The sequence below is a fragment of the Microbacterium sp. NPDC055312 genome (assembly GCF_053645675.1).
Genome location: NZ_JBSHMU010000002.1, coordinates 629,178 through 683,892 on the forward strand (window position 1 = coordinate 629,178; position 54,715 = coordinate 683,892).

The following is a 54,715-nucleotide window of genomic DNA, read 5'->3' on the forward strand; positions in this document are numbered from 1 at the left end:
TGGGAATGCAGGGTGAACTCGCCGATCCGCATCAGCAGGTGCTTGCCACGAGGGACCACATCGTGCACCGTCTGACCCGTGAGGTCGGCGGTCGCGAGTCGCGGCACCCGCAGATCGAACCGCGTCACCTCCTGGTCGCGCAGCGCGGCGTCGAGTCGACGCGCCGCCCGATAGATCGTGTCGCCCTCAGGCATGACGCGCCGCCGTCGACGAGCGTTCGCGCAGCAGGTCACGCGCCAGCACGGTGGCGCCGGCGACGGCAGTCGGCATGACGAACACGGCGCCGAGCGGCACCATGAAGCACAGCTGCGTGGCCGCGCCGAACCCGAGCAGGCGTGCGCGACGTGCGGCGAACAGCCGCGACCGCTCGACGGTCGGGATGTCGCGGGCGTTCAGCGCCCGGCCGGTGAGTTCGCGGGCGAGCAGGCGCCCGGTCAGCAGCACGCTCGAGACGGCGGCGAGCGGGGCGCCCACGAGCGGAACGAAGCCGATCGCGAGGGCCAGCAGCGCGACGAGCGCACCGAGCGCGATCAGGCGGATGCTCTCGCCGAGCGCCACGAGGACTCCGCCGTCGCCCTCGGGCACGTCGCCGCCGAGGTCGGTCTCGATCGCACGCCAGATCCGCTGATAGAACGGGTCTCCGATCAGCAGCGTGAGCGCGGTGAACGTCACGCTCGCCAGTGCCAGCACGGCGATCGCCGCGACCAGTCCGACGGCGGTGCGCAGCCCATCCCGCCAGAACGGCGCCCACTCGTCGGCGAACGGCGTCGCCCACGCGATGATGCCGCCGAGGTTCAGCAGCAGCGGGATGATCGCGGCGGCCAGCAGGGCGAGCGCGATGAGACCGGGCACCAGGCCGAGCGCCATCAGCCCCGGGCGTCGCCGCCAGTATCCGAAGCCGCGTCCGAGGTAGCCGATGCCGGTGCCGAACTCGCTGACCATGGGTGAAGTCAATCAGACGGACTTGCGCAGGGTGTAGCCGCGCGGCGTCGCCACGAACCCGGCCTCCTGCAGGGCGAGCGCGAACGGCGTGCCGTAGACGCCCTCGCCGTTGATCTTCTCGACGGTGAGGGTCTCGAGCCGGCGCGCCCGCGAGGTGGCGACCAGGTCGGCGGCGGCGGCCTTCAGCACGTCGGCGTCATCGTCGAAGGCGAGCACCGTGCGGCCGCCCCGCTCGAGGTACAGCACGAGCGCGCCGTCGACGAGCACGACCAGACCGCCGGCCTTCCGGCCGGGCCGATGCGACACCGCCTCCAGCCGCGGCCAGGCGAGTGCGGCGCCGTACGGATTGGCCGGGTCGGTGGCGGCGAGGGTGACTGCGGTGCGCGGCGGCGGATCGGCGAGACCCGCGAAGGTGCGCAGCCGGTCGACGGTGGTGGATGCCGCGAACTGGGCCGCGCCGAGCTTCTCGATCACGTATCCACGGCGGCAGTGCCCGGCCTCCTCGAACCCCGCGAGCACGCGGTACACCTGCGCGAAGCCGCCGGGGACGCCCTCCGCCTGCACCGCCCCGCGGGTGACGACGCCGTAGCGGTCGAGCAGCAGCCCCGCGGTCACCGTGGCGCGGCGCGCGGCATCCGGATCGGTCTCGGGCAGCACCGCCCACCGGCCACCGGCACCGGCGGCCGACGGCTGCGCGGTCGGACGAGCGAGCGAGATGCCGCGGTACGTGCGGGTGCGCGGGGCGCGCCGCGCGGTCTTGTGCGCCTGCGATCCGCCCGCGATCAGCGCACGGACGGGCGCGAAGGTGTCGTTCGTGATGTGCCCCTGCCAGGCCAGCGACCACAGCGCCTCGAGCACGGACTGCTGGTTCTCGGCGCCGGTCATCGCCTTCAGAGCGCCGGCGAACGACGCGCCGCTGAGGCGCAGCACATCGAGCACCTTCTCTTCGAGAGAGCCGGCTGCCGGCGCCTCCTCGGGCACCGGCAGCGTGAACGGCGCGAGGTCGGCGGGGTGCAGCGAGACCCAGCCGTCACGGCCGGGCAGCGATCCGTGGCCCGCCCACACGACCTCGCCGGCGGCGGTGAGCTCGTCGAGCAGCGCGGGGGAGTAGTCGCGCACCCTGCCGGGCAGCACGAGAGACTCCCAGGCGCTGGCCGGGATCGGTACGCCGGCGAACTGCTCGATCACGCTGAGCACCCCGTCGACGCCCTCCGTGGGTCGGGTGAGGTGCTGCCAGTCGGGCAGGAAGCGCGCGTACGCCTGCGGGCTGACCGGTTCGACGCTGCCGCGGATCGCCGCGAGTGAGCGCATGCGCAGCCGGCGCAGCACCTCGGCGTCGCACCACTCCTTCGACCCGTCGGCGGCGGCGGACGCGGCGGGCAGGAAGAACCCGCTGGTGAGCCGGCCCGCCGACTCCAGCCGCTGCAGCGTGTGCCGGGCGACAGCGGCGCCGATGCCGAACCGGGCCGCGACGTCTTCGGTCGTGAACGGGCCGTGCGTGCGCGCATGCCGCGACACGAGGTCTCCCAGCGGATCGGCGACAGGCTCGAGGAAGGCGACCGGGATGCCCGTGGGCAGAGCCACGCCGAGCGCGTCGCGCAGACGGCCGGCGTCTTCGATCACCGTGAATCGGGAGCGTCCGGCGATCGTGACCGGGATGGCGCGGCGGGCCGTGACGAGCTCGGCGAGCAGGGCGGCCGCATCGTCAACCGTCGCCGATGCGGGAGGCGAGGACGAGGCCGTCGAGGCATCCGGCGGTGACGCCGCCGATGCCGCATTCTCCGCGTCGGAGCTCGTCGAGGTGCCCTCGAGCCGAAGGGCCACCTCTTCGGCACCCAGCGGCCCGAGCATCCGCAGCAGGTCTGCGACGCCCTCCACCCCGCGCACCCGGCGCTGCGGATCGAGCCGCTGCGCCTCGCGCTCGAACTGCGCGATGACGTCGGGGTCGAGCAGCTCGCGCATCTCGACCGTGCCGAGCAGCTCGCCCAGCAGCGCGGGATCGACCGACAGTGCGGCGGCACGCCGCTCGGCGAGGGGCGAGTCGCCCTCGTACATGAACGCGCCGACGTAGCCGAACAGCAGATCGCGCGCGTAGGGGGAGGGCTGCGCGGGCTCGGTCTCGACGAGCCGGATGCGACGCTCGGCGATGTCGGTGATCAGCCGGCGCAGCGACGGCAGATCGTAGACGTCCTGCAGCACTTCGCGCAGCGTCTCGAGGATCACCGGAAAGGTCGGATGCCGCCGCGCGACCTCGAGCAGCTGCGCCGAGCGCTGCCGCTGCTGCCACAGCGGCGTGCGCTTGTTCGGGTTCATCCGCGGCATGAGCAGGGCACGCGCTGCGCACTCCCGGAACCGCGAGGCGAACAGCGCCGACCCGCCGACCTCGGCGGTGACGATCTGCTCGAGCTCGTCGGCGTCGAAGACGAACAGGTCCGCGCCGGGCGGCTGCGCATCGGCATCCGGGATCCGCACGATGATCCCGTCGTCGCTCGCCACGGCCGACCCCTCGACGCCGAGGCGCTCGCGCACGCGCGCGTTCAGGGCCAGCGCCCACGGCGCGTGCACCTTCATGCCGTACGGGGAATGCAGGATGATCCGCCAGTCGCCGACCTCGTCGCGGCCCCGCTCGACCGTGAGCGTGCGGTCGGTCGGCAGGGTTCCCGTCGCCTCGCGCTGCTCGGTCAGATACCCCATCAGGTTGTCGCGGGCGCGCTCGTCGAGGCCCGCGTCGATGAGACGCTGCTGCGCCTTCGCGGGTGCGGCGGTGGAGACCTCGCGTGAGAACCGGCCGAGGGCTTCACCGAGCTCGAACGGGCGGCCGATGCCGTCGCCGTGCCAGAACGGCACCTTGCCCGGCTGACCGTATGCGGGGAGCACATTGACCCGGTCGTGGGTGATCTCGGCGATGCGCCAGCTGGTGGTGCCGAGGGTGAAGACGTCGCCTACCCGTGATTCGTAGACCATCTCCTCGTCGAGCTCGCCGACGCGCGCACCGCTGGTCTCGCCCGCGACGAACACGCCGAACAGCCCGCGGTCGGGGATGGTGCCGCCGCTGGTGACCGCGATGCGCTGCGCTCCCGGCCGGCCGGTCAGGGTGCCGGCATCCCGATCCCACACCACGCGCGGGCGCAGCTCGGCGAACTCGTCCGACGGGTACTTGCCGGCGAGCAGATCGAGTGTCGCCTCGTACGCCGAACGCGGCAGCGTCTGGAACGGCGCGCTGCGCCGCACGGTCTCGAACCATTCCTCGACCGAGATCGAATCGAGCGCGCATGCGGCGACGGTCTGCTGCGCGAGGATGTCGAGCGGGTTGCGCGGCACGGCGATCGCCTCGATCTGTCCCGCCAGCATCCGCTCGGTGACGATCGCGGTGTGCAGCACGTCGCCGCGGTGCTTGGGGAACAGGGAAGCCCGGCTGATCTCGCCCACCTGGTGGCCCGCGCGGCCGACTCGCTGCAGTCCGGATGCCGCCGAGGGCGGCGCCTCGACCTGGATGACCATGTCGACCGCGCCCATGTCGATGCCGAGCTCGAGGCTGCTCGTCGCGACGACGCAGCGCAGCGCGCCCGACTTCAGCTCGTCTTCGACGATCGCCCGCTGCTCCTTCGACACCGACCCGTGGTGGGCCTTGGCGAGCACCGGATCGGCGCCGGCGGTGGCACCGGCCTGCGCCATCATCGCCGCGGGAGGCCCTGCCGCCTCGGGAACCGCCACCCCGATCCGCTCGGCGTAGATCTCGTTCAGCCGTCCGGTGAGCCGCTCAGCCAGACGCCTCGAGTTCGCGAACACGATGGTCGAGCGGTTCTCGAGAACTTTGTCGACGATCGCCTCTTCGACGTGCGGCCACACCGACCCGGTGATCTCGGTGAATTCGGCAGGCTCACCATTTTGGGTCCCTGAGCCTGCCCCACCCTGGGTCCCTGAGCCTGCCCCACCCTGGGTCCCTGAGCCTGCCGAAGGGCCGGGCGACGGCGGAGGGTTGCGCATGTCGTCGATGGGCACCACCACGCCGAGCTCGAACGTCTTCACAGCCCGCGGCGCGACGATGTCGACCGGTTCCGACCCGCCCAGGAACCGCGCGACCTCATCGATCGGCCGCACCGTCGCCGACAGACCGATCCGCTGCGCCGGCGTCTGCGCGCTCCGGGCGGCGCGCAGCGCGTCGAGGCGTTCGAGACTGACCGCCAGATGCGCCCCGCGCTTGGTCGCGGCCACGGCGTGCACCTCGTCGATGATCACGGTGTGCACGTTCTGCAGCGTCTCACCGGCGCGGCTGGTGAGCATGAGATACAACGACTCGGGGGTCGTGATGAGGATGTCGGGCGGGTCGCTGACGAGCTTGCGACGATCGCTCGAGGTCGTGTCTCCCGAGCGCACCCCCACGGTGATCTCGGGGGCGGGCACGCCCAGGCGCCGCGCTGACTGCCCGATCCCGATCAGAGGTGAGCGGAGGTTGCGCTCGACGTCGACGCCCAGAGCCTTCAGGGGCGAGATGTAGAGCACGCGGGTGCGGGAAGCGCGCTGCTCGGCATCCGGTGCCGCGGTCGCACCGTCCGCCCGCTCGCGGAACACGCGGTCGATCGCCCAGAGAAACGCCGACAGCGTCTTGCCCGACCCGGTCGGCGCGACCACCAGGGCGTTTCGTCCGGCGGAGATCGCGTCCCACGCCCCGGCCTGCGCGGGTGTGGGCGCGTCGAACGCCCCGCGGAACCAGTCCTGCGTAGCGGGCGTGAATCTGTCGAGCACACGGTGCGCTGAGCCTGTCGAAGCGTCGCTCATCCCTCCATCATGGGACAGACCCCCGACACTGCACCTGTGCCTTGCTCTCGACGACGTGGGAGGGGTAGGGATGCGTCAGCCGATCTCGGTGAGCCGCCCTTCGGCATCCAGCTCGAGGGTGAGGTCGACCCCCAGACGAGCCAGGAACACGTCGTCGTGGCTGACGACCAGCACGGCGCCGCGGTAGGCGCGCAACGCCTCGACGAGCTGGTCGACCGTGTCGAGGTCGAGGTTGTTCGTCGGCTCGTCGAGCACGACCAGGTGCGGCGCCGGGTCGGCGAGCAGCAGCGTCGCGAGCACGACCCGGAACCGCTCGCCACCAGACAGCGACGCGACGGGCCGGTCCATCGCGGCGCCTCTGATCAGGAACCGCGCGAGCCTGTTGCGCAGCTCTCTGTCAGGCACCTGCGGCGCAGCAGCGGCGACGTTCTGCACCACCGGCGCCTGCTCATCGAGCCCGTCGGTGCGCTGCGAGAGGTACCCGATGCGGTCGGTGTGCGCGTCGGCCCGCAGATTCGGGTCGACCGGAGGTGCGGGCGCACGCGAGGCGCTCGATCCGTCCGCACCGGATGCCACCAGCCGGCGCAGCAGGGTGGTCTTGCCGACCCCGTTGCGCCCGGTCAGGGCCACCCGCTCCGGCCCCTGCACGATCCACGAGCGCTCGCCGTCGCCGATCGTCGCGATGCGGCGGGACGCCGACACCTCCGGGTCGGGCAGGTCGATCCTCATCGAGTCGTCGTCACGCACCCGCCGCCCGGCCGCGTCGAGGGCATGGTGAGCGGCGTCCTCCTTGCCGCGCACCTCGGTGCGCAGCCTGCCGGCCGACACCTGAGCGGCCATCTTGCGCCCGTTCGCGACGATCTTCGGCACGCGCTTCTCGTCGAACGCCTTGCGCCCCATCTGCGCACGGGTGGCGAGCTTCGCCTCGGCCTCGATGCGCTGCCGCTTCTCCTTCCGATACGCCTGCGCGGCGTCGCGCTCCGCCTGGCGTGCCGCGTCCTGCTCGGCATCCAGCCACGCTCGCCACTGCGAATACGGTCCGCCGAACACGCTCAGCTCGCTGCCGTGGATCTCGGCCGTGTCATCCATCAGCTCGAGCAGCGACACGTCGTGGCTGACCACGATCAGCGCACCGCGCCAGGTGCGCACCATCTGCGCGAGGCGGGCCCGCGCCTCGCGATCGAGGTTGTTCGTCGGCTCGTCGAGCAGCGTGATCGGTGCCCGTCGCAGCCGGATGCCTGCGACGGCGGCGAGCACGGCTTCCCCGCCCGACAGCTCGCCGACCGTGCGGTCGAGGAACGAGGGGTCGAGGCCGGCTTCTGCGAGGGATGCCTCGGCGCGCGCCTCGATGTCCCAGTCGTCGCCGACGGCGTCGAAGTGCGCCGGATCGACGTCTCCCGCGGTGATCGCGCGCACCGCATCCAGCGGAGCGGCGATGCCGAGCAGGTCGGCGACCCGGCGATCGGTCTCGAGGGTGAGGCGCTGCGGCAGGTAGGCGACGGCCGCGGAGCGCAGGACCTGCCCGGCGGTCGGAGTCAGCTCGCCCGCGATCAGGCGCAGCAGCGTCGACTTGCCGGCGCCGTTGCGCCCGACGAGCCCGGTGCGACCCGATCCGAATGAGCCGCTGACGGCGTCGAGGGCGATCGTGCCGTCCGGCCAGGCGAACGAGACCCGGTCGAGCGTGACGGCGGCGGAGGTGAAGATGTTCGGTGATGACATGAGCGACTCCCGGAAGTGGGTGTGCGCCGATGCCGACGAAGAGGGCTTCGCGAGAGACGTCGGACGACGTCTGGTCGAAGAGCCCGAAGAGGGGCTCGAATTCGGAGCGGGTCCTGCCGGAAGGCGGGTTCGTCGGATCAGCGCGTGGATGGGTACGCGGAGAGGCGACGAATCAGATCAAGGGACTTCCAGACACGGCGGACAGGACGCTGTGACTTTACCTGCGCGCTCCGGAGGTGCGCAACCCGGGCGTGTCGTGATTCACGGAGCCTTCGTCAGGGCCGCATCCTTCCACTGCGAGAGGAAGACGTGCACGTCGGACAGCTGCTGCTCCGAGATCGAGTGCGTCAGCCCCTGATAGACGCGCCCCGACAGTTCGGTGTGCGTCGGCAGCCACTGCGCCGTGTGGTCGACCAGGGCCGCCGGGATGACGTCATCGTGCGTGCCGCGCCCCCAGAAGACAGGCGGACGCTGCTCGTGCAGCACTTCGTCGTTCGGCAGATCACCCGTCGCCACGTAACCGCTGAGCGCCACGACCGCGTCGATCCGGGAGGGGTCGAGACGCAGCGCCTGCAGCGAGACCGCCGCGCCCTGCGAGAAGCCGAGCAGGGCGATCGAGGGGGCGCCGGCCGCGGCCTCGTCGAGCCACGTGAGCAGCGCCTGTGCCGCGGTGGTGATGCCCGCCGCATCCCGCGTGTCGAGCGAATCTATCGCGTACCACGACCGACCCGGCATCGGCCACGGCGGCGTGAGCGGCGCGCCGACGGCGGCGATCGCGATGCCCTCGGGCAGGTAGGGGATCAGCCCGAACAGGTCGCGCTCGTCGGCGCCGTAGCCGTGCAGCAGCACCAGCAGCGGCTTGCCGTCGCGCGGCTCGGGCGACCACAGCGTCACGGAGGAATCGATCGAGACTGTCACGCTGACATCCTGCCAGTCGTCTCCGACGCTGGTAGAAATGAGCCATGGCGGTGCGCACTCCTGATCCCGGCCCCGAGCCCGACGACGACTTCGGCTACGACGGCGCGCGTCAGGCCGGCGCGAACCCGGGCTGGCTCACCGACATCGAGCTCGAAGAGGCCCGCCGTCGCCTGCCCATGCTGTACGTCGAGGCCATCCCGGTGATCACCGACGGGTCGGGACAGGTCACGTCCATCGGCGTGCTGCTGCGCTCGACCCCGCTCGGCGAGATCACCCGCACGATCGTCTCGGGGCGCGTGCGATACGGCGAGACGATCCGGGATGCGCTGTTCCGCCACGTCGAGAACGACCTCGGCCCCATGGCGTTCCCGCTGCTGCCGGCGTCGCCCGCGCCGTTCACGGTGGCGGAGTACTTCCCGATCCCCGGCGTCAGTGCGTTCCATGACGACCGCCAGCACGCCGTGTCGCTCGCTTTCGTCGTGCCCGTCACGGGCACGTGCGAGCCGAGGCAGGACGCTCTCGAGGTGACGTGGTTCTCACCCGAGGAGGCGGCGTCCGATGCGCTCGCCGCCGACCTCGAAGGCGGCCGCGGCACGCTCATCCGCCAGGCGCTCGCGCACCTCGGCCTGCTGCGCTGACGAGGTCGCCGCGTCAGCGTGAGGTGAGACGCGCGAGCTCGGCGACGAAGGCGTCGACGTCGGACTCCTGCGTGTCGAACGAGCACATCCAGCGCACCTCGTTGCGTGCGGCATCCCAGTCGTAGAAGCGGAACTTCTCGCGCAGGCGGTCGGCGACGCCGTCGGGCAGCGTCGCGAACACGCCGTTCGACTGCGTGGGCTGCGTGAAGCCGACGCCGTTGATGCTGCCGTCGGCGATGCCCTGCTCGACCTCGGTGCGCAGACGCTGAGCCATCGCGTTCGAGTGCCGGGCGTTGCGCAGCCACAGATCGCCCTCGAGCAGGGCGATCAGCTGAGCCGACACGAAGCGCATCTTCGACGACAGCTGCATGTTGAACTTGCGGCTGTACAGCAGGCCCTCTGCGGCATCCGGATTCAGCACCACGATGGCCTCGCCCAGCATCGCGCCGTTCTTCGTGCCGCCGAAGCTGAGCACGTCGACACCCGCGTCGGTCGTGAAGGCGCTGAGCGGCACGTCGAGGGCCGCGGCCGCGTTCGCGATGCGGGCGCCGTCGAGGTGCAGCTTCATACCGCGGTCATGCGCATGCTCGGCGAGAGCCGTGATCTCGTCGACCGTGTACAGGGTGCCGAGCTCGGTCGACTGCGTTATCGAGACGACCAGCGGCTGCGCGCGGTGCTCGTCGCCCCAGCCCCACGCCTCGCGATCGACCAGCTCGGGGGTGAGCTTGCCGTCGTCGGTGGGCACGGTGAGCAGCTTGAACCCGCCGATGCGCTCGGGGGCGCCGCCCTCGTCGACGTTGATGTGCGCCGTGGATGCCGCGATCACCGCACCCCAGCGGGGAAGCATCGACTGCAGACCGGTGACGTTCGCGCCCGTGCCGTTGAAGACGGGGAACGCCTGCGCACTGTCACCGAAGTGGCGCCGGAACACCTGCTGCAGCCGCTCGGTGTACTGGTCCTCGCCGTAGGCGACCTGGTGACCGCCGTTGGCGGCCGAGATCGCCGCCAGCACCTCGGGATGGATGCCGGAGTAGTTGTCGGATGCGAAGCCGCGGACGGCGCTGTCATGCAGAGTGCTCACCGTCCGATTTTAGTGGTTGGCGGATGTGCGGATCTGCGGCGGACATCTGTCGGATGTCGGTGGCCAGGAATACCCTCGACCCGTGACCGCAACGGCGAAGACGAGGGCGTTCACGAACGTGCTCGTGAACACGCTGATCGCCAACGTGACGACCAGCTTCCTGTGGTTCGCGCTGACGTTCTGGGTGTACATCGAGACGCAGTCCGTGCTGGCGACGGGAGTCATCGGCGGCGCGTACATGCTGCTGATCGCCTTCTTCTCGATGGTGTTCGGCACCATCGTCGACCGGTACCGCAAGCACACCGTGTTGGTGATCTCGAGCGTGGTCTCGGCCGGCGCGTTCGCCGTCGCGGGGATGCTCTACCTGTGGCAGCCCGAGTCCGCCCTGCTCGACATCACCGGTCCGTGGTTCTGGGTGTTCGCGCTGATCATCCTGATCGGCGGCGTCATCGAGCAGCTGCGCAACATCGCGCTGTCGACGACGGTCACGCTGCTGATCCCCGAAGAGAAGCATGCGAACGCGAACGGCCTGGTCGGTACCGTGCAGGGCATCGCGTTCCTCATGACGAGCGTGTTCTCGGGCCTCTCGATCGGCTTCCTCGGCATGGGGTGGACGCTGATGATCGCGATCGCCGCGATGGCGGTGACCTTCGGGCACCTGCTGTTCGTCCGCATCCCCGAGGAGGCGCCGCAGCCCGACCCCGACGCGCCGAGCGCGCTCGACTTCCACGGCAGCGTGAAGGCGATCCGAGCAGCTCCCGGCCTGTTCGCACTGATCGTGTTCTCCACCTTCAACAACCTCATCGGCGGCGTGTACATGGCGCTGATGGACCCGTACGGACTCACGCTCTTCTCGGCTCAGATGTGGGGCATCGCGCTCGCCTTCTCGTCGACCGGGTTCTTCATCGGCGGCGCGCTCGTCGCGAAGTTCGGGCTCGGCAGTCGCCCCGTGCGCACCATGCTGCTCGTCGTGATGGCGATGGGCATCGTCGGGGCGGTGTTCACGCTGCGCGAGTGGTGGCCCTTGTTCGTCGTCGGCATGTGGCTGTACATGATGATGATCCCGCCGGTCGAGGCGGCCGAGCAGACCGTGATCCAGAAGGTCGTCCCGTACGCCAGGCAGGGTCGCGTCTTCGGCGTGGCACAGGCGATCGAGGCGGCCGCGGCTCCGGTCACGGCGTTCCTGATCGCGCCGATCGCGGAGTTCCTGATCATCCCCTACATGCGCAGCGACGAGGGCCGGATGCGGTGGGAGTGGCTGCTCGGCGACGGTCAGGCGCGCGGCATCGCCCTGGTCTGCCTGTTCGCGGGCCTGGTGATGGTCGTCGCGGCATGCCTCGCGTTCTTCACCCGCTCGTACCGGCTGCTCACCGAGCTGTACGCCCGGGCGCCCGACCCCGAACAGCCCGAGGCGGTCGACGCGCAGGAGTCCGTGTGACCGGTGCTCAGGCGAGTGCGACCACGGTGTCGTTCAGCTCTGCGGCATCCCGGTCCCACAGCGCGACCACCGCTCGCGACAGGGCGTCCGGCTGCAGGGCGCCCTCGGTGCGGAAGATGACGGATGCCGCGTGCGGGGCCGCACCGGCATCCCGCGCAGCCTTGGCGTACCCCTGCGCGACGGCACGCGTCCACGCCTCGCTCGCCGCCTTCATCGCCGCGTAGTTCGCACCGCCCGCCAAGGGACGGGTGACCGCCGTCGACGACACGATCGCGAAGCGACCGGCATCCGACGCCCTGATCGCCGCGTCGAAGGCGCGACTCGTCGCGCGCACCGCCTGCAGGGCGGGCAGCAGCGCGCCGAAGTCCGCATCGCTCTGCCCGGCGAGCCCGCCACCGCCGCGCCAGCCGCCGACGAGAGGGATCACCGCGTCGACGGCGCCGAGCTTCTCGGCCAGCGCGGTCATCTCGGTGAACGAGGTGGCATCCGCGATCTCGGTCTGCGCCCCGGCATCGCGAAGCGCCGCGAGCCGCTCCGCCGAGCGGCCGGTGGCGACCACCCGCGCGCCCGCCTCGATCAGCGCGGAGGCGGTCGCGACACCGGCGTCGCTGGTGGCGCCGGCGAGGACGACGGTGCGGTGGATGCTCATGACGCGCTCCTTGACACGAGGGCTACAGATCGGTGCCGCGGATGCCCACGGTCGACTCGATGACCGGCTTCATCTTCTTGTCGAGCGTCTCGAAGAACATCGACAGCGGGAACTCGTCGTCCATCACGGCGTCGGTGTATCCCTTGGGGGCGCCGGCGAGGATCTCGTCCGACAGGCCGCGAGCCCACTGCGAGGCGGGGTGCGGGGTGAGCGTGCCGCGGACCAGCTCGTACGCGGCGAGCCAGTGCGCGACCTTCGGGCGGTCGATCGAGTGCCAGTACAGGTCGTCGATCGCATCCCCGAGGGCCACGACGGCATCGGGCACGTTGTCCCAGTCGAAGGTGAGGGCGGTGTCGGTCCAGTGCAGCACGCCGCGCTGGTGCAGCCACGCGAACAGCAGCTGGCCGCCGACGGCGTCGTAATTGCGCACCCGGGTGCCGGTGATCGCGAAGCGGAAGATGCGGTCGAAGATCACCGCGTACTGCACGAGGTGCGCGTAGTCGTGCATCTCCTGCTCGGTCTCGGTGAGCGTCTCGCCGGCCGCGATACGGGCGTCGAACGCGCGCTCGATCTTCACCGACTCGCGGAACGCGGTCATGTCGCAGCGCATCTCTTCCAGCGAGTAGAGGAAGAACGGCATCCGCTGCTTGATCATGAACGGGTCGAACGGAAGGTCGCCGCGCATGTGGGTGCGGTCGTGGATGATGTCCCACATCACGAACGTCTTCTCGGTCATCTGCTGGTCGTCGAGCATCGCCTTCGCGCGCTCGGGCAGGTCGAGGTTCGTGATCTCCGACGCCGCGCGCACGACGCGACGGTACCGGGCCGCCTCGCGGTCCTGGAAGATCGCGCCCCAGGTGAACGAGGGGATCTCGCGCATCGCCACCGTCTCGGGGAACAGCACGGCCGAGTTGGTGTCGTAGCCGGGGGTGAAGTCGATCAGGCGCAGCGAGACGAACAGCTTGTTGCCGTAGTCGCCCGCCTCGAGCTCGGCGATGAACTCGGGCCAGATGGTCTCGACGATCAGCGCCTCGACGAGGCGGTCGCTCGAGCCGTTCTGCGTGTACATCGGGAAGACGACGAGGTGACGGATGCCGTCGACGCGGTGCTCCTGCGGCTGGAAGGCGACCAGCGAGTCGAGGAAGTCGGGAACGCCGAAACCGTCATCGGCCCAGCGCTGGAAGTCGACGACGAGCGCGTCGAGATACGCCGCGTCGTGCGGGAAGGCGGGGGCGAGAGCCCGGATGCCGGAGATGATCGCCGCCACGTGGCCGGCCGCAGCCTCGCGGTCGTCGGCGTTCGGGATCGACCCGTCCTTGATCTGCAGCGGGCGCATCGCGATCGCGGCGTCCTTCAGCAGCGTCCAGGCGGCGCTGCGCTCGGCGGTCGATGCGTCTTCCACGACCTCGGGCTCGCCGATGATGCTCTGTGTGGCGCTGGTGATGGTGGACATCGAACCCTCCGATCGGGGGACAGGCCGGAAATTTTCCGGCGACGGGCGTGCTTCGCCTCTATTATTCCATCTATGGATGACACTGTCGATCACGCGATCCTCGCCGCCGTCTCGCGCGACGGGAGAGCCACGCTCGCGCAGCTCTCCGACGCGGTGGGGCTGTCGACCTCGGCCGTGCAGTCGAGGTTGAAGCGGCTCGAGTCACGCGGCGTGATCGTCGGCTATCAGGCGGTGCTCGATCCCGAGCAGGTGGGCGCGCCCCTGTCGGCGTTCATCGAGATCACGCCCCTCGACCCCGCCCAGCCCGACAACGCTCCCGAGCTGCTCGAGCATCTCAGCGCGATCGAGGCGTGCCACTCGATCGCGGGCGATGCCGCGTACATGCTGTTCGTGCGGGTGGAGTCGCCCCGCGCCCTCGAGCAGCTCGTCCGCGACATCCGGATCGCGGCCAACGTCCGCACGCGGACCACGGTCGTGCTGCAGACCTTCTACGAGCGCCGGCCGATCGTCGCACCCGCCTGACGGCGGGGGAGGGGCGGCGGCGAGCAAAGGCGTGAACAGTAGGATCTCTGCCGTGGCAGGTTCCTCCAAGAAGACGAAGAAGCGCGCTCCGCAGCAGCGACGCCGCGCCGGCGGCAACCCGGCGAAGCGCCCGGCGCTCGCCCTCGAGCCGGTGACGGCGAAGGACTGGATCGGCGCCGCCCGTCTGCGCACCCTGCCGCTCGCCGTCGCCCCGGTCGTGCTCGGAACCGGTGCGGCTCAGACCGTCGATCACCTCTTCCACTGGGTCATCGCGCTCGCCTGCCTGGCCGTCGCAGTGCTGCTGCAGATCGGTGTGAACTTCGCCAACGACTACAGCGACGGCATCCGGGGCACCGACGCCGAGCGCGTCGGGCCCGCTCGCCTGACCGCGTCGGGCCGCGTCCCGGCGAAACGGGTGCTGCTGGTCGCGCTCGTCTTCTTCGCGCTCGCCGCCGTGGTCGGTCTGACCATCGTCATCCGGTCGCAGCAGTGGTGGATGCTCGCGGTCGGCGCCCTGTGCATCATCGCCGCCTGGTTCTACACCGGAGGCCGGCGCCCGTACGGCTACAACGCGATGGGCGAGCTGTTCGTCTTCGTGTTCTTCGGGCTGGTCGCCACCCTCGGCACGACGTGGGTGCAGGTGCAGGATCTGCCTGACGTCGCCTGGGTCGTCGCGGTCGCCGCGGGACTGTTCGCCTGCGCGGTGCTGCTGGCCAACAACCTGCGTGACATCGATCAGGATCGCGCCGTCGGCAAGCGCACCCTCTCGGTGCTGATCGGCAGGCGCGCCACCCAGGTGCTGTTCACCGTGTTCGTGCTGATCCCGTTCGTGCTTGCTGCGTGGATCGCCCTGCTCTACCCGATCGCGTGGCTCGCGATGCTCGCGCTGCTCTCCGGGCTGGTGGCGATCATCATCGTCTGGTTCCACCGTCACCCCCGCGAACTGGTCACGGCCCTGGCCCTCACATCGCTGACAGCGCTCGCCTACGCGGGCGTCATCTACTGGGCTCTCGTCGGCTGAACGCGGCGGGTCGAAGAGCAGTAAGGAGCACCATGTCGTTCCAGGCATACCTCGACAACATCGAGACGAAGACCGGCCTCACTCCGCGGCAGTTCATCGAGCGGGCATCCGAGAAGGGATTCGGGCCGGGCACGAAGGCCACTCCGATCCTCGAATGGCTGAAAGCCGAGTACGACCTCTCGCGCGGCTACGGCATGGCACTCGTGCACGTGATCACCAAGGGGCCGCAGATCAGCGACAAGCATGTCGGCAGCGACGGCGTGCACGCCGATGCGTCAGACACGCTGTGGCTCGACGGCAAGGCCAGCAACCCGGCATCCACCGACTGAGGGCAGCCGTCACGCGCCGGAGGCGGAGTCCTCTGCGTCCTCGTCGGTCTGGCTCCTGTCGCGGTTGCGCTTGGCGTAGATCTCGCGGGATGCCCGCGACAGCGGCGCCCGCAGGAACAGCAGCGAGATGCTCATTCCGATCAGCGCGGCGAACAGGGCGGCGAGCCACCAGTACTCGCGGAAGACGGGAAACAGCCACAGGATCCCCAGCGGCACGACGAACGCCAGCAACCGCAGCACGGTGTAGACGAGGAGGGGTGGCAGCTTCACCCCGACAGTCTACGAGCGGGGGTTAGGCACCTGCTGTGCGTCGCCGCTCTCCGAGGCCGGGCACAAGTCGGCGAACTACACTGGAGGCATGGCTCGTCTCCTGATCGTCGGCGGATTTCTGGCTGTCATCTTCTGGGTGTTCAGCATCGTCGACGTGGCCGCGCAGCCTGCCGACCGGCACCGCGGAGTGTCGAAGGGCACCTGGGTGCTGATCGTCGTGCTGCTGCCGGTCATCGGCGGCATCCTCTGGTTCTGGATCGGGCGTCGCCGGCGCGGCGAGCGGATCAGCGATTTCGTGACCGGGCCGGACGACGATCCGGTTGCCCTGCAGCGCATGAGCACGGCAGAGCAGGATGCCCGGATCCGGCAGCTGGAAGAGGAGCTCGCACGCCTCGACGACGAGACCGACGGCACGGACCCGCGCCCGTGACGGCATCGCCGGCGAGCGACGCGGCGGCCGATCTGCTCGCTGAGCTCATCGCGCACGGCGTGCGCGACCTCGTGCTCTCACCCGGCTCGCGCTCGCAGGCCCTCGCGCTCGCCGCGACCGCACTCGCTCGCAGCGGGGCGCTGCGCGTGCACGTGCGGGTCGACGAGCGGGCAGCGGGGTTCACGGCGCTCGGGCTGGCGCGCGAGACAGGTGCTCCCGCCGCCGTCGTCTGCACCTCGGGCACGGCGGCGGGCAACCTGCTGCCGGCGACCATGGAGGCCTTCCACGCCGGAGTGCCCCTGCTGCTGCTGACCGCCGACCGGCCACCCGAGATGCGCGGCGTCGGCGCGAACCAGGCGACCGTGCAGCCGGGCATCTTCGGCCCGTTCGTGCGCCTGCACGTCGATGCCGACGTGCCCGATTCGGCGGATGGCACGTCGAAGATCTCAGACGGAACGGTTCGGCGGCCGAGTGCCGCGGGCGAACACGCCGGCGTGCGCGCGGACGATCTGAGATCTCCGACGGCGTGGTCGGGCCTGGGCGAGCGCGCCGTGCGCGCAGCGCTCGGTCTCGACGGAGACGGCCTGGCGGGAGTCTGCGGCCCCGTGCACCTGAACCTGCCCAGCCGCGAGCCGCTGTCGGCGGCCGGCGACGTCGCAGCCGCGCTCGGCGAGCTGCCGGCGCCGACGCCCGTCGAGCCCGTCGTGCTGGTACGCGGGCCCCGTACGGTGGTCGTCGCGGGCGCGGATGCCGGACCGGATGCCGAAGAGCTGTCGCACGCGGGAGGCTGGCCCCTCATCGCCGAGATCGTCAGCGGCGCGCGCTTCGGGCGACTGCTCGTGCACGGATATCGGGAGCTGCTGCGCGATGCGGCATTCGGGGGCCGAATCGAACGGGTCGTCGTGTTCGGGCATCCCACCCTCGCCCGCGAGGTCGCCGCACTGCTCGCGCGCTCCGACGTCGAGGTCATCGCCGTGCGACGCGGCGGCGAGCAGCTGAATCTCAACCGACGCACCCGCGCCGTCGCCGCGCTCGCCGTCGAACCCGGTGCGGCGGATCGGGCCTGGCTGGGGGAGTGGATGTCGGCCTCGCAGGCGCGCATGGTCGACCTCAGCGCGCCAGCGCCCGACCAGAAGGGCCTGTACTCCGACGACAGCGCCGAGCGTCTCGACGCGGTGCGCGCCGAGCTCGACGCCGTGCGCAGGCGCGTCGACCGGCAGATCCTGGTGGATGCCGTGTGGCGCGCCACCTGGCCGCACGACCGGCTCATGTTCGGATCGTCGCGCCTGGTGCGGGTGGCGGATCAGGTGCTCGGCGGCAAGAAGGTGCCGGTGCACGCGAACCGGGGACTGGCGGGCATCGACGGCACGGTGGCGACCGGCATCGGCATCGCGCTGGCCAGCCAGGCGGACGGCGCCCCCGGGGTGACGCGGGTGCTGCTCGGCGACCTGGCCTTCCTGCACGATGTCGGCGCGCTGCTGCTGCCGCCCGACGAGCCGGCGCCGCGGGTGCAGGTGATCGTCGGCAACGACGGAGGGGGGACGATCTTCGACGGGCTCGAGGTGGCGGCCTCCGCCGCGCAGGCCGACCTCGATCGGGCCTTCTACACCCCGCATCGCGTGCAGCTGGCCGAACTGGCCGCGGCGTACGGGTGGGAGCATCAGCGGGTGACGACGCGCTCCGCGCTCGACCAGGCACTGACCTCCGCCATCTCAGGGCCGCAGATCATCGAGGTGCCGCTCGAGCGCTGAGCGCCCGGGGCGTCAGTCGAGACGCTGGGTGATCTCGCCCAGGTCGGCGCTCGCGAAGCGCTCGTCGGAAGCGTCGGCGCCGCCCGCCTCGATCTCGTACAGATCGCTCTTCTGCGGTGCGACCGCCTGCGCCTCCACCGGCTGCGTCTCGGTGAGCACGTCGTCGAGCCCCTGCAGGGCGCTGAACCGGCGGGCCTGCGTGACGACGTTGCGGTCGAGCGATCCGGCGAACCGGTTGTACGCGTCGACGGTCGAGTTGAGGCTGCGACCGAGCTTGGCCAGATGCTGCCCGAGGGTGCCGAGCCGCTTGTGCAGCTCTTTGCCCACGGTGAAGATCTGCTGCGCCTCCTGCGCCAGCTGATCCTGCCGCCACGCGTGCCCCACGGTGCGCAGCAGTGCGACGAGCGTCGAGGGCGTCGCGATCACGACATTGCGCTCGAAGGCGTACTCGTAGAGCGTCGCGTCCTGATCGAGCGCAGCCGCCAGGAACGGCTCGGCGGGCACGAACATCACGACGAACTCGGGCGAGCCCGCCACGACGTCCCAGTACTCCTTGGCGCCGAGGTCGTCGATGTGCTTGCGCAGATGGCGGGCGTGCGCCTGCAGCCGCTGTGTACGGACGGTGTCGTCGGTGGCCTCCATGGCCTCGAGATAGCCGCTGAACGCGACCTTCGAGTCGACCACGACGCGCTTGTCGCCGGCGAGGTGCACGACGAGGTCGGGCCGCAGCGCCCCGTCGTCTGTGGTGTGGTGCAGCTGCTCGTCGAAGTCGACGTGATTCACCATGCCCGAGGCCTCGACGACGCGGCGCAGCTGCAGCTCGCCCCACCGCCCCCGCACCTGGGGTGCACGTAGCGCGTTGACGAGGTTGCGCGTCTCGGAGCCGAGGGTGTCCGACGACTGGCGCATGATCTGCAGCTGCTCGGCGAGCGCGGCGTGGGCCTCCAGTCGCGCCTTCTCGGCGGTCGTCATCTCGGTCTTCACCGTGTCGAGCGTCTTCTGGATCGGGTCGATGAGCTGCTGCACGGCATCCTGCCGCTTCTGCAGCTCTGCCGCTCCTTCGCTCTGGCTGCGCTTGAGACGCTCTTCGGCCTGCTGCAGGAACGCCTTCGTGTTCGCCTCGAGCGCGCGGCGGCTGAGCGCGTCGAACTCGTCGGCGAGCCGCTTCTGATCGGCCTTCAGCTCGTCCAGGCGCTCGGTCGCACGACGGCGCTCCGCGAGCACATCCGCGTCGGCTTCCTCGCGCACCTCGGCCAGTCGCCGCGCGTGCTCCGCGCGCTCGTCGGCGAGCCGCTCCTGCGCCTCGCGTCGAGCGTCCGCGAGCGCCGTCTCGGCCAGCTGCCTGGCCTCGACGACCCGCCGATCGGCCAGGACCCGCTCCTCCTGCACGCGAGATGCGGTCTCGGCGCGCAGCGCCTCGGCATCCTGCTCGAGCGCGGTGACGCGCAGTCGCGCAGCTGCAGCCTCGGCACGCTGACCCTCATCGGCCGCGCGACCGCGCTGAGAGCCGACCACGAAGCCGAGCGCTCCGGCGAGGGCGGCGGCGACCAGCACGATGACGATGACGAGAACGGTGTCCATGCATCCGATTGTGAAGCAGGCCACCGACACTTCGACTCGCAGGCGGTTCCTGAGCGAGGAGCGCCGCGACGAGTCGAAGGGCGCACAGTGCGGCGCGCTGCACGATCGCGCCTCGCAGGGGCATGATGTCTGCATGGCGACGCACGCGTGGACGACCGAACCGGCAGAGCTGCTCCGCGTGCGCGAGGGCTTCTCGCTCGCCCACGTCGACGCCGACGCGAGCCCCGGCTTCGACGGCGGCAAGGGCAGCGGCACCGCCCTGCTCGAGGAGCGCGAGCAGCGCCTCGACGAACTGCAGGAGCGGCTGTTCGCGGCCAGCCACGTGGGTGACGGGCATGACGCGGTGCTGCTCGTGCTGCAGGCGATGGACACCGCGGGCAAAGGCGGGATCGTGCGGCACGTCGTCGGCGGCGTCGACCCGCAGGGCGTGGACCTCGCGGCGTTCAAGGCGCCCACCGAAGAGGAACTCGCGCACGACTTCCTCTGGCGGGTCGAGAAGCGGCTGCCGCGGCCGGGCATGATCGGCGTGTTCGACCGCTCGCACTACGAGGACGTGCTGATCGGCCGGGTGCGCGGCCTCGCCGACGAGGCCGAGATCGAGCGCCGGTACGGCGCGATCGTCGACTTCGAGCGCCGCATCACGGCATCCGGAACCCGCATCGTCAAGGTCATGCTGCACATCTCACCCGATGAGCAGAAGGATCGGCTGATGGAACGGCTGGACCGGCCCGACAAGCACTGGAAGTACAACCCGGGTGACGTCGACGAGCGGATGCGCTGGGACGACTACATGGATGCCTACCAGACCGTGTTCGAGCGCACCTCGACGCCGGATGCGCCCTGGTACGTCGTGCCGGCGAACCACAAGTGGTACGCGCGCCTCGCCGTGCAGGAGCTGCTCATCGACGCCCTGGACGACATCGACCCGCAGTGGCCGGCCGCCGACTTCGACGTCGAGGCCGAGAAGAAGCGCCTCGCCGCCGGCTGACGCCGGCGCCGGTCAGGCCCGCGGCTTGCGAGCGCGGTGCAGCGCGACGATGCCGAACGAGAGGTTGCGGTACTCGACATCCGTCCAGCCCGCCTCGCGGATCCACGCCGCCAGGGTGCGCTGGTCGGGCCAGTCGCGGATCGACTCGTTCAGGTAGTCGTACGCGTCGCCGTTGGTGCCCGCGAGACGTGCCACCCTCGGCAGCACCTGCGCGTTGTAGAAGTTGTAGAACCCGCGGAAGAACCGGCCGGGAGGGGTCGAGAACTCGTTGATCACCATGCGCCCGCCGGGCTTGGTGACCCGCAGCAGCTCGCGCAGCGCCTTCTTCGGATCCTGCACGTTGCGCAGGCCGTACGACATGGTGACCGCGTCGAACTCCTCGTCGCCGAACGGCAGATCCGTGGCATCCGCCTCGACGAAGGTGATGTTGTGCAGGTGCCCGTGCCTGCGGCGACCCTCCGCCAGCATCCCGGGGGAGAAGTCGGCGGCGACGACGTGCGCTCCGCTCGCGGCGAGGGAGGCGGAGGAGGATGCCGTGCCGGCGGCCAGATCGAGGATCCGCTCGCCGCGCTTCGGCGCGACCGCGCGGGTCGTCGCCGCCCGCCACAGCGCGTCGTTGCCGAGGGTCATGACCGTGTTCGTGCGGTCGTACCCCTTCGCGACCTGGTCGAACATGCCGCTGACACGGGACGGGTTCTTGCCGAGATCGGCGCGGTTCGGCTCCATGCTTCGATCCTAGGCGCGGTCGGATGCACGGATGTCGGTCGCCTGGACGGATGTCGGTCCGGATGCCCGGAAGCCGCCGACATGTGTGTTCCGGGCCGACATCCGTGCGCCGGCGGTGCGGCATAGACTCGCCGGGTGAGTGCGAACCGCCCCGAGCCGGGAACACCGATGGTCATGGCCTGGCGCAAGTGGGACGGCTCGCCGCACTGGAGCAACCACGTCATCTACCTGGGCGCCGACGGGTGGGGAGACTGGGTCGGCCAGCCGATCGGCTGGCGCAGCCACCGACCCGGTGCCGACTTCATCGCCGAGTCGCCGAACGTCACACTCGTGCCCCGCGATCACACCGACTTCGCCCTCACGGTGCACCGCGGGCACCCCCGCGACCTGCGGGTCTACATCGACCTGGCGTGGGACGTGCGCTGGCGCGACGATCTCCTCCCGTCGACGGCGATCGACATGGACCTCGACGTGGTGCGCCGCCTCAACACGCAGGGCACCTATGTCGACGACCGCGACGAGTGGGCCGAGCACAGCATCCGGTACGGCTACCCGGTCGAGGTCGTGACCCACCTCGAGGCCCGCGCCCTCGAACTCGAGCAGCAGGTGCGCGCGCAGCTGGCCCCGTTCGACGACGCCACCGCCGACCCGTGGATCGACCGCCTCATCGCCTTCGGCCTCGACCGCTGACGCCCGCCACAGGTCCCCCGCCTGCCGCCCGATACGAACCGGGGGCCGACACTCCAGATGTCGGACGGGATGCGGGGATCCGGCCGACATGTGGAGTGTCGGCCCCCGAAACGTAACCCCCCCCCGAGAACATCACGTCCGACGCGTCGCGCCGCCTCGGAGCCTGCCGCTGCGCGCGGCGGATAGGCTGTACGGGTGAGCAGCACCCGCCTGGTCGCCGAGACCCGCGAGATCCCACCCGTCGAGGATCTGCTGGCACACACCTCCGCCGTCCGGCCCCTGGCCTGGCTTCGTCGCGGCGAGGGGATCGTGGCCGCAGGCGAGGGCACCGCGGCCGTCATCCGCGTCCCCGAGGGCGCAGGACGCCTGCGCAGCGACGTCATCGCCGACGCGTGGCGCGAGATCACCGCCCTCGCCGACATCGACGACGACGTGCGCCTCCCGGGCACCGGGCTCGTCGGTTTCGGTGCGCTGACCTTCGACGAGGGCTCATCGTCCGACAGCGTGCTGCTCGTGCCGCAGACGGTGATCGGACTGCGCGACGGACGCAGCTGGGTCACCCGCATCCGTCCGGCATCCGACCCGGATTTCGCTCCGGCTCCCGACCCGGTCGCCTTCGGCCCGCACTGGGCGGGCCGCGTCGGCCCCGGCGCGCAGACGCCGCAGGGGTATCAGGATGCCGTGCGCCGAGCCCTCGACGAGATCGCCGCCGGCGCGTACAGCAAGGTCGTGCTCGCCCGCGATCTGACCGGCACGGTGCCCGGCGACGCCGACCTGCGCCGGCTCGTACGCGCGCTGTCGACCGGGTATCCCGACACGTGGTCGTTCGCCGTCGACGGTCTCATCGGCGCGAGCCCCGAGACTCTGGTCACCTCGCACGAGCGAGCGGTCACCGCACGGGTGCTGGCAGGCACCGCGGCGCGGGGCGCCGATCCGTCCGAGGATCACGCGGCGTCCGCCGCGCTCGCCACGAGCGGCAAAGACCTCGACGAGCACCGGTACGCGGTGCAGAGCGTGCTCGCTGCGCTCGACCCGCACACCAGCGCTCTCGAGGCAGACGCCGAGCCGTTCGTCCTCGAGCTGCCCAATCTCTTCCATCTCGCGACCGACGTCGCCGGCACCCTCAGCGACGGTGCGTCGTCGCTCGATCTGGTCGGGGCGATGCACCCCACCGCGGCTGTCGCCGGGACGCCGACGGATGCCGCGATCGCCGCGATCCGCCGCATCGAGCCGTTCGATCGGGGGCGCTACGCCGGGCCGATCGGCTGGATCGACGCCGCCGGGGACGGCGAGTGGGCGATCGCGCTGCGCTGTGCCCAGTTCGGAGACGCCCCCCGCACGGCATCCGGTGCGCGGCGGGTCACGGCGTACGCCGGTGCGGGCATCGTCGCGGGCAGCGAACCGGAGTCGGAGCTGCTCGAGACACGCGTGAAATTCCGGCCGCTCGTCGACGCGCTCGCGTGAGCGACTTCTGCGCGCCCGCCGTGCCGTCACACCCCGGCGCGAAGGTAGGGTTGAACACGTGACTTCAGGCCCCGCGACCCCGGGCACGCGACTGGCGAGCCGGCTCGGCTTCAGCGACCGCATCTTCCTCGGTCCTGGCGCGCGTCGCGTCGCCTCGCGCATCGAAGCCGGTCTCGACCTGGTCGAGGCGGGCATCGCCGAAGAGGTCAAGGTCGCGAACTCCATCGCCGATGCCGCTGCGCGCTACCTCTACGAGGCCGGCGGCAAGCGCATCCGGCCGGTGCTCACCCTGCTCACCGCCGAACTCGGCAACGGCGGCACCGAAGCGGTGATCGATGTCGCCAAGGCGCTCGAGCTCACCCACCTCGGCTCGCTGTACCACGACGACGTCATGGACGGAGCCGACACCCGCCGGGGTGTGCCCGCAGCGCACGCGGTGTGGGGCAACAACGTCGCCATCCTCACCGGAGACATCCTGTTCTCGCGGGCGAGTCAGATCATGGCGCGGTACGGCGACCGCGCGATGCGTCTGCAGGCCGACACCTTCGAACGGCTCGTCCTCGGCCAGCTCCGCGAGACCGTGGGCGCACAGCCCGACGACGACCCGATCGACTTCTACATCCAGGTGCTGGCAGACAAGACCGGCTCGCTGATCGCCGCGGCGACCCAGGGCGGTGCGATCTTCTCGAACGCGCCGACCGAGTTCGAGGAGCCGCTGCGCGTGTACGGCGAGAAGGTGGGCGTCGCCTTCCAGCTGCTCGACGACGTGATCGACCTGTCGGCCGACGCCGAGGAGACCGGCAAGGTGCCGGGCACCGACCTGCGGGCCGGTGTGCCGACGATGCCGTCGCTGCTGCTGAAGACGAGCACCGCTCCCGACGACGTCGACCTCGCGCGCCGCATCGACGAGGGAGTGGCGCGCATCGCCGACGGCGCGGATCCCGCCGTGCTCGACGGACCGCTCGCCGCGCTGCGTGACAACGACGCCACGGCCCGCACTCTGACTCTCGCCCGCACGTGGACGGCCGATGCCGTCGCCGCACTCGAGCCGCTGCCGAAGGGCACGGTGCGCGATGCGCTGACCCGGTTCGCGGAGACTCTCGCTGATCGCAGCAGCTGACGGAAGGAACCCTATGACGAAGCTCAAGCTGGCCATCGTCGGGGCGGGACCGGCAGGCATCTACGCCGCCGATCTCCTGCTCAAGGCAGAGCGCAGGTTCGATGTGTCCATCGACCTGTTCGAGCAGCTGCCCGCGCCCTACGGTCTGGTCCGCTACGGAGTGGCCCCCGATCACCCGCGCATCAAGGGCATCATCACGGCGCTGCGCGACGTGCTCGACCGCGGCGACATCCGGCTGTTCGGCAACGTGCGCTTCGGCACCGACATCACGATCGACGACCTCAAGCGCCACTACAACGCCGTGATCTTCGCCACCGGCGCCGTGCGCGACTCGTCGCTCGACATCCCCGGCATCGACGCCGACCACTCGTTCGGCGCTGCGGAGTACGTGAGCTGGTTCGACGGGCATCCGGATGTCCCCCGCGAGTGGAATCTGGATGCCGAGTCGGTCGGCGTCATCGGCAACGGCAACGTCGCGCTCGACGTCGCACGGATGCTCGCCAAGCACGCCGACGACCTGCTGGTCACCGAGGTGCCGGACAACGTCTATCAGGGTTTGAAGGCCAGCCGCATCACCGACGTGCACGTGTTCGGCCGTCGCGGCCCCGCGCAGGTGAAGTTCACCCCCCTCGAGCTGCGCGAGCTGGGCGAGCTGCGCGACGTCGACATGGTCGTGTATGACGAGGACTTCGACTACGACGAGGCGTCGCGCCAGGCCGTGACCAGCAACAAGCAGGTCATGGTGATGGATCGCATCATGCAGTCGTGGCGCAAGCTCGACTCGGTGAACAACGCCGGCGGCACGGCATCCCGCCGCCTGCACCTGCACTTCTGGGCCCGCCCGGTCGAGGTGAAGAAGGACGAGAACGGCCGCGTCGCGGCGCTCGTCTACGAGCGCACCGAGTCCGACGGCGCCGGCGGCGCCGTCGGCACCGGCGAGCTGCGCGAGGTGCCGATGCAGGCGCTGTACCGCGCGATCGGCTACTTCGGATCGCCGCTGCCCGGCGTGCCGTTCGACAAGAAGCACGGCGTGATCCCCAATCGCGAGGGGCAGGTGCTCGAGACGAAGTCGAACCAGCGCGTGCCCGGCATCTACGCCACCGGCTGGATCAAGCGCGGGCCGGTCGGCCTGATCGGGCACACCAAGTCGGATGCCATGGAGACCGTGCGTCACCTCATCAACGACCAGGGTTCGTGGTGGCAGCCGGAGGATCCCTCCGACGAGGCGATTCCGGCGCTGCTCGCCGAGCGCGGCGTGGCCTGGACCGACCTCGACGGCTGGCACCGCCTGGACGCGCACGAGATCGAGCTCGGCGTCCCACAGGAGCGCGCTCGCGTGAAGCTCGTGCCTCGTGACGAGATGGTGCGCGTCTCGCGCGGGGAGTGAGCTCGCACGCCCGCTAGGTTGAAGGCATGGCCGAGTGGGTTCCCGATGTCCTCGGTGAGGGCTTCCAGCAGCTCACGCTGCCGCTGGGAGAAGACGTCGAGGGCGACGTCGTCGCGACCGTCGTGCGCGCGCTGCCCGACCCTGTCCCGTGGTGGCGGATGGTCGGCGATCGCCGCCCGCTCGCCGACGTCGACGTGCTCTACGTGCACGGCTGGTCGGACTACTTCTTCCAGAAGCGGCTCGCCCGATTCTGGACCGAGCGCGGCGCGCGGTTCTTCGCGCTCGACCTGCGCAAGTACGGCCGCAGCCTGCGGCCGGGGCAGACACCCGGCTACATCACCGATCTCGCCGAGTACGACGCCGACATCGCGGCGGCGCTGGAGGCCAGGGGGGATGCCACCGGCCGGCGCCTCGTGCTGCTCGGCCACTCCACCGGCGGGCTGATCCTCAGCCTGTGGGCATCGCGGCACCCGGGGGAGGTCGACGCGGTCGTGCTGAACGCCCCGTGGCTGGAGTTCCAGCTCGGAGCGGCGCGCGCGGCGATCACGCCGATGGTCGAGCTGCGGGCACGGCTGCGCCCGATGGATGCGGCCCCGCAGGTCGACCTCGGCTTCTACACGCGGGCGCAGCGTGAGGTGGCCGATCCCGACGATCCGCTCGACGTGAATCCGGAGTGGCGGCCGGAGCAGGCGATGACCGTGCACGCCGCCTGGCTGAGCGCGGTGCTCGCCGGGCACGCCGCCGTGTCACGGGGGCTCGACATCGAGGTGCCGGTCTGCGTGCTGCTGTCGGCGCGATCGGCGCTGCCCACTCGGTGGTCCGATGAGCTGACGTCGGCCGACAGCGTGCTGGTCGTCGACGACATCGCCCGCGCCGCGCTCAAGCTCGGTCGCTCGGTCACCGTCGAGCGGATCGACGGCGCGCTGCACGACGTCTTCCTGTCGCGCCGCGACGTGCGCACCGAGGCGTACGAGCGCCTCGACAGCTGGGCGCGGGGGTGGGCGCACACCCACGCCTCCGTCAGATGATCCAGTACATCCGCCGGCAGGCCTGCTCGGCGGCGTCCGCATCGCGGCGCAGGAACGCGTCCTCCAGATCGGCGCACGCGCTCTCGACGTGCGGATGCCTGTCGGCGGGCACATCGTGCGTCTTCAACGCACGCGCGAGCGCGAGGCTCACCTCGTCGATCAACGCCACCTGCAGCGCGTTGCCCGAGCGCGGGGCGAGGTATTCGATCAGAGCGCGTCGGGCGCTCGCGGTCGCGGCGGTGTCGGAGATGTCTGCGCTGACGGCGCGGATGAGCCGGCACACCGCCTCCAGCTCGGCGGCCGTGAGCCGAGGGCACGCGAGGCGGACGACGATGCTCGCCTGCAGACCCGCGAAGACGTGCATCGTCTCGACCTGATCGGGCGTGACCGACGAGACCTCGGTGTACCGGCTCGGGTACATCGTGACCATCCCGATCCGTTCCAGCCGCTGCAGCGCCTCGCGCACCGGGGTGCGCGACACGGACAGCTCGACGGCCAGCTCGCTGTCGCGGATCCGCGTTCCCGGAGCGAGCTCGCCGCTGACGATCCGCTCACCGATCAGGTGGAACAGCCCTTCGGCGAGCAGCTGCTTCTTCGCCGCGAGATCCGATCTCTGCGGTCGTTCGACGTCGACCATGTGTCTCTCCCCAATACGCCTGACGGCGTCCCCCGGGTTGCCCCATACAACCCATACACCGGCATTCTAGCCAGGGGGCGCGACACGGCACCGTCGTGACGGCAGCAGCGACATGTTCGATGCCGCCGAACGGTCGAGGGTGAGGCGGGAGAGATCCCGAAGTCCGGATGCCGCGCGCCGGCGGCGCTCGACGTCAGCGGTAGTTGATGAACTGCAGGTCGATGTCGAGGTCGCTACCCTTGAGCAGCGCGATCACGGACTGCAGGTCGTCGCGGCTCTTCGACTGCACGCGCAGCTCGTCGCCCTGGATCTGGCTCTTCACGCCCTTCGGGCCCTCGTCGCGGATGATCTTGCCGATCTTCTTCGCGTTCTCGCTCGAGATGCCGTCCTTGAGGGTCGAGGTCAGGCGGTACTCCTTGCCGCTCGCGACCGGCTCACCCGACTCGAGGCTCTTCAGCGAGATGCCGCGCTTGATCAGCTTCGACTGGAACACGTCGAGCACGGCGTTCACGCGCTCCTCGGAGTTCGCGACGATGACGATCTGCTCGCCGCTCCACGAGATCGATGCGCCGGTGCCCTTGAAGTCGTAGCGCTGCTCGATCTCCTTGCGCGCCTGGTTGAGAGCGTTGTCCGCCTCCTGGTGGTCAACCTTGGAGACGATGTCGAACGAAGAGTCAGCCATGACTACCACCATAGAGCGTCGGTCGCACAGGCTGGAGGCCCTGCATCACTTGTCCTTCTTGCCGTTCCCCTTGCCGTTGCCCTGGCCGTGAGAAGAGTCGCTCTTGCCGGAGTTCGTCTCGGGTGAGCTTCCCGCGTTGTTCCCCGGGCCGGCATTCGGGTTGCCGCTCGGGTTGTCCGCCGTCGTGCTGCCCGCGGTCTGCACCTCGGGCTGGTCGGGCTCGGCCTGCTGCACCGGTTCGACAGGTGTCTCGGCGATCGGCGTGGTGACCGGCTGGTCGGCATCCGGAGCACCGGGCGTCTCCGCGACCTGCGCGGGGGTGACCGTCGGCGTCGGTGAGCCCGCCGGCCAGGCCATCCATCCGCCCGCGAGCACGACCGCGGCGGCGGCAGCGGCGGCGAACGCGCCCATCGTCCGACGACGCACGGGTCGGCGCTCCTGCACATCGGGAGTCGTCGCCGACGCGATCTTCGGCGCCACGGGGGTCGCGATCGAGACGGCCGGCAGCGCTTTCGTCGTTCCCGTGGTGTCGTGCGGCACCCCGGTGGTGTCGTCACGGGCATCCGCCGACATCATCGACACCTCGTGCACCACCTCGGCCGCCGTCGGGCGCTGGTCGGGCTCGCTGTGGGTCATCCGGCGCAGTAGGTGCACCCACTCGGCGCCGAGCTGATCCGGGATGCTCGGTTCGCTGACCAGCCGGGCGAGCGCCGTCTGCACGTCGCGGGCGCGCGGGAAGGCGGGCTCGCCGGTGAGCGACTCGAGCAGCACCAGACCGAGGGAGTAGATGTCGGCGGCCGGTGTGATCGGATCGGCCCGCACCTGCTCGGGTGCCATGTAGGCGGCTGTGCCGATCGCGATTCCGGGTGAGGTGCGCCGAGCCTCGTCGGGGTGGAAGGCGATTCCGAAGTCGGTGAGCTTGGCGTTCCAGCCCGCGTCGCCGTCGGCACGTGCGAGCAGCACGTTCGAGGGTTTCACGTCGCGGTGCACGATGCCGCGCCGGTGCACGACTCGCAGGGCGTCGGCGAGGTCGCGACCGATCGCGGCCGCCTCGCGACGGCTGAGCGGGCCGTGCGTGAGATGGGTGGCGAGCGTCGGCCCGTCGATGAACTCCATCACCAGATAGCGCGGGTGGGGCAGATCGAGGCTGGCGTCGTAGAGGGCGACGAGCGAGGGGTGCGAGAGGGATGCCAGCAGTGCCGTCTCACTGTGCACCCGCTCCGACTCCAGCGGCATCTCGTCGTCGGCGCGCAGCAGCTTGATCGCGACCGTGCGCCGCAGCAGGGTGTCGTGTGCGCGGTAGACCATCGCGGTGCCGCCCCTGCCCACGCATCCGTCGAGTCGGTATCGCCCGTCGAGGAGGGGAGCGGTGGCCTCATCGTCGATCGTGTCCATCGGCAACTCCGCAATCCGACACGGCTCGGGCGCCGTGACCCTGCTCACGTTAGGCGTCGCGCGCGCGGTCGTCTTGCGCCTTGACGACGGTGTCCGAACGTGCAATGAGGTGGGGGAACGGCATCCCGCCTCCCTCAGCGGAGCCGCGGGCCCACGGCGGGGGATGCTCGTTTCGCGCCCGTCCTCGGCATACGGTGAGGACATGGCAGCACGGGTCGGAGGGCGCAACCGGGCGATCACCTGGATCGTCGGCTTTCTGTGCGCGGGGATCGTGGGCGCCTTGGTGTGGCTGTCGCTTCCGGCGGGGCCCGGACTGCTGTACATGGTGGGACAGCTGCTCGACGGCACAGTTCCCTGACAGCCGTGCAAGCGCGACATCGCGGAGATATCGGCACGCCTTCGCGGTGTGAAACGCGCAGGGAGTTAGCCTCGGTGTGCATCTACGACGAGAGGCGAACCCATGAGTGACCCCGAGGTTCCGAAGAACGAGCAGCACCACGACGTCGACGACGTCGTCGGCCGCGCCAACGAGGGACTCGACGCCGCTGCCGCTGCACGCGCGGATGTGCCGAGCGCGGATGCTGCGGCGACGCCCGTCGACCCCGACATGGAGGCGTTCGCCGCCGCCGAACGCGATCACCCCGGCACGTTCGGCGCCCCAGAGCCCGTCCGCTCCGGCGATGGCGTCGAGCACTCCGCCGACGTACGCACCCACGACGACGCAGACTCCCGCGACGAGACCCCTGCAGCTGCTGCCGACGCCGGCGACCGTGCCGATGCGAACCGCCTCGACTCGAGCCGCGACGACGACTACATCGCCGAGGCGCACCGCGAAGCCGATGAGCGCCGCGAAGCGGCCGCGGCCACGGCCGGGGCATCCGTCTCTCCGGCCGTGACCCACGACGCCGACGCGACCCGGGTGATCGACGCCGAGCGTGCTCACCACCACACCGTCGCTGACGACGCGTACGCGACCCCGTACCCGTCAGATGCCGAGACGCGGGTCGTCCCGGCGGAGCCGGTCGCACCTCCCGCCGCGCCGCAGCCGATCTTCGTGCAGGCACCCGAGCCGCCCCGAGAGCTCGGCAACCGCGGCACCGCGGGCGCCATCGGCCTGGTGGCCGCGGTCGCCTTCGCCGTCCTCTATCTCGCGGCGATCCTCGGATTCGGAGCCGTGCGCGGCGACGTGAGCGTCGAGAACGTCGGCACCGCCGCGCTCGAGGCGCTGACGACGTGGGCGTTCTGGGTGCCGGTGGTCGTGTTCTTCCTCTCGTTCTGGCTGCTCGGCGCCTTCATCAACCGTGCGCGCTGGGGCAAGTGGGTCATCTTCGGCGTGTTCGTGGCCATCGCGACCTACGGCGGCTACATCCTCGGGCAGCTCTTCCAGGCGCCGTTCTGGCGGGTGACCGCGACCGAGTCGCTCGAGCTGGTGAACGAGCAGCTGCTCGCGCCGCTCGCCATCGCGTCGTTCATCTTCGCCCGCGAGCTCACGATCTGGTTCGGTGCCTGGGTCGCGCGCAGCGGAGCCAAGAAGAAGGTGCTCAACGCCGAGGCGCAGGCCGAGTACGAGCGCACGCTCGAGGCGGGCCCCGCGGCGCTGCGATGAGCGTAGTCTGACGGCATGACCCTCAGAGACCCCCATGGCCCCGTGCCGGAGGGGGTCTCTGTGTTTCTCGCCGGAGTGGTGGGCACGGTCTGCTTCGGCGCCTTCGCCATTCTCGGGCTCGGGATGCTGTCGTACTTCGCCGACGTCGACATCATCTCCGTCGAGGGGCTCACCCTCTGGCCGGGGGTGGCGGGCATGGCCGTCGCGATCGCCGTGTTCGCGCTGCTGCTGGCGCCGGTGCTGCGCCGGCCGCTTCCCCCGTACGGCGCGATCGTGCTCGTGGCCCTGGCCACAGCGCTCGCACATCTGGCCGCCGTGTGGCTGTCGGCCATGGTCGGCGGTGCAGGGATCGCCCACGCATCCGCGGCCGCCTCGCAGATCGTCGTGCGCGGATCGAGTCTCGTCATCATCGTCGTCGCGCTGATCACGGGGTGGATCGCCGTGGCGCTGCGGCGCTCACGCTCGGGCACACCGCGGTGGCCGTGGGAGCGCAGCGACTCGGAGTGACGCCGTCAGACGCGCCGCCCCTCGCGGGAAAGCGCCCCTGCGCGGCATCCCGGCCCTACTCTGTATTCGTGGAGAGGTCGCTGGAATCCCTCGTCGACCAGGCCGTCGAGGCCTGGCTGCGCTGGGTGCCGCGCTGGGCGCCGGCGACGCACCGCGGCCGGGTGGCACCGTGTCGTCGCTGCCTCGGCTCTCCCGTGCTCTCGGCCGTCGGCATCGGCGGGAACGTGCCGCACGGGGTGCAACACGGCCTCTCGACACGGATCAAGGCGATCGTCGACCAGGCCGTCGCCGAGTACACGGCACGCAACCTGCCCATGCTCCAGGCCGAGCTCGACCACCAGGCGGCCAGGAACCGGTCGCGCGCCTACCGTCCAGCCGAGGGCCTCGAGCCCGAGTACGAGGGGATGCCGCTCGACCCCGACCCCGTGCCGGGGGCTCCGTTCCTCTTCACCGTCGCGGGCATGGCCGACGACGCGGCCGCCCAGCTGCCCCCGCTGCCACCGCTCTCCGACGAGGCGAAAGCTGCGCTCCGTCAGGAGGTCGCGCTCGCCGATGAGTATGCCAACCTGATCGGGCGCGAGATCTGCGGACTGCTGCTGCGGCACCGCCTCCACGTGCAGGCGGCGATATCGCAGTACGTCGAGCCGCAGATCGAGGCGATGCTCGCCGAGCTCAGCGAAGCGCTGGACTCACCCTTCGATCCCGATACGCCGTAGCACAGCATCCGATGCTCATTTGACCGCCCCGCCTGCGGCGTTTACACTTGATCGGGTGTGTGCACGACTGTGCGCGCATGCAAGGCGCCGACACCGTCGGTTCGCCTCCACGGCATACCCATCACACCAAAAGCCCGACTCCTCTGTCGAGCCGGTGGGTCATGATGTGAAACCCATCACGCTGTCACCGTGCAGCACTATGAGGAGAGAACGTGCCAACTATTCAGCAGTTGGTTCGCAAGGGACGCTCGCCCAAGGTCACGAAGACCAAGGCGCCCGCCCTGAAGGCGAACCCGCAGCAGGCAGGCGTGTGCACCCGCGTGTACACCACCACCCCGAAGAAGCCGAACTCGGCGATGCGCAAGGTCGCTCGTGTGAAGCTGCGCAACGGCACCGAGGTGACCGCCTACATCCCCGGTGAGGGCCACAACCTCCAGGAGCACTCGCTGGTGCTCGTCCGCGGTGGTCGTGTGAAGGACCTCCCCGGTGTCCGCTACAAGATCGTCCGTGGTGCGCTCGACACCCAGGCAGTCAAGAACCGTAAGCAGGCTCGTTCCCGCTACGGCGCGAAGAAGGGCTGAGTCAGATGCCTCGTAAGGGACCCGCACCCAAGCGCCCCGTCGTCAACGACCCGGTCTACGGCGCCCCGATCGTCACCTCGCTGGTGAACAAGATCCTCGTCGACGGCAAGAAGTCGCTCGCCGAGTCGATCGTCTACGGCGCCCTCCGTGGCGTCGAGGCGAAGAACGGCCAGGACGCCGTGGCCACCCTCAAGAAGGCGCTCGACAACGTGCGCCCCACCCTCGAGGTCCGCAGCCGCCGCGTCGGCGGCTCGACCTACCAGGTTCCCGTCGAGGTCAAGCCGCACCGCGCGAACACCCTCGCGCTGCGCTGGCTGGTCAGCTACGCCAAGGGTCGTCGTGAGAAGACGATGACCGAGCGTCTGCAGAACGAGATCCTCGACGCGTCGAACGGTCTGGGTGCCGCGGTCAAGCGCCGCGAAGACACCCACAAGATGGCCGAGTCGAACCGCGCCTTCGCCCACTACCGCTGGTAAGGGGCCGAGCGGATGCCGCCACCGCGGCATCCGCTCCCACTCTCTGTTCGTTCCTGAACCATCCCGGAGGAACCCCCGTGGCACAAGAAGTGCTCACCGACCTGAGCAAGGTCCGCAACATCGGCATCATGGCCCACATCGATGCCGGCAAGACCACCACCACCGAGCGCATCCTGTTCTACACGGGTGTGAACCACAAGCTCGGCGAGACCCACGACGGTGGCGCCACCACTGACTGGATGGAGCAGGAGAAGGAGCGCGGCATCACGATCACGTCTGCCGCCGTGACCTGCTTCTGGAACAACAACCAGATCAACATCATCGACACCCCCGGTCACGTCGACTTCACCGTCGAGGTCGAGCGCTCGCTGCGCGTGCTCGACGGCGCGGTCGCCGTCTTCGACGGCAAGGAGGGCGTCGAGCCCCAGTCCGAGACCGTGTGGCGTCAGGCCGACAAGTACGACGTGCCCCGCATCTGCTTCGTCAACAAGATGGACAAGCTGGGCGCCGACTTCTACTACACCGTCGACACCATCGTGAGCCGTCTCGGCGCGAAGCCGCTCGTGCTCCAGCTTCCGATCGGTGCGGAGAGCGATTTCGTCGGCGTCGTCGACCTCATCGAGATGCGCGCGCTGGTGTGGCCAGGCGACTCCAAGGGCGATGTCACCATGGGTGCTTCGTACGAGGTGCAGGAGATCCCCGCCGACCTCAAGGAGAAGGCCCAGGAGTACCGTCAGCAGCTGCTCGAGACCGTCGCCGAGACCGACGACGCGCTGCTCGAGAAGTTCTTCGGTGGCGAAGACCTCACCGTCGCGGAGATCAAGGGTGCCATCCGCAAGATGGTCGTCGCGAACGAGATCTACCCCGTGCTCTGCGGCTCGGCGTTCAAGAACCGCGGCGTGCAGCCCATGCTCGACGCCGTCATCGACTTCCTCCCCAATCCCCTCGACGTGGGCGCCATCGAGGCACACGACCCGAAGGACGAAGAGAAGGTCATCGAGCGTCACCCCGACGCCAACGACCCGTTCTCGGCGCTCGCCTTCAAGGTCGCCGTGCACCCGTTCTTCGGTCGTCTGACCTACGTGCGCGTGTACTCGGGTCACCTCGAGTCGGGCTCCGCCGTGGTCAACTCGACCAAGGGCAAGAAGGAGCGCATCGGAAAGATCTTCCAGATGCACGCCAACAAGGAGAACCCGGTCGACCAGCTCACCGCGGGCAACATCTACGCCGTCATCGGCCTGAAGGACACCACCACCGGTGACACCCTCGCCGACCCGGCAGCCCCGGTCGTGCTCGAGTCGATGACGTTCCCGGAGCCGGTGATCGAGGTCGCCATCGAGCCGAAGACGAAGGCCGACCAGGAGAAGCTGGGTCTCGCGATCCAGAAGCTCGCTGAGGAGGACCCGACCTTCCGCACCGAACTCAACCCCGAGACCGGTCAGACGACCATCAAGGGCATGGGCGAGCTGCACCTCGACATCCTCGTCGATCGCATGAAGCGCGAGTTCAAGGTCGAGGCCAACGTCGGAAAGCCGCAGGTCGCGTACCGCGAGACGATCAAGAAGGCCGTCGAGAAGCACGACTACACCCACAAGAAGCAGACGGGTGGATCGGGTCAGTTCGCGAAGATCCAGTTCAACATCGAGCCGCTCGAGCTCGACGGCGACAAGACGTACGAGTTCGTGAACTCGGTCACCGGCGGTCGCATCCCGCGCGAGTACATCGGCTCGATCGACGCCGGTTTCCAGGACGCCATGAACGTCGGCGTGCTGGCGGGCTACCCGATGGTGGGCGTCAAGGCCACCATCGTCGACGGTGCCGCTCACGACGTCGACTCCTCGGAGATGGCGTTCAAGATCGCCGGCTCGATGGGCTTCAAGGAGGCCGCACGTCGCGCCAACCCCGTGCTGCTCGAGCCGCTGATGGCCGTCGAGGTGCGTACTCCTGAGGAGTACATGGGCGACGTCATCGGCGACCTGAACTCGCGTCGCGGACAGATCCAGTCGATGGAGGATGCCCAGGGCGTCAAGGTGGTGCGCGCTTCGGTGCCGCTGTCCGAGATGTTCGGCTACATCGGCGACCTGCGCTCGAAGACCTCGGGTCGTGCCGTCTACTCGATGGAGTTCGACAGCTACGCTGAGGTTCCGCGCGCCGTTGCGGATGAGATCATCCAGAAGACCAAGGGCGAGTAAGCCCTTCTCCGGTTCCCCTGGGTCACTGAGCCTGTCGAAGTGCCCAGGGGCGCCGGTACCCCACAACTTCACATTCACTCTCTACTAAACTGAGAAACCGAAATCCGTAGGGAGCCGGTCACAATCCAGTGCCCGGCGATCTCTACACGAACGTCCTGAGGAGGACCCAGTGGCCAAGGCCAAGTTCGAGCGGACCAAGCCGCACGTCAACATCGGAACGATCGGTCACGTCGACCACGGCAAGACCACGCTGTCTGCCGCGATCTCGAAGGTGCTCGCCGACAAGTACCCGTCGGCCACGAACGTCCAGCGTGACTTCGCGACGATCGACTCGGCTCCCGAGGAGCGTCAGCGCGGTATCACCATCAACATCTCGCACATCGAGTACGAGACCCCGAAGCGCCACTACGCGCACGTCGACGCCCCCGGCCACGCCGACTACGTCAAGAACATGATCACCGGTGCTGCTCAGATGGACGGCGCGATCCTCGTGGTCGCCGCCACCGACGGCCCGATGGCTCAGACGCGTGAGCACGTGCTGCTCGCCAAGCAGGTCGGCGTGCCGTACCTGATGGTCGCGCTGAACAAGTCGGACATGGTCGACGACGAGGAGATCCTGGAGCTCGTCGAGCTCGAGGTTCGCGAGCTGCTCTCGTCGCAGGGCTTCCCCGGCGACGACGCTCCCGTGATCAAGGTCTCGGCTCTCGGCGCCCTCAACGGCGAAGAGAAGTGGGTCGACTCGATCCTCGAGCTCATGCAGGCCGCTGACGACTCCATCCCGGACCCCGAGCGTGACCGCGACAAGCCGTTCCTCATGCCGATCGAGGACGTCTTCACGATCACCGGTCGTGGAACGGTCGTCACGGGCCGCGCCGAGCGTGGCACCCTGGCCATCAACTCCGAGGTCGAGATCGTGGGTCTGCGTCCGACGCAGAAGACCACCGTCACCGGTATCGAGATGTTCCACAAGCAGCTCGACGAGGCATGGGCCGGCGAGAACTGCGGTCTGCTGCTCCGCGGCACCAAGCGTGAGGACGTCGAGCGCGGCCAGGTCGTCGTGAAGCCGGGCTCGATCACCCCGCACACGGAGTTCGAGGGCACCGCGTACATCCTGTCGAAGGACGAGGGTGGCCGCCACAACCCCTTCTACACGAACTACCGCCCGCAGTTCTACTTCCGCACCACCGACGTGACCGGCGTCATCACGCTGCCCGAGGGCACCGAGATGGTCATGCCCGGTGACACCACCGACATGAAGGTGGACCTCATCCAGCCCATCGCCATGGAAGAGGGCCTCGGCTTCGCGATCCGTGAGGGTGGCCGCACCGTCGGCGCCGGCACGGTGACCAAGGTCATCGCGTAAGCATCTGCTTCTCGAAAGAGGGGTCGGACCTTCGGGTCCGGCCCCTCTTTGCGTCTCTTGCTGCAGACTGCGCCTGTCGACACGAACCGCTCGATCGCGTAGAAAAGGGACTGAGTGCAGGATGCTGCACCGACATCACGCAGGGGAGGAGAACCGTGGGCATCGATGACCTGGTGAATCAGGGCAAGAGCGCGTTCGAGCAGAACAAGGACAGGATCGCCGAGGCGGTCCGCAGCGAGCAGGCGGAGGACATCAGCGACAAGGTGCTCGACGAGGTCGCCGACTTCGCGAAGAAGGTCGCTCCTGGAGCGGCGGATCAGATCGACGACATCCGCGACAAAGCCGACGGAGCCGTCGGCAACGAGTGACGGCTGCGGTCCAGTCCCGCACCTTCACGGGGTGCTGCCCATTCTGGGGCAGCGCCCCTTTTCAGTGCCCGCGCGCTGGTGCACCCCCTCGAAGCTCAGGATCGCCTTAGCGGAAACCGTTGTCCCCCATTCGGGGGACAAGAGAACCTCAGGGTTGGCGCGTGTCCCCCATTTGGGGGACACGCGCGTGTGACGATGGATGCAGCTTCACCGGAGTTCCTAGAGCCGCTGTCGCCCGCGTCGCCGGGGCCGGTTCCTCCGTGAAGCGCGCCATGGGGGCGCATTCACACAAGGGGAGTAATCGTCATGAACAAGACCACCAAGGGAACCATCGCCGCTGGCGCCGCTGTGCTGCTGCTGCTCGGAACCGGCGGATCGCTCGCGTACTGGAACAGCACGGCGGCACTGGGCGGTCAGACCATCTCGGCCGGCCAGCTCAACGTCGCGCAGGATGCCGTCGCTCCAACCTGGAAGATCACGCACACGACCGGCACCGCGACGACCGTCACTGACATCACAGCTGTCAAGCTCGTCCCCGGTGACACGCTCGAGTACACCGGCAAGTTCAACATCACCGCACAGGGCCAGAACCTCGCGTTCACGGTGAATCTCGCCAAGGGCTCGATCGCGCCCGCGACGGCCGGCAACGCGACCGCAAACGCGGCGCTGGTCACGCGTCTCGCCAACAGCGCCTCCTTCACGGTGAACGGCGGCGCGGTCACCAACGCCGGCTCGGTTGTCACCGTCAAGGTGCCGACGGCCGACGCCAATGGCGTCAAGACCCACTCGGTGACCGTCACGGCGAAGATCGCATGGCCCTTCGGCGACAACGCCTCGCCGGCGTCGGACAACGCCGCCCAGTTCGGCGCGGTCAGCCTGAAGGACTTCGCGCTGAACATCCAGCAGGTCGACGCGTCGGCACCGGTCACGCCGTGATCTCGCGTGGCGCTGCGGCCGGGGACTGCCGCAGCGCCACACAGACCCGATCACACACTCACACCACTGGGGAGCACAGACATGGGGCCTTTCAGTTCACGGCGACCGTTGCGCGCCTCGACGCCCAAGCCCTTGACGGGGCGAACGGTGCTCGTCTCGCTCTTCGCGAGCGCGGCGGCGGTGGCTCTCGGAGTGTCCGGCGCCGGCGTCACCTTCGCCTTCCTGAGCGACTCGGCGCCGGTCGCTCAGGCCACCGTGCAAGCGGCGACGTTCGGCATCCGGATCGGTGACGGCACGACGGCCGCCCTGCCGGAGAAAAAGCTGACACCGGCAGCACCAGCGACCTGGGCGTTCACGGTCACGAACACCGGGCAGGCACCCGTCGATCTCACCGGTCGGATCGCCGCCCCCGGCGGACCCGCCTACGCCGAATCCGCTCGGGGGGCTCTCACGGAGGTCGCGGACGCTGCCGCCTGCACCTCAGCACTCGCCGGGACCTCCGCGCTGAACGGATATACGAAGCCGGCGTTGGGCTCGCTCACGCCGGGCCAGACGAAGTCCTTCTGCCTCGTGGTGAGCCTGCCCAATCCCTCGCCAGCGGCGGGCAGCGGGTCCGCCCACAGTCTCACCCTCACCATCGACGCCGTCCAGAAGGGGGCGTGATCACCGTGTTCGCACGCCAGCGCCTCCCGATCATCGCCGGTCTCGCGACGTTCCTCGTGTTCGTCGGCAGCGGGTCTGCCTGGTCGTACTGGACGACCCAGGCCACTACCGCGGGCAGGGTTACGACCGACTCCGTCGCGGTTTCGCACGCCGGCTTCGCCGCGCCCGAAGAGACGAAGTACCTGCCGAGCAATCTGACCAGCACCCGGTCGTTCACCGTGACGAACAACAGTACGATCGACGGTACCGCCACTGTCTCGATCGCCTCCGCGCAGCAGGGCGCGAACGATCTGCCGATCTCGTTGTGGCGATACACCTCCGGCGCCTGCACGGATGCCACCGGTGTGCCGGGCTCCGGTGTGGCCACAGGCACCTGGGGAGCCACCACCATGCAGCTCGCGCTGCCCAAGGACGCCATCGCCACCCTCTGCGTGCGCACCCGGATCCCTGACTGGAAGGCGATCGCGGTGCAGTCCGGCGGACGCACCGTGAACCCCGAACTCACGGTGACCCTGAACGCGCAAGGCTGGGTGGCTACGACGCCCACCGCCAAGCACACGCAGCGCACCGCAGGCATGTACCCGCTCACCACCAACTTCTTCGACCCGGCGAAGTCTTCCTGGCACACGATCCGCAGCAGGGCGGCCAACGGAATCTGCCTGGATGCATCCGGAGCTGGGGGCGCGAACACCAACGTGATCTCCTGGACATGCCATCAGGAGTCCAATCAGCGCTGGCAGTTCATGCCGGTGAACGGCGGTGACCAGAACTTCGTCACGATCCGGCCACGACACGCGCCCAGCACGCGGCTCACGCAGACAGCCACTGGTGTGCAGCAGATCGCCGCCACCGCATCGAGCGACGCGCAGCGCTGGTACGTGCAGAACTCCGGCTCCTTCTTTCAGCTCGTCTCCGCGGCTGACGGCAGATGCCTCGGGATGAACACAACGTCGGGGAATACCGCAACGAGGGTCGTCGAGTGCGACCAGCCTGCCGCCCAGCTGACGTTCGACGTTGAGCCACTCACGATGTCTCCGGACACAGGCGCGTGGTGGAATCCGACCGTGACGCTCGGTTTCAGCTCGACGATCACGACGACCGGGATGATGCTGCAGAAGAAGAATGGCAGCGGCTGGGCTGACGTCGCAGCAGTACGCGTCGGTGCGACCTCCGTCGCTTTCGGTCGAAGCGAAATCTCCATCAGCGGCACCACCGAGTTCCGCATCGTGTTCGCAGGTTCCACTGACGTCGCATACGGGAACATCCTGCTCAGCCGCACCGGCTTGACCGGAGTTCAGGCGTCCGGAGGTATCGGTTGACATGCCTCGGAACATGACACGTCCCGCCTCCACCTGCGCGGCCGCCCTGCTCGCAGTCGCAGCGCTGGCCACCCCGACGGCGGCCACCGCCGCCGAGGATGACCTTGTCGTCTCCACCGACGGCACGCACTACTCCAGCACCGACGTGCTGCCCGCGTTCGCCGACGACCTGCGTCTCGTGCCCGGCGATCGCGAAAGCGCGTCGTTCTGGATCAGAAACGACTCCGCGCACACCGGACGGCTTCGCCTCGACCTCGTCGACCCGGTGAGCGTCGATGCCGTGTTCGCCGCGCACGTCGAGCTCGCTGCCGCCCCCGACGGCACCGGCGCGACGCCGGTCACCATGTCGACGGCGCTCGCGAACGGCTCGTGCACTGTGCTCAGCAGCGACAGCGTGCTCGCACCCGGTCAGGCTGTTCGGATCCGGGTGACCGCGTCGCTCAGCTCCGCGCTCACCGACGAACAGGGCGCGTTGGCCGACCTGCGCTTCCGGATGCGCGCGGTGCTGGCGGATGCCTCGGCCGCGGCAGTGCAGCCGGCAGGCGCCGCCTGCACTGTTGCGCCTGAGGATGGCGGCGTCGCACCGCAGCCCTCCCCGACATCACCGCCGAGCGCGCTGGCCGCGACCGGCGGCACCGGCGCGGTGACGGCAGCGGCGGTGGGTGTCGCCGCGACCGTCGCGGGCATGATCGCCTTCCTGTGGGCTCGACGTCGTCGTTCCGAAGGAGATGAAGCCGATGCGTGACTCCGTCGTCATCCAGGCCGAGACATTCTGCGGGCCACTCCCTCCTGAACCTGCGACGTCATCGCGGGGTGGCCTGCTGCGGGCGCTGTTGAATGCCGTCGCGGTCGCACTGCTCGTCGGCATTCTCGCCGTCGGCGCACTCGCGATCGCGGTCCCCGCACTGACCGGATCCACCGCGCTCACCGTGCTGACCTCGTCGATGGAGCCGCACCTGCCGCCGGGAACGATGGTCGTCGTGCGACCGACCGATGCCGCCGACGTGGAACCCGGCATGGTGCTGACCTACCAGCTGCGCAGCGGTGAGCCGACCCTGATCACGCACCGCGTCACCCAGGTTCTCGCCGGGGTCGATGGCGAGCGACGATTCATCACCAAGGGCGACAACAACGCAGCAGCGGACGCAGATCCGGTCCGTGAGGTGCAGGTGCGCGGCACGGTCTGGTATGCGATCCCGTGGCTGGGCTGGGCGGCAGTGGCGATCACCGGTCCCCACCGCGCCGTCATGGTGACGGTGGCTGTGGTGCTCCTCTTCGGCTACGCCGCGTGGGCATTCGGCTCGGGCCTCGTCGACCGGATGCGCCGCAGAGGAAGCGTCGCCTCGACAGGCTCAGGATCTGCGCATCTTTGACCCGGCACCCCACGACGGTGCCGTCGGCCGTCATGTCGCCGGTTAGATTCGAGTAATGACGTTCCTGGCGTCGGATGCCCCGACCGCGCTGCGACACGTAGGCGACAGGGCCGTTCTGCTCAACCAGGTCCTGCTCGGCACCGCCGTGGTCCTCGCCGTGCTCCTCTCGCTCGCGACGGGAGCCGTCGTCGGGGTCGACGCCCTCATGCTCGGCCTGACGCTGATCTTCATCGCGACGGGAGCCGCGATCCTCGTCCCGTGGCAGCGCAGCCCGGTGGGACTCGTGCTGCTCCTGCCGCTGATCGACATCGGCGCGGTCATGCTGCTGACGCTCTCGTCCCCGGCATCCGGATTCCCGCTGCTGTGGCTCTTCCCCGCGATGTGGGTCGGATCGACGCTGGGGATGCTCGGAGTGGTCGGAGCGACCGTCGTGGTCACCACGCTCTACTGGGCGTCTATCGTCCTCGTCGAGGCGCCTCCTCTGCTCTCGGCGTTCGTGGTGTTCCCGATCGTGGTCGCGGGGCTGGCGACGATCGCCGCGGTCGCGTCGTGGAGATCGGGTGCGCAGCGCGTGGTGCTCGAGAAGCAGTCGCGTGAGCTGCGCCGGGCGGTGGATCGCGCCAGAAGCCAGGAGGAGCTCGTCACCGAGGCGCTGGATGCCGTCGACTTCGGGCTCATCCGCCTGACGGCGAACGGCGATCAGGTCGTCGCGAATGAGGCCATGGCGCGTCTGCACTCCGCCATCGGCGACACGGACGTGCTGCAGCCGTTCGCCGCCGACGGGCTGACCCCGCTCGCCGAGGACGAGCTCCCTCTCGCCCGCGCACGACGAGGGGAGGAGATCGACCGCGCCCTCGTCTGGTTCGGTGCCCCCGGTGACCTCGCCCGCCGCTCGCTGCAGTTCAGCTCACGTCGTCTCACCGGCAAGAACGTCTCGCACGACGGGCTCATCGTGGTGGCGCAGGACACGACCGCGGAGGAGCTCGCCCTGCGCGCCCGGGAAGACCTGATCGCATCCGTCTCGCACGAGCTGCGCACCCCGATGACCTCGATCACCGGCTATGTCGAGCTCGTCCTCGACGACGAGACCCTCTCCGCCTCGTCGCGGCGCAGCCTCGAGGTCGTCGAGCGCAACGCCGCGCGGCTGCTCGCCATCGTGTCGGATCTCGTGGCGGCATCCGCGATGTCGCGCATGGGGGTGTCGCTGTCGATCAGACCCGAGCGCACCGACCTCACGGCGCTCGCCGCAGCCTCCATCGAGTCGTCATTGCTGCCCGCTGCGGAACGCGGCATGTCCATCGAGCTGCTCGCGGACGGCCCGGTGTGGGCCCACATCGACGCGCATCGCATCCGTCAGGTGATCGACAACCTCGTCTCGAACGCGGTGAAGTACGGCCGAGACCGTGGTCGAGTCGAGGTCGACGTGCGCACCGAAGCCGACCGGGTGGTGTTTGCGGTGCGCGATGACGGACCGGGCATCCCCGCCGGCGAAGTGCCGCGCCTGTTCGAGCGGTTCTTCCGCTCGGCGCTTGTCCGGCAGTCCGTGACACACGGCAGCGGGCTCGGTCTGTCGATCAGCCGCGACATCGTCGTGGCGCACAACGGCTCGCTCACGGTGAGCACCGTCCTCGGCCAGGGAGCCGAGTTCACGATGTCGCTGCCGTTGCCGGCAGCCCGAGAGGAGACCTGATGCAGCTGGATGCGTACACCGTCAACGTCCTCGTATCCGTCGCGGCGCTCTCTGCCGCGGTGATGTACCTGCTCGAGACCCTGCTGCGTCAGGAGAGCCGGGCAGGTCAGCTGTGGGCGGTGGCGTACCTGTTCGGCATCCTCACCGTCATCGCCTACCTGGTGTGGATGAAGGTCGACGAGCACCTTGTTCCGCTCGCCATCGGCAACGGGGCGCTGGTCGGCACCGTCGGATGCCTGTGGCTGGGCTGCCTGCGGCACAACGCGCACCGTCTGCTGCGTCCGAGCATGATCGTCGCAGCCGCCGTTCTCGTCTCGGTGGCCGCCGTCTTCGTCGAAGGCGCCGCAGCAGGGGAGTGGGCCGGTGCCGCCGCGACGTTCGCGGGCGTGGCCGTCTTCGCGCTCCTCGGCGCCGCCGAGTCACGACGCGGGCGCAACGGAGACACTCCCGAGACCATCGGTCTGACGGTCGTCCTGATCGTGGGCGGCATCTACTACGGCGCGCGAAGCGCAGTGTTCATGACCCTGGGGCCCGCCAGCGACGTCTTCCGCACCTGGTTCGACTCGAGCAGCGCGGGGATCCTGACCATCGTGCTCCTGATCGTCGCGCTGGTCACGACGACCACGCTCCGCAACAACGCGGTCGTCTTCGGAGAGGGCAGCAGCGAACTGAGCCTGACGGGAGACGGGCTGCTGACCGCGCGCTCGTTCTTCGTCATGGTGCAGCGGATCATCGAGGTCGACCGCGAAGACGAGCGCACGCTGGGCGTGATCGCGTTCCGCGCCGACGACCTGCCGCAGATCGGCATCGCGTTCGGTGCGAGCGAGCAGGAGGCAGTCGTGGCTCTGTGTCGCGAGTCCCTCCGCCGCTATGCTCCCGCGATGTCGCCGGTCGGCGAACTCGGGCCGAACGGACTCGGGCTCGCCGTCGCGGCGGAATCGCCGGCGGCGGTGCGGCGACTGGCGAGCCGCATCCAGCGACGGATTCTCGACGATCTAGCCGACCGCGGCACCGCCGTCATCCCGGTGATCGGTGTCGGCGTCGCGGTAGCCGACACCTACGGCAAGGATGCCCGCGCGCTGATCCGAGCGGCGTTCGATGCCGCGGGGCGCGCGACCACGAGCCTCGACGCGTCCGTGGTGATCGCCGACTGAAGGGCAGCGGCGAAAGCGGGTCAGACCGCGAGGCGGTAGCCGACCCCGCGCACCGTCTCGATCCACCGGGGCTGGGTGGCCGACTCGCCGAGCTTGCGCCGGAGGTTCGCGACGTGCACCTCGATGGCGCGCACGTCGTGCTCGCTCACGTAGCTTCCTCCCGCCATGCGGTCACCGCGCAGCATCAGCGCGAGCACCTCCTTCGAGACCACACGACGGCCCGAGGTGAGCAGATCCCTGAGGATGTCGAACTCGCTGCGGGTGAGCTCGAGCGATGAACCGTCGGCGGTCGCGAGACGCATCGCGGGATGCAGCCGGAGACCTCTGTGCTCGATCCAGTCGTGGTCGTCGCCGGCATCCGGCCGTGCGGCGGGCGCCGGGGTGCCGTCCTGGGCGCTGAGCGAACGGGGTCGGCGCAGCATCGCGTCGATGCGCGCTCGCAGCTCGCGGGGTCGGAACGGCTTGGTCAGATAGTCGTCGGCGCCGGACTGCAGCCCCTGCACGGCGTCGATCTCCTCGGCCCGCGCGGTCAGCATGACGATGTACGTGGTGCTGAACGCTCGGATGCGGCGCGCCGTCTCGAACCCGTCCATGCCGGGAAGGCTCACGTCCAGCGTCGTGACGAGCGGGTGGTGTTCGTCGATCAGAGCGATGCCGTCGGCCCCGGTGCCGGCGACGAACACGCGGAACCCCGCCTGTTCGAGCACCTCGCGCACGAGTTCCCTGATGTCCGGATCGTCCTCGATCACCACCGCGTTCTGCGAATCTGGCACGTCGCCTCCCCATCGCCGGAACGATCTCCGGCGCCTGAGATGATAGCGCGAAAACGCATTTACCCGAGTAGCGGACGGGGGCGCCCGACCGCGACACGCCCGGGTTTGCGGCGCCGGAATCCGCGTGGCAGAATAGACAGGTTCCACATTTCTGCGCTCTTCGTGAAGCGCGGAATCACTGTCACGACTGTGCATAGACGGCGACATCCCCAGGATGCTGCAGGGTTCTAGGCCGCGGGCAGCAGAACACCTCCCACTCGAAGACGCAAGCATCCGATGCTGGCGTCTTCATGGTGAAAAGACAACAGCGGTGCGTAAGTGCCGAAGGCGCGACCAGCGCCATCGAGCGTCCAATGCCCCAGGGTCACCCGGCCCCGGACGGTACGACGCCTATAGAGAGAGAGCAGACAATGGCGGGACAGAAGATCCGCATTCGCCTGAAGTCGTATGACCACGAGGTCATCGACACGTCGGCACGAAAGATCGTCGACACCGTGACCCGTGCGGGCGCGACCGTCGTCGGGCCCGTGCCGCTTCCGACCGAGAAGAACGTCGTGTGCGTCATCCGGTCGCCCCACAAGTACAAGGACAGCCGCGAGCACTTCGAGATGCGCACCCACAAGCGTCTGATCGACATCGTCGACCCGACGCCGAAGGCCGTCGACTCGCTGATGCGTCTCGACCTGCCCGCCGATGTCAACATCGAGATCAAGCTCTGAGGTCCGCCATGGTTGACATCAACGCAAAGATTTCCAAGGGCATGCTCGGCACGAAGCTCGGCATGACCCAGGTCTGGAACGAGAACGGGAAGCTCATCCCCGTGACCGTCATCGAGCTGGCGCCGAACGTGGTCACCCAGGTTCGCACCCCCGAGAAGGACGGCTACAACGCCGTTCAGATCGCCTACGGCCAGATCGACCCCCGCAAGGTCAACAAGCCGCTGACCGCCCACTTCGAGGCTGCCGGCGTCACGCCGCGTCGCCACGTCACCGAGATCCGCACCGCGGACGCCGCTGACTACTCGCTCGGCCAGGAGCTCACGCTCGACGGCGTGTTCGAGGCAGGTCAGCTGGTCGACGTCGTCGGCACCAGCAAGGGCAAGGGCACCGCCGGTGTCATGAAGCGTCACAACTTCGCCGGCGTCTCCGCCTCCCACGGTGCGCACCGCAACCACCGCAAGCCCGGCTCGATCGGCGCCTCGTCGACCCCGAGCCGCGTGTTCAAGGGCATGCGCATGGCCGGCCGCATGGGTGGCGAGCGCGTGACCGTCCTCAACCTCACGGTGCACGCCATCGACGCCGAGAAGGGACTCATGCTCGTCAAGGGCGCCGTCCCCGGTGCGCGTGGTCGTATCGTGTACGTCCGCAACGCAGTGAAGGGTGCCTGATCCCATGGCTGACTCCACTCTGGCTATCGACGTCCTGACGGTCGAAGGCAAGAAGGCAGGCTCTGTCGAGCTGCCCGCCTCGATCTTCGACGTCGAGACCAACGTCCCCCTGATCCACCAGGTCGTCGTCGCGCAGCTCGCCGCCGCGCGTCAGGGCACCCACGCGACGAAGACTCGTGGCGACGTGTCCGGCTCCGGCAGCAAGCCCTTCAAGCAGAAGGGCACGGGTAACGCCCGTCAGGGCTCGATCCGCATGCCGCAGCACCGCGGCGGTGGCACGGTCCACGGCCCGCAGCCGCGCGACTACTCGCAGCGCACCCCCAAGAAGATGATCGCCGCCGCCCTTCGTGGCGCGCTCAGCGACCGCTTCCGCGGCCAGCGTCTGCACGCCGTCGAGGCCTTCGTCGCCGACAGCACCCCCTCGACCAAGGCTGCGGCCGGCCTGCTGGCCTCCGTCGCCCCGTCGAAGAACGTGCTGGTCGTCATCGAGCGCTCTGACGAGCTGACCACGAAGAGCGTCCGCAACCTCGCGAACGTTCACCTGATCAGCTTCGACCAGCTGAACGCCTACGACGTGGTCGTCTCCGACGACATCGTCTTCACCAAGGCCGCACTCGAGGGCTTCATCGCCTCGAAGACGGGCGCGACCGCAGAGGAGGTCTCGGCATGACCGAGCAGAACGTTCTCGCCACGGCCCTGAACAAGGACCCGCGCGACATCATCCTCGGGCCGGTCGTGTCCGAGAAGAGCTACGGCCTGATCGATGAGGGCAAGTACACCTTCCTCGTCGACCCGCGCGCCTCGAAGACCGAGATCAAGCTCGCCATCGAGAAGATCTTCGGCGTCAAGGTCGCCTCGGTCAACACGATCAACCGCGTCGGCAAGGCCCGCCGCACCCGCTTCGGCACCGGCAAGCGCAAGGACACCAAGCGTGCGATCGTGTCTCTCAAGTCGGGTTCCATCGACATCTTCACGGCAGTCGGCTGACCGGGGGATAAGGACAGATAATGGCTATTCGCAAGTACAAGCCCACGACCCCGGGTCGCCGCGGTTCGTCGGTGGCCGACTTCGCCGAGATCACCCGATCGACGCCTGAGAAGTCGCTGCTGCGCCCGCTCTCCAAGACCGGTGGTCGCAACAACCAGGGCCGCATCACGACCCGTCACATCGGTGGTGGCCACAAGCGCCAGTACCGTGTCATCGACTTCCGTCGCAATGACAAGGACGGCATCAACGCCAAGGTCGCGCACATCGAGTACGACCCCAACCGCACCGCGCGCATCGCGCTGCTGCACTACTTCGACGGCGAGAAGCGCTACATCCTCGCGCCGACGAAGCTGAAGCAGGGCGACGTCGTCGAGTCGGGTGCCGGCGCTGACATCAAGCCGGGCAACAACCTGCCGCTGAAGAACATCCCCACCGGTACCGTGATCCACGCGATCGAGCTGCGTCCCGGCGGCGGAGCGAAGATGGCCCGTTCGGCCGGCGCCTCGGTGCGTCTGGTCGCGAAGGACGGTCCCTACGCACAGCTGCGTCTGCCCTCGGGCGAGATCCGCAACGTCGATGCGCGCTGCCGCGCGACCATCGGCGAGGTCGGCAACGCCGAGCAGTCGAACATCAACTGGGGCAAGGCCGGCCGCAAGCGCTGGAAGGGCGTTCGCCCGACCGTCCGCGGTGTCGCCATGAACCCGGTCGACCACCCGCACGGTGGTGGCGAGGGCAAGACGTCCGGTGGACGTCACCCCGTCTCCCCGTGGGGCCAGGCTGAGGGTCGTACCCGTCACGCCAACAAGGAAAGTGACAAGTACATCGTCCGCCGCCGCAACGCCGGCAAGAAGCGCAAGTAGGAGTAGAGGAAGATGCCACGCAGTCTCAAGAAGGGCCCCTTCGTCGACGAGCACCTGCTTCGCAAGGTGGTCGGACAGAACGAGTCCGGTACGAAGAACGTCATCAAGACCTGGTCGCGTCGCTCGATGATCATCCCCGCAATGCTGGGACACACCATCGCCGTGCACGACGGTCGCAAGCACATCCCCGTGTTCGTGACCGAGACCATGGTCGGCCACAAGCTGGGCGAGTTCGCGCCCACCCGCACCTTCCGCGGCCACGAGAAGGACGACAAGAAGGGCCGTCGCCGCTGACGCGGTGACGCTCTGGACAGAAACAGAGGAGGAGAACAATGGTGGAATCCATCGCACGCGTCAAGCACATCCGCGTGACCCCTCAGAAGGCTCGTCGTGTCGTCGCGCTCATCAAGGGCAAGCAGGCGCAGGAAGCACTGGCCATTCTGAAGTTCGCACCGCAGGGTGCCAGCGAGCCGATCTACAAGCTCGTGCACTCCGCCATCGCCAACGCGTCGGTCAAGGCCGACCGTGACGGCGAATTCCTGGACGAGCAGGACCTGTACGTGAAGAACGCGTACGTCGACGAGGGCACGACGCTCAAGCGTTTCCGCCCCCGTGCTCAGGGTCGTGCCTCGCAGATCAAGAAGCGCACGAGCCACATCACGGTCGTGCTGGCCACCCCGGAGGTCGCTGACGCGGCCGCACCGGCGGCCAAGACGAAGAAGGCGAGCAAGTAATGGGCCAGAAGGTCAACCCGTACGGCTTCCGCCTCGGCATCACCACGGACCACGTGTCGCGTTGGTTCTCGGACTCGACCAAGCCGGGCCAGCGTTACGCCGACTACGTCGCCGAGGACATCAAGATCCGTCGTCTGCTGCAGACGCAGCTCGACCGCGCCGGTGTCTCGAACATCGAGATCGAGCGCACCCGCGACCGCGTGCGTGTGGACATCCACACCGCACGTCCGGGCATCGTCATCGGCCGCCGCGGCGCCGAGGCCGAGCGCATCCGCGGCGACCTCGAGAAGCTCACCGGCAAGCAGATCCAGCTGAACATCCTCGAGGTCAAGAACCCCGAGGCCGACGCTCAGCTCGTCGCGCAGGGCATCGCCGAGCAGCTCTCTGCTCGCGTGGCGTTCCGTCGCGCGATGCGCAAGGGTCTGCAGGGCGCGCAGCGCGCCGGCGCCAAGGGCATCCGCATTCAGGTCTCCGGCCGCCTCGGCGGCGCGGAGATGAGCCGCTCGGAGTTCTACCGCGAGGGTCGTGTGCCGCTGCACACGCTGCGCGCGAACATCGACTACGGCTTCTACGAGGCGAAGACCACCTTCGGCCGCATCGGCGTGAAGGTCTGGATCTACAAGGGCGACCTCACCAACAAGGAGCTTGCTCGCGAGCAGGCCAACCAGAAGCCTTCGCGCGAGCGTGGCGACCGTCGTGGCCCCCGTGGCGACCGCGGTGACCGTCGCAACGAGGCTCCCGTCGCAGAAGGAGCGTCTGCCTGATGCTTATCCCTCGCAAGGTCAAGTACCGCAAGCAGCACCACCCGAAGCGTTCGGGCCAGGCCACCGGTGGCACCAAGGTGTCGTTCGGTGAGTTCGGCATCCAGGCGCTGACTCCCGCCTACGTGACCAACCGTCAGATCGAGTCCGCTCGTATCGCGATGACCCGTCACATCAAGCGTGGCGGAAAGGTGTGGATCAACATCTACCCCGACCGTCCGCTCACCAAGAAGCCCGCTGAGACCCGCATGGGTTCGGGTAAGGGCTCGCCCGAGTGGTGGGTCGCCAACGTTAAGCCGGGCCGTGTCCTCTTCGAGGTCGCGGGCGTCAATGAGGAACTCGCTCGCGAGGCCCTCACCCGGGCCATTCACAAGCTGCCGCTCAAGGCACGCATCATCAAGCGCGAGGAGGGCGACGCGTAATGGCGATCGGCACCAAGGAGCTCGCACCGAGCGAGCTCGACACGTTCGAAGACCAGCGCCTCGTCGAGGAGCTGCGCAAGGCCAAGGAGGAGCTGTTCAACCTCCGTTTCCAGTCGGCCACCGGCCAGCTGGAGAGCCACGGCCGCATCCGCGCCGTCAAGCGCGACATCGCGCGCCTCTACACCGTGATCCGCGAGCGCGAGCTGGGCATCCGTGCGACGCCCGCTCCGGTCGAGGCTCCGGCGAAGGCGAAGAAGAGCAAGGCCAAGAAGGCGGATGCCGCTGACGAGGCCGCTCCGAAGGAGGAGGCCGAGTAATGGCTGAGAAGAAGGCTGCTGACGCCGTCGAGCACGGCGAGCACGACGTCCGCGAGGCAGGCGCCCGCGGATACCGCAAGTCGCGCCGTGGCTACGTCGTCAGCGACAAGATGGACAAGACCATCGTCGTCGAGGTCGAGGACCGCGTGAAGCACCCGCTTTACGGCAAGGTCATCCGCGTCACCTCGAAGGTCAAGGCGCACGATGAGAACAACACCGCCGGCATCGGCGACCTCGTTCTCATCAACGAGACCCGCCCGCTGAGCGCCACCAAGCGCTGGCGTCTGGTGGAGATCCTGGAGAAGGCAAAGTGATCCAGAACGAGTCCCGCGTCAAGGTCGCCGACAACACCGGCGCCAAGGAGCTGCTCACGATCCGCGTTCTCGGTGGCTCCAGCCGCCGGTACGCCGGTCTGGGCGACACCATCGTCGCGACCGTCAAGGACGCGATCCCCGGCGGCAACGTCAAGAAGGGCGATGTGGTCAAGGCCGTCATCGTCCGCACCGTCAAGTCGACGCGTCGTGCCGACGGTTCGTACATCAAGTTCGACGAGAACGCCGCCGTCATCCTGAAGAACGACGGGGAGCCCCGCGGCACCCGCATCTTCGGACCGGTCGGTCGTGAGCTTCGCGACAAGAAGTTCATGAAGATCGTCTCGCTCGCCCCGGAGGTCATCTGATCATGGCGAAAATCAAGAAGGGTGACCTGGTTCAGGTCATCAGCGGCCGCAAGCAGGACAAGGGCGGCGACCGCGGTAAGCAGGGCAAGGTCCTCGAGATCCTCGTCGAGCAGAACCGCGTCGTCGTGGAGGGTGTCAACTTCGTCACCCGCCACACCCGTGTCGGCCAGACCCAGCGCGGCACCAAGACCGGTGGCATCGAGACCGTCGAGGCCCCGATCCACATCTCCAACGTCGCTCTCGTCGACCCCTCGACCAAGAAGCCGACCCGCGTCGGCCACCGCGTCGAGGAGCAGGTCAAGGACGGCGTGAAGCGCACGGTCCGCGTGCGCTACGCGAAGAAGTCAGGTAAGGACCTCTGATGGCAACGGCAACTGCTGCTGAGACTGGCAAGACCCAGCCTCGCCTGAAGCAGAAGTACAACACCGAGATCAAGAAGGCTCTGCAGGAGCAGTTCGGCTACGCGAACGTCATGCAGATCCCCGGCCTGGTCAAGGTGGTCGTCAACACCGGTGTCGGTGAGGCGGCTCGTGACTCCAAGGTGATCGAGGGCGCCATCGACGACCTCACCAAGATCACCGGTCAGAAGCCCATCGTCACGAAGGCCCGCAAGTCCATCGCGCAGTTCAAGCTGCGCGAGGGGCAGGCCATCGGCGCGCACGTCACCCTCCGCGGCGACCGCGCGTGGGAGTTCGTCGACCGCCTCGTCAACCTGGCGCTGCCGCGCATCCGCGACTTCCGCGGTCTGTCGGCCGACCAGTTCGACGGCAACGGCAACTACACCTTCGGTCTCCAGGAGCAGAGCGTGTTCCACGAGATCGATCAGGACAAGATCGACCGCGTCCGCGGTTTCGACATCACCGTGGTCACGACGGCCAAGACGGATGACGAGGGTCGCGCTCTCCTGCGCGCGCTCGGCTTCCCGTTCAAGGCCGCCGACGCCCCGGCGTGACCCTTCGACAGGCTCAGGGACCCATGTGGGTCGCTGAGCCTGTCGAAGTGCCCGTACAATTGAAGATTGTGCGTCCGCTCGGACGCGACTCTCATCGAAGGCCGTCTGTCGTGTAACGGCAGCCGGAACCTCATGATCGAAGGAAACCAGATATGACGATGACAGACCCGGTCGCAGACATGCTGACCCGTCTGCGCAACGCGAACTCGGCGCACCACGACTCCGTGACCATGCCGTCGAGCAAGCTCAAGACGAACATCGCCGAGATCCTCCAGCAGGAGGGCTACATCGCCGGCTACGAGGTCACCGACGCTCGCGTCGGCAGCAACCTCACCCTCTCGCTCAAGTACGGTGCCAACCGTGAGCGCTCGATCGCGGGCATCAAGCGCGTGTCGAAGCCCGGTCTGCGCGTGTACGCGAAGTCGACCGAGCTGCCCAAGGTCCTCGGTGGCCTCGGCGTTGCCATCCTGTCCACCTCCTCCGGTCTCCTCACCGACCGTCAGGCTGAGCAGAAGGGCGTGGGCGGAGAAGTTCTCGCCTACGTGTGGTGATCTGACATGTCGCGAATCGGACGACTTCCCATCGACATCCCCTCCGGCGTGACCGTCTCGGTCGACGGCCGCGAGGTCGCAGTCAAGGGTCCCAAGGGCGAGCTCTCGCTCACCCTGGCCAACCCCATCGAGGTCACGGTCGAAGAGAACCAGGTTCTCGTCACCCGCCCGGACGACGAGCGCGAGTCGCGCTCGCTGCACGGTCTGACCCGCACCCTCATCAACAACAACATCGTCGGCGTCACCCAGGGCTACACCAAGGGCCTCGAGGTCGTCGGCACCGGTTACCGCGTGCAGCAGAAGGGCAACTCGATCGAGTTCGCACTCGGCTTCTCGCACCCGGTCCTGGTCGACCCGCCCGCAGGCATCACCCTGACGGTCGAAGGCACCAACAAGGTGACCGTGAGCGGCATCGACAAGCAGGCTGTCGGCGAGGCCGCTGCCAACATCCGTAAGATCCGCAAGCCTGAGCCGTACAAGGGCAAGGGCGTGCGCTACGCCGGCGAGGTCGTGCGTCGCAAGGCCGGAAAGGCTGGTAAGTAACCATGGCTGTGAAGTCCAAGTCCGCCGCCCGCGCGCGTCGCCACGCACGTCTTCGCAAGAAGATCGTCGGCTCCGACGTCCGCCCGCGTCTCGTCGTCAACCGCTCCGCGCGCCACGTGTTCGTGCAGCTCGTCGACGACGCCAAGGGCCACACGGTGGCATCCGCTTCCACGCTCGAGACCGAGCTGCGCTCCTTCGACGGTGACAAGACCGCCAAGGCCCGCAAGGTCGGCGAGCTCGTCGCTGAGCGCGCGAAGGCCGCCGGCGTTTCCGAGGCAGTGTTCGACCGTGGCGGCAACCGCTACGCCGGTCGTGTCGCCGCCATCGCCGATGGCGCCCGTGAAGGGGGGCTGGCACTGTGAGTGACATCAAGGAGAACGAAGTGACCGAAACCGCTCCTGCCGAGGCTCAGGCCGAGCCGCAGCGTGAGCAGCGCGACAACCGCCGTGGCGGTCGCGATCGTGGCCAGGGCCGCGACCGCAACTCGCGCGACCGCGGGGACAACCAGTTCCTGGAGCGCGTCGTCACCATCAACCGTGTCTCGAAGGTCGTGAAGGGTGGTCGTCGCTTCAGCTTCACCGCTCTCGTGGTCGTCGGCGACGGCAACGGCCTGGTGGGCGTCGGCTACGGCAAGGCCCGCGAGGTGCCCCTGGCGATCTCGAAGGGTGTCGAAGAGGCCAAGCGCAACTTCTTCCGCGTTCCGCGCGTCGGCTCGACCATCCCGCACCCCGTGCAGGGTGAGGCCGCTGCAGGCGTCGTCCTGCTGCGTCCGGCCGCTGCCGGTACCGGTGTCATCGCCGGTGGTCCGGTGCGTGCCGTGCTCGAGTGCGCCGGCATCCACGACGTCCTGTCGAAGTCGCTCGGCTCGTCGAACACGATCAACATCGTGCACGCCACGGTCGAGGCTCTGCAGGGTCTCGAGGAGCCGCGCGCCGTCGCCGCTCGTCGTGGTCTCGACTACGACGCCGTCGTGCCGGAGATCATCATCCGCAACGAGGCGAAGGCCGCTGCCGCCGCCGCCGCGCAGAAGGTAGGTGCCTGATGGCTGAGCGCCTCAAGGTCACGCAGATCAAGTCCAAGGTGAGCGAGAAGCAGAACCAGCGCGACACGCTGCGTTCGCTCGGTCTCAAGCGGATCGGCGACTCGGTCGTTCGTCCCGACGACGCT

63 protein-coding genes (2 of these 63 only partly in view) are annotated in these 54,715 nt (G+C 69.0%); 48 read left to right on the forward strand and 15 right to left on the reverse strand.

The window, feature by feature from the left end:
* The 5 genes from ACWIDW_RS07410 to ACWIDW_RS07430 all read right to left on the reverse strand — a co-directional run.
* Window positions 1–194, reverse strand: partial view of a DNA-formamidopyrimidine glycosylase family protein gene (locus tag ACWIDW_RS07410; RefSeq protein ID WP_454124185.1) — the start only. It extends 580 nt beyond the left edge of the window; the window shows 194 of its 774 coding nt (coding positions 1–194); the start codon lies at window positions 192–194; the stop codon falls past the left edge of the window.
* Window positions 187–942, reverse strand: coding sequence for an EI24 domain-containing protein (locus ACWIDW_RS07415; RefSeq protein WP_454124187.1), 756 nt, complete (start codon window positions 940–942; stop codon window positions 187–189). Before ACWIDW_RS07415 ends, ACWIDW_RS07410 begins: the two co-directional genes overlap by 8 nt.
* Window positions 943–954: 12 nt before the next feature.
* Window positions 955–5,721, reverse strand: a complete 4,767-nt coding sequence (locus ACWIDW_RS07420; RefSeq protein WP_454124189.1) for an Lhr family ATP-dependent helicase — start codon at window positions 5,719–5,721, stop codon at window positions 955–957.
* 75 nt (window positions 5,722–5,796) lie between these two features.
* Window positions 5,797–7,440: an ABC-F family ATP-binding cassette domain-containing protein gene (locus ACWIDW_RS07425; protein ID WP_454124190.1), complete on the reverse strand. Its 1,644-nt coding sequence runs from the start codon at window positions 7,438–7,440 to the stop codon at window positions 5,797–5,799.
* Window positions 7,441–7,701: 261 nt separating this feature from the next.
* Window positions 7,702–8,358, reverse strand: a complete 657-nt coding sequence (locus ACWIDW_RS07430) for an alpha/beta hydrolase (protein WP_454124192.1) — start codon at window positions 8,356–8,358, stop codon at window positions 7,702–7,704.
* Window positions 8,359–8,402: 44 nt separating this feature from the next.
* Between ACWIDW_RS07430 and ACWIDW_RS07435 the strand changes: the two genes are divergently transcribed.
* Window positions 8,403–8,996, forward strand: a complete 594-nt coding sequence (locus ACWIDW_RS07435) for an NUDIX hydrolase family protein (RefSeq protein ID WP_454124194.1) — start codon at window positions 8,403–8,405, stop codon at window positions 8,994–8,996.
* A gap of 13 nt (window positions 8,997–9,009) precedes the next feature.
* On the opposite strand, the gene ACWIDW_RS07440 is transcribed toward ACWIDW_RS07435, so the two are convergent.
* Window positions 9,010–10,077, reverse strand: coding sequence for a threonine aldolase family protein (locus ACWIDW_RS07440; RefSeq protein ID WP_454124196.1), 1,068 nt, complete (start codon window positions 10,075–10,077; stop codon window positions 9,010–9,012).
* 82 nt (window positions 10,078–10,159) lie between these two features.
* Here ACWIDW_RS07440 and ACWIDW_RS07445 point away from each other — a divergent pair, with 82 nt between their 5' ends.
* A complete protein-coding gene (locus ACWIDW_RS07445) occupies window positions 10,160–11,515 on the forward strand; it encodes an MFS transporter (protein WP_454124197.1) in 1,356 nt (451 codons plus the stop codon).
* Window positions 11,516–11,522: 7 nt separating this feature from the next.
* On the opposite strand, the gene ACWIDW_RS07450 is transcribed toward ACWIDW_RS07445, so the two are convergent.
* Together ACWIDW_RS07450 and ACWIDW_RS07455 are read right to left on the reverse strand one after the other, a co-directional pair.
* Window positions 11,523–12,164, reverse strand: a complete 642-nt coding sequence (locus ACWIDW_RS07450) for an SDR family NAD(P)-dependent oxidoreductase (RefSeq protein ID WP_454124198.1) — start codon at window positions 12,162–12,164, stop codon at window positions 11,523–11,525.
* 22 nt (window positions 12,165–12,186) lie between these two features.
* Complete coding sequence (locus ACWIDW_RS07455) at window positions 12,187–13,617, reverse strand: DUF6421 family protein (RefSeq protein ID WP_454124199.1); 1,431 nt, start codon at window positions 13,615–13,617, stop codon at window positions 12,187–12,189.
* 72 nt (window positions 13,618–13,689) lie between these two features.
* Between ACWIDW_RS07455 and ACWIDW_RS07460 the strand changes: the two genes are divergently transcribed.
* From ACWIDW_RS07460 to ACWIDW_RS07470, 3 genes are read left to right on the forward strand one after another with little or no spacing between them, the layout of a single operon-like run.
* A complete protein-coding gene (locus ACWIDW_RS07460; RefSeq protein ID WP_454124201.1) occupies window positions 13,690–14,139 on the forward strand; it encodes an Lrp/AsnC family transcriptional regulator in 450 nt (149 codons plus the stop codon).
* 52 nt (window positions 14,140–14,191) lie between these two features.
* Window positions 14,192–15,160 carry a 1,4-dihydroxy-2-naphthoate polyprenyltransferase gene (locus ACWIDW_RS07465; protein WP_454124203.1) on the forward strand — a complete coding sequence of 323 codons (969 nt, stop codon included), beginning with the start codon at window positions 14,192–14,194 and terminating at the stop codon, window positions 15,158–15,160.
* Window positions 15,161–15,192: 32 nt separating this feature from the next.
* On the forward strand, window positions 15,193–15,489 hold the full coding sequence (locus ACWIDW_RS07470) for a DUF4287 domain-containing protein (protein WP_454124204.1): 297 nt from the start codon (window positions 15,193–15,195) through the stop codon (window positions 15,487–15,489).
* Window positions 15,490–15,498: 9 nt separating this feature from the next.
* Here the strand turns inward: ACWIDW_RS07470 and ACWIDW_RS07475 are convergent, their stop codons facing one another.
* Window positions 15,499–15,759 carry a DUF4229 domain-containing protein gene (locus ACWIDW_RS07475; protein WP_454124205.1) on the reverse strand — a complete coding sequence of 87 codons (261 nt, stop codon included), beginning with the start codon at window positions 15,757–15,759 and terminating at the stop codon, window positions 15,499–15,501.
* 88 nt (window positions 15,760–15,847) lie between these two features.
* On the opposite strand from ACWIDW_RS07475, the gene ACWIDW_RS07480 reads away from it, so the two are divergent.
* Window positions 15,848–16,189 (forward strand): PLD nuclease N-terminal domain-containing protein, encoded by a 342-nt coding sequence (locus ACWIDW_RS07480; RefSeq protein ID WP_454124207.1) that lies wholly within the window; start codon window positions 15,848–15,850, stop codon window positions 16,187–16,189.
* Window positions 16,186–17,940 carry a 2-succinyl-5-enolpyruvyl-6-hydroxy-3-cyclohexene-1-carboxylate synthase gene (gene menD, locus ACWIDW_RS07485; protein ID WP_454124208.1) on the forward strand — a complete coding sequence of 585 codons (1,755 nt, stop codon included), beginning with the start codon at window positions 16,186–16,188 and terminating at the stop codon, window positions 17,938–17,940. Before ACWIDW_RS07480 ends, menD begins: the two co-directional genes overlap by 4 nt.
* Window positions 17,941–17,952: 12 nt before the next feature.
* Here menD and rmuC read toward each other — a convergent pair whose 3' ends face one another.
* The gene (gene rmuC / locus ACWIDW_RS07490) at window positions 17,953–19,521 is read right to left on the reverse strand and encodes a DNA recombination protein RmuC (RefSeq protein ID WP_454124209.1); all 1,569 of its coding nucleotides are present in this window, start codon (window positions 19,519–19,521) and stop codon (window positions 17,953–17,955) included.
* 133 nt (window positions 19,522–19,654) lie between these two features.
* Here rmuC and ACWIDW_RS07495 point away from each other — a divergent pair, with 133 nt between their 5' ends.
* A complete protein-coding gene (locus ACWIDW_RS07495) occupies window positions 19,655–20,509 on the forward strand; it encodes a polyphosphate kinase 2 family protein (RefSeq protein ID WP_454124507.1) in 855 nt (284 codons plus the stop codon).
* Between the two features lie 12 nt (window positions 20,510–20,521).
* Here the strand turns inward: ACWIDW_RS07495 and ubiE are convergent, their stop codons facing one another.
* Window positions 20,522–21,235, reverse strand: a complete 714-nt coding sequence (ubiE, locus tag ACWIDW_RS07500; RefSeq protein WP_454124210.1) for a bifunctional demethylmenaquinone methyltransferase/2-methoxy-6-polyprenyl-1,4-benzoquinol methylase UbiE — start codon at window positions 21,233–21,235, stop codon at window positions 20,522–20,524.
* Between the two features lie 135 nt (window positions 21,236–21,370).
* Between ubiE and ACWIDW_RS07505 the strand changes: the two genes are divergently transcribed.
* The 5 genes from ACWIDW_RS07505 to ACWIDW_RS07525 all read left to right on the forward strand — a co-directional run bounded on the left by ACWIDW_RS07505 (window position 21,371) and on the right by ACWIDW_RS07525 (window position 26,924).
* The gene (locus ACWIDW_RS07505; protein ID WP_454124211.1) at window positions 21,371–21,925 is read left to right on the forward strand and encodes a DUF402 domain-containing protein; all 555 of its coding nucleotides are present in this window, start codon (window positions 21,371–21,373) and stop codon (window positions 21,923–21,925) included.
* 195 nt (window positions 21,926–22,120) lie between these two features.
* Window positions 22,121–23,389, forward strand: coding sequence for an isochorismate synthase (locus tag ACWIDW_RS07510; protein WP_454124212.1), 1,269 nt, complete (start codon window positions 22,121–22,123; stop codon window positions 23,387–23,389).
* A 58-nt stretch (window positions 23,390–23,447) separates the two neighbouring features.
* Window positions 23,448–24,509 carry a polyprenyl synthetase family protein gene (locus ACWIDW_RS07515; RefSeq protein ID WP_454124213.1) on the forward strand — a complete coding sequence of 354 codons (1,062 nt, stop codon included), beginning with the start codon at window positions 23,448–23,450 and terminating at the stop codon, window positions 24,507–24,509.
* A 13-nt stretch (window positions 24,510–24,522) separates the two neighbouring features.
* A complete protein-coding gene (locus tag ACWIDW_RS07520; RefSeq protein ID WP_454124214.1) occupies window positions 24,523–25,896 on the forward strand; it encodes an FAD-dependent oxidoreductase in 1,374 nt (457 codons plus the stop codon).
* A gap of 26 nt (window positions 25,897–25,922) precedes the next feature.
* Window positions 25,923–26,924, forward strand: coding sequence for an alpha/beta hydrolase (locus tag ACWIDW_RS07525; protein WP_454124215.1), 1,002 nt, complete (start codon window positions 25,923–25,925; stop codon window positions 26,922–26,924).
* Here the strand turns inward: ACWIDW_RS07525 and ACWIDW_RS07530 are convergent.
* The 3 genes from ACWIDW_RS07530 to ACWIDW_RS07540 form a co-directional block, all read right to left on the reverse strand.
* Window positions 26,917–27,561, reverse strand: coding sequence for a GntR family transcriptional regulator (locus ACWIDW_RS07530; protein WP_454124216.1), 645 nt, complete (start codon window positions 27,559–27,561; stop codon window positions 26,917–26,919). The two genes, ACWIDW_RS07525 and ACWIDW_RS07530, sit on opposite strands and share 8 nt — an antisense overlap.
* A gap of 193 nt (window positions 27,562–27,754) precedes the next feature.
* A complete protein-coding gene (locus tag ACWIDW_RS07535; protein WP_454124217.1) occupies window positions 27,755–28,243 on the reverse strand; it encodes a YajQ family cyclic di-GMP-binding protein in 489 nt (162 codons plus the stop codon).
* Between the two features lie 45 nt (window positions 28,244–28,288).
* Complete coding sequence (locus ACWIDW_RS07540; protein WP_454124218.1) at window positions 28,289–29,638, reverse strand: serine/threonine-protein kinase; 1,350 nt, start codon at window positions 29,636–29,638, stop codon at window positions 28,289–28,291.
* A 202-nt stretch (window positions 29,639–29,840) separates the two neighbouring features.
* Between ACWIDW_RS07540 and ACWIDW_RS07545 the strand changes: the two genes are divergently transcribed.
* The 16 genes from ACWIDW_RS07545 to ACWIDW_RS07620 all read left to right on the forward strand — a co-directional run bounded on the left by ACWIDW_RS07545 (window position 29,841) and on the right by ACWIDW_RS07620 (window position 44,582).
* Window positions 29,841–29,996 (forward strand): hypothetical protein, encoded by a 156-nt coding sequence (locus ACWIDW_RS07545; RefSeq protein WP_454124219.1) that lies wholly within the window; start codon window positions 29,841–29,843, stop codon window positions 29,994–29,996.
* A 102-nt stretch (window positions 29,997–30,098) separates the two neighbouring features.
* Entirely contained in the window at window positions 30,099–31,244 is a 1,146-nt protein-coding gene (locus ACWIDW_RS07550; RefSeq protein WP_454124220.1) for an ABC transporter, read from the forward strand.
* Between the two features lie 15 nt (window positions 31,245–31,259).
* Window positions 31,260–31,751, forward strand: coding sequence for a hypothetical protein (locus ACWIDW_RS07555; RefSeq protein ID WP_454124221.1), 492 nt, complete (start codon window positions 31,260–31,262; stop codon window positions 31,749–31,751).
* A 68-nt stretch (window positions 31,752–31,819) separates the two neighbouring features.
* Window positions 31,820–32,467: a spermidine/putrescine ABC transporter substrate-binding protein gene (locus ACWIDW_RS07560; protein ID WP_454124222.1), complete on the forward strand. Its 648-nt coding sequence runs from the start codon at window positions 31,820–31,822 to the stop codon at window positions 32,465–32,467.
* A gap of 212 nt (window positions 32,468–32,679) precedes the next feature.
* Window positions 32,680–33,048 carry a 30S ribosomal protein S12 gene (gene rpsL / locus ACWIDW_RS07565; RefSeq protein WP_018187369.1) on the forward strand — a complete coding sequence of 123 codons (369 nt, stop codon included), beginning with the start codon at window positions 32,680–32,682 and terminating at the stop codon, window positions 33,046–33,048.
* Between the two features lie 5 nt (window positions 33,049–33,053).
* The gene (gene rpsG / locus ACWIDW_RS07570) at window positions 33,054–33,524 is read left to right on the forward strand and encodes a 30S ribosomal protein S7 (protein WP_017201608.1); all 471 of its coding nucleotides are present in this window, start codon (window positions 33,054–33,056) and stop codon (window positions 33,522–33,524) included.
* Window positions 33,525–33,601: 77 nt separating this feature from the next.
* The gene (gene fusA / locus ACWIDW_RS07575; protein ID WP_454124223.1) at window positions 33,602–35,716 is read left to right on the forward strand and encodes an elongation factor G; all 2,115 of its coding nucleotides are present in this window, start codon (window positions 33,602–33,604) and stop codon (window positions 35,714–35,716) included.
* A gap of 169 nt (window positions 35,717–35,885) precedes the next feature.
* Window positions 35,886–37,079: an elongation factor Tu gene (gene tuf, locus ACWIDW_RS07580; protein WP_454124224.1), complete on the forward strand. Its 1,194-nt coding sequence runs from the start codon at window positions 35,886–35,888 to the stop codon at window positions 37,077–37,079.
* A gap of 155 nt (window positions 37,080–37,234) precedes the next feature.
* Window positions 37,235–37,447, forward strand: coding sequence for a hypothetical protein (locus ACWIDW_RS07585; protein WP_454124225.1), 213 nt, complete (start codon window positions 37,235–37,237; stop codon window positions 37,445–37,447).
* A 306-nt stretch (window positions 37,448–37,753) separates the two neighbouring features.
* A complete protein-coding gene (locus ACWIDW_RS07590) occupies window positions 37,754–38,383 on the forward strand; it encodes an alternate-type signal peptide domain-containing protein (RefSeq protein ID WP_454124226.1) in 630 nt (209 codons plus the stop codon).
* Window positions 38,384–38,530: 147 nt separating this feature from the next.
* Complete coding sequence (locus ACWIDW_RS07595) at window positions 38,531–39,046, forward strand: hypothetical protein (RefSeq protein WP_454124227.1); 516 nt, start codon at window positions 38,531–38,533, stop codon at window positions 39,044–39,046.
* Entirely contained in the window at window positions 39,043–40,365 is a 1,323-nt protein-coding gene (locus tag ACWIDW_RS07600) for an RICIN domain-containing protein (RefSeq protein WP_454124228.1), read from the forward strand. Before ACWIDW_RS07595 ends, ACWIDW_RS07600 begins: the two co-directional genes overlap by 4 nt.
* A gap of 13 nt (window positions 40,366–40,378) precedes the next feature.
* Window positions 40,379–41,110, forward strand: a complete 732-nt coding sequence (locus ACWIDW_RS07605; protein ID WP_454124229.1) for an LPXTG cell wall anchor domain-containing protein — start codon at window positions 40,379–40,381, stop codon at window positions 41,108–41,110.
* Window positions 41,103–41,738, forward strand: a complete 636-nt coding sequence (locus ACWIDW_RS07610; protein WP_454124230.1) for a signal peptidase I — start codon at window positions 41,103–41,105, stop codon at window positions 41,736–41,738. The genes ACWIDW_RS07605 and ACWIDW_RS07610 overlap by 8 nt, the downstream gene beginning before the upstream one ends.
* A 55-nt stretch (window positions 41,739–41,793) precedes the next feature.
* On the forward strand, window positions 41,794–43,428 hold the full coding sequence (locus ACWIDW_RS07615; RefSeq protein ID WP_454124231.1) for a sensor histidine kinase: 1,635 nt from the start codon (window positions 41,794–41,796) through the stop codon (window positions 43,426–43,428).
* Window positions 43,428–44,582 (forward strand): hypothetical protein, encoded by a 1,155-nt coding sequence (locus ACWIDW_RS07620; RefSeq protein ID WP_454124232.1) that lies wholly within the window; start codon window positions 43,428–43,430, stop codon window positions 44,580–44,582. The genes ACWIDW_RS07615 and ACWIDW_RS07620 overlap by 1 nt, the downstream gene beginning before the upstream one ends.
* A gap of 20 nt (window positions 44,583–44,602) precedes the next feature.
* On the opposite strand, the gene ACWIDW_RS07625 is transcribed toward ACWIDW_RS07620, so the two are convergent.
* A complete protein-coding gene (locus ACWIDW_RS07625) occupies window positions 44,603–45,355 on the reverse strand; it encodes a response regulator transcription factor (RefSeq protein WP_454124233.1) in 753 nt (250 codons plus the stop codon).
* A 410-nt stretch (window positions 45,356–45,765) separates the two neighbouring features.
* On the opposite strand from ACWIDW_RS07625, the gene rpsJ reads away from it, so the two are divergent.
* The 19 genes from rpsJ to rpmD form a co-directional block, all read left to right on the forward strand.
* Window positions 45,766–46,074, forward strand: a complete 309-nt coding sequence (gene rpsJ, locus ACWIDW_RS07630; RefSeq protein ID WP_017201594.1) for a 30S ribosomal protein S10 — start codon at window positions 45,766–45,768, stop codon at window positions 46,072–46,074.
* An 8-nt stretch (window positions 46,075–46,082) separates the two neighbouring features.
* A complete protein-coding gene (gene rplC / locus ACWIDW_RS07635) occupies window positions 46,083–46,742 on the forward strand; it encodes a 50S ribosomal protein L3 (RefSeq protein WP_099194596.1) in 660 nt (219 codons plus the stop codon).
* Window positions 46,743–46,746: 4 nt separating this feature from the next.
* The gene (rplD, locus tag ACWIDW_RS07640) at window positions 46,747–47,412 is read left to right on the forward strand and encodes a 50S ribosomal protein L4 (protein ID WP_454124234.1); all 666 of its coding nucleotides are present in this window, start codon (window positions 46,747–46,749) and stop codon (window positions 47,410–47,412) included.
* Window positions 47,409–47,729, forward strand: a complete 321-nt coding sequence (rplW, locus tag ACWIDW_RS07645; protein WP_099194598.1) for a 50S ribosomal protein L23 — start codon at window positions 47,409–47,411, stop codon at window positions 47,727–47,729. Before rplD ends, rplW begins: the two co-directional genes overlap by 4 nt.
* A gap of 20 nt (window positions 47,730–47,749) precedes the next feature.
* Window positions 47,750–48,589: a 50S ribosomal protein L2 gene (gene rplB, locus ACWIDW_RS07650; protein WP_336646366.1), complete on the forward strand. Its 840-nt coding sequence runs from the start codon at window positions 47,750–47,752 to the stop codon at window positions 48,587–48,589.
* A 12-nt stretch (window positions 48,590–48,601) separates the two neighbouring features.
* The gene (gene rpsS, locus ACWIDW_RS07655; RefSeq protein ID WP_071640280.1) at window positions 48,602–48,883 is read left to right on the forward strand and encodes a 30S ribosomal protein S19; all 282 of its coding nucleotides are present in this window, start codon (window positions 48,602–48,604) and stop codon (window positions 48,881–48,883) included.
* A gap of 38 nt (window positions 48,884–48,921) precedes the next feature.
* Complete coding sequence (gene rplV, locus ACWIDW_RS07660; protein WP_101188487.1) at window positions 48,922–49,323, forward strand: 50S ribosomal protein L22; 402 nt, start codon at window positions 48,922–48,924, stop codon at window positions 49,321–49,323.
* A complete protein-coding gene (gene rpsC, locus ACWIDW_RS07665) occupies window positions 49,323–50,087 on the forward strand; it encodes a 30S ribosomal protein S3 (RefSeq protein ID WP_071640276.1) in 765 nt (254 codons plus the stop codon). Before rplV ends, rpsC begins: the two co-directional genes overlap by 1 nt.
* Window positions 50,087–50,506 (forward strand): 50S ribosomal protein L16, encoded by a 420-nt coding sequence (gene rplP / locus ACWIDW_RS07670; RefSeq protein ID WP_179410064.1) that lies wholly within the window; start codon window positions 50,087–50,089, stop codon window positions 50,504–50,506. The genes rpsC and rplP overlap by 1 nt, the downstream gene beginning before the upstream one ends.
* Entirely contained in the window at window positions 50,506–50,823 is a 318-nt protein-coding gene (rpmC, locus tag ACWIDW_RS07675) for a 50S ribosomal protein L29 (RefSeq protein WP_101188489.1), read from the forward strand. The genes rplP and rpmC overlap by 1 nt, the downstream gene beginning before the upstream one ends.
* Complete coding sequence (gene rpsQ, locus ACWIDW_RS07680) at window positions 50,823–51,137, forward strand: 30S ribosomal protein S17 (protein WP_271639517.1); 315 nt, start codon at window positions 50,823–50,825, stop codon at window positions 51,135–51,137. The genes rpmC and rpsQ overlap by 1 nt, the downstream gene beginning before the upstream one ends.
* Entirely contained in the window at window positions 51,134–51,502 is a 369-nt protein-coding gene (gene rplN, locus ACWIDW_RS07685; protein WP_454124235.1) for a 50S ribosomal protein L14, read from the forward strand. The genes rpsQ and rplN overlap by 4 nt, the downstream gene beginning before the upstream one ends.
* Before the next feature lie 2 nt (window positions 51,503–51,504).
* Complete coding sequence (gene rplX, locus ACWIDW_RS07690) at window positions 51,505–51,864, forward strand: 50S ribosomal protein L24 (protein WP_454124236.1); 360 nt, start codon at window positions 51,505–51,507, stop codon at window positions 51,862–51,864.
* Complete coding sequence (rplE, locus tag ACWIDW_RS07695; protein WP_071640263.1) at window positions 51,864–52,454, forward strand: 50S ribosomal protein L5; 591 nt, start codon at window positions 51,864–51,866, stop codon at window positions 52,452–52,454. The genes rplX and rplE overlap by 1 nt, the downstream gene beginning before the upstream one ends.
* A 152-nt stretch (window positions 52,455–52,606) precedes the next feature.
* Entirely contained in the window at window positions 52,607–53,005 is a 399-nt protein-coding gene (rpsH, locus tag ACWIDW_RS07700; RefSeq protein ID WP_454124237.1) for a 30S ribosomal protein S8, read from the forward strand.
* A gap of 6 nt (window positions 53,006–53,011) precedes the next feature.
* Window positions 53,012–53,548 (forward strand): 50S ribosomal protein L6, encoded by a 537-nt coding sequence (rplF, locus tag ACWIDW_RS07705; protein WP_452321976.1) that lies wholly within the window; start codon window positions 53,012–53,014, stop codon window positions 53,546–53,548.
* 2 nt (window positions 53,549–53,550) lie between these two features.
* A complete protein-coding gene (gene rplR / locus ACWIDW_RS07710) occupies window positions 53,551–53,910 on the forward strand; it encodes a 50S ribosomal protein L18 (protein WP_101188495.1) in 360 nt (119 codons plus the stop codon).
* On the forward strand, window positions 53,907–54,590 hold the full coding sequence (rpsE, locus tag ACWIDW_RS07715; RefSeq protein WP_454124238.1) for a 30S ribosomal protein S5: 684 nt from the start codon (window positions 53,907–53,909) through the stop codon (window positions 54,588–54,590). The genes rplR and rpsE overlap by 4 nt, the downstream gene beginning before the upstream one ends.
* Window positions 54,590–54,715, forward strand: partial view of a 50S ribosomal protein L30 gene (gene rpmD / locus ACWIDW_RS07720; RefSeq protein ID WP_071640253.1) — the 5' portion only. Its footprint extends 60 nt past the window's final position; only the first 126 of its 186 coding nucleotides appear in the window; the start codon lies at window positions 54,590–54,592; its stop codon lies off the right edge, out of view. The genes rpsE and rpmD overlap by 1 nt, the downstream gene beginning before the upstream one ends.

What these genes read in the sequence shown, in the direction of transcription:
- rpsQ (WP_271639517.1), top strand. Translation starts at nt 50,823, where the DNA reads ATGGCTGAGAAGAAGGCTGCTGACGCCGTCGAGCACGGCGAGCACGAC.
- rplE (WP_071640263.1), top strand. Translation starts at nt 51,864, where the DNA reads ATGGCAACGGCAACTGCTGCTGAGACTGGCAAGACCCAGCCTCGCCTG.
- rplP (WP_179410064.1), top strand. Translation starts at nt 50,087, where the DNA reads ATGCTTATCCCTCGCAAGGTCAAGTACCGCAAGCAGCACCACCCGAAG.
- ACWIDW_RS07620 (WP_454124232.1), top strand. Translation starts at nt 43,428, where the DNA reads ATGCAGCTGGATGCGTACACCGTCAACGTCCTCGTATCCGTCGCGGCG.
- rpsC (WP_071640276.1), top strand. Translation starts at nt 49,323, where the DNA reads ATGGGCCAGAAGGTCAACCCGTACGGCTTCCGCCTCGGCATCACCACG.
- rpmC (WP_101188489.1), top strand. Translation starts at nt 50,506, where the DNA reads ATGGCGATCGGCACCAAGGAGCTCGCACCGAGCGAGCTCGACACGTTC.
- ACWIDW_RS07415 (WP_454124187.1), bottom strand. Translation starts at nt 942, where the DNA reads ATGGTCAGCGAGTTCGGCACCGGCATCGGCTACCTCGGACGCGGCTTC.
- ACWIDW_RS07425 (WP_454124190.1), bottom strand. Translation starts at nt 7,440, where the DNA reads ATGTCATCACCGAACATCTTCACCTCCGCCGCCGTCACGCTCGACCGG.
- rplC (WP_099194596.1), top strand. Translation starts at nt 46,083, where the DNA reads ATGGTTGACATCAACGCAAAGATTTCCAAGGGCATGCTCGGCACGAAG.
- rpsS (WP_071640280.1), top strand. Translation starts at nt 48,602, where the DNA reads ATGCCACGCAGTCTCAAGAAGGGCCCCTTCGTCGACGAGCACCTGCTT.
- rplV (WP_101188487.1), top strand. Translation starts at nt 48,922, where the DNA reads ATGGTGGAATCCATCGCACGCGTCAAGCACATCCGCGTGACCCCTCAG.
- rpsG (WP_017201608.1), top strand. Translation starts at nt 33,054, where the DNA reads ATGCCTCGTAAGGGACCCGCACCCAAGCGCCCCGTCGTCAACGACCCG.
- ACWIDW_RS07460 (WP_454124201.1), top strand. Translation starts at nt 13,690, where the DNA reads ATGGATGACACTGTCGATCACGCGATCCTCGCCGCCGTCTCGCGCGAC.
- rplB (WP_336646366.1), top strand. Translation starts at nt 47,750, where the DNA reads ATGGCTATTCGCAAGTACAAGCCCACGACCCCGGGTCGCCGCGGTTCG.
- ACWIDW_RS07420 (WP_454124189.1), bottom strand. Translation starts at nt 5,721, where the DNA reads ATGAGCGACGCTTCGACAGGCTCAGCGCACCGTGTGCTCGACAGATTC.
- ACWIDW_RS07540 (WP_454124218.1), bottom strand. Translation starts at nt 29,638, where the DNA reads ATGGACACGATCGACGATGAGGCCACCGCTCCCCTCCTCGACGGGCGA.
- rplX (WP_454124236.1), top strand. Translation starts at nt 51,505, where the DNA reads ATGGCGAAAATCAAGAAGGGTGACCTGGTTCAGGTCATCAGCGGCCGC.
- ACWIDW_RS07550 (WP_454124220.1), top strand. Translation starts at nt 30,099, where the DNA reads ATGAGTGACCCCGAGGTTCCGAAGAACGAGCAGCACCACGACGTCGAC.
- ACWIDW_RS07525 (WP_454124215.1), top strand. Translation starts at nt 25,923, where the DNA reads ATGGCCGAGTGGGTTCCCGATGTCCTCGGTGAGGGCTTCCAGCAGCTC.
- ACWIDW_RS07480 (WP_454124207.1), top strand. Translation starts at nt 15,848, where the DNA reads ATGGCTCGTCTCCTGATCGTCGGCGGATTTCTGGCTGTCATCTTCTGG.
- rplD (WP_454124234.1), top strand. Translation starts at nt 46,747, where the DNA reads ATGGCTGACTCCACTCTGGCTATCGACGTCCTGACGGTCGAAGGCAAG.
- ACWIDW_RS07535 (WP_454124217.1), bottom strand. Translation starts at nt 28,243, where the DNA reads ATGGCTGACTCTTCGTTCGACATCGTCTCCAAGGTTGACCACCAGGAG.
- ACWIDW_RS07520 (WP_454124214.1), top strand. Translation starts at nt 24,523, where the DNA reads ATGACGAAGCTCAAGCTGGCCATCGTCGGGGCGGGACCGGCAGGCATC.
- ACWIDW_RS07470 (WP_454124204.1), top strand. Translation starts at nt 15,193, where the DNA reads ATGTCGTTCCAGGCATACCTCGACAACATCGAGACGAAGACCGGCCTC.
- ACWIDW_RS07435 (WP_454124194.1), top strand. Translation starts at nt 8,403, where the DNA reads ATGGCGGTGCGCACTCCTGATCCCGGCCCCGAGCCCGACGACGACTTC.
- ACWIDW_RS07450 (WP_454124198.1), bottom strand. Translation starts at nt 12,164, where the DNA reads ATGAGCATCCACCGCACCGTCGTCCTCGCCGGCGCCACCAGCGACGCC.
- ACWIDW_RS07545 (WP_454124219.1), top strand. Translation starts at nt 29,841, where the DNA reads ATGGCAGCACGGGTCGGAGGGCGCAACCGGGCGATCACCTGGATCGTC.
- ACWIDW_RS07495 (WP_454124507.1), top strand. Translation starts at nt 19,655, where the DNA reads ATGGCGACGCACGCGTGGACGACCGAACCGGCAGAGCTGCTCCGCGTG.
- ACWIDW_RS07555 (WP_454124221.1), top strand. Translation starts at nt 31,260, where the DNA reads ATGACCCTCAGAGACCCCCATGGCCCCGTGCCGGAGGGGGTCTCTGTG.
- ACWIDW_RS07615 (WP_454124231.1), top strand. Translation starts at nt 41,794, where the DNA reads ATGACGTTCCTGGCGTCGGATGCCCCGACCGCGCTGCGACACGTAGGC.
- ACWIDW_RS07455 (WP_454124199.1), bottom strand. Translation starts at nt 13,617, where the DNA reads ATGTCCACCATCACCAGCGCCACACAGAGCATCATCGGCGAGCCCGAG.
- ACWIDW_RS07605 (WP_454124229.1), top strand. Translation starts at nt 40,379, where the DNA reads ATGACACGTCCCGCCTCCACCTGCGCGGCCGCCCTGCTCGCAGTCGCA.
- ubiE (WP_454124210.1), bottom strand. Translation starts at nt 21,235, where the DNA reads ATGGAGCCGAACCGCGCCGATCTCGGCAAGAACCCGTCCCGTGTCAGC.
- rplR (WP_101188495.1), top strand. Translation starts at nt 53,551, where the DNA reads ATGGCTGTGAAGTCCAAGTCCGCCGCCCGCGCGCGTCGCCACGCACGT.
- rplF (WP_452321976.1), top strand. Translation starts at nt 53,012, where the DNA reads ATGTCGCGAATCGGACGACTTCCCATCGACATCCCCTCCGGCGTGACC.
- rpsH (WP_454124237.1), top strand. Translation starts at nt 52,607, where the DNA reads ATGACGATGACAGACCCGGTCGCAGACATGCTGACCCGTCTGCGCAAC.
- rmuC (WP_454124209.1), bottom strand. Translation starts at nt 19,521, where the DNA reads ATGGACACCGTTCTCGTCATCGTCATCGTGCTGGTCGCCGCCGCCCTC.
- rplW (WP_099194598.1), top strand. Translation starts at nt 47,409, where the DNA reads ATGACCGAGCAGAACGTTCTCGCCACGGCCCTGAACAAGGACCCGCGC.
- rpsJ (WP_017201594.1), top strand. Translation starts at nt 45,766, where the DNA reads ATGGCGGGACAGAAGATCCGCATTCGCCTGAAGTCGTATGACCACGAG.
- ACWIDW_RS07530 (WP_454124216.1), bottom strand. Translation starts at nt 27,561, where the DNA reads ATGGTCGACGTCGAACGACCGCAGAGATCGGATCTCGCGGCGAAGAAG.
- ACWIDW_RS07610 (WP_454124230.1), top strand. Translation starts at nt 41,103, where the DNA reads ATGCGTGACTCCGTCGTCATCCAGGCCGAGACATTCTGCGGGCCACTC.
- ACWIDW_RS07590 (WP_454124226.1), top strand. Translation starts at nt 37,754, where the DNA reads ATGAACAAGACCACCAAGGGAACCATCGCCGCTGGCGCCGCTGTGCTG.